A 55053-nucleotide genomic window follows, 5' to 3' on the forward strand; every position below is an offset into this window, starting at 1 on the left:
GAAAGCTCGTCTACTACATCGGCGTCAGCATCGACGGCTACATCGCGGGACCCGGCGGCGAGTACGACTTCTACCCCCTGGCCGACGACATGACGACGTGGATGAACGCCAGGTATCCGGAGACCGTCCCCGCCCACGTCCGGGCGCACGTCGGCCTCGACGCGCCGAACAACCGCTTCGACACGATCCTGATGGGGCGCGGCACCTACCAGCCCGCCCTCGACGCCGGGATCACCAGCCCCTACTCCCACCTGGAGCAGTACGTCGTCTCGACCACCATCCCCGAGATCACCGACCCCACGGTCAATCTCGTCTCCGGCGACCCCGTGGAGCTGGTCCGCGCCCTGAAGAAGGAGGACGGCCTGGACATCCTGCTGTGCGGAGGCGGCAAGCTGGCGGGCTCCCTGCTCCCGGAGATCGACGAAATGATCGTCAAGAGCTACCCCGTCGTCGCGGGCGCGGGCGTCTCGGCCTTCTCCGGGGTCTTCGGTCCCACGCTCTTCGCCCCGGCCGCGAGCCGCTCCTTCAGCAACGGCGCGACCGTCACCTGGTACGACAGGGCCTGAGCGGCCTTACCCGCCAAGGCGGATCCTCGCGACGCCTCCGCCGTACACGCGTTGTCCGAGAGGCGGCCGTGACCTGCGACCTCCGCAGGTGGGAGCCGCATCGCTTACCGGGAGGTAAGTAGCTGACAGGAGAGTGGGTACTTGAGGAAATCCTGGCCGGGAACCAGCATCGAAACGTCCCCGCCGGCAGGACATCCCCTTTCCCAGACTCAGAGACGGATGGAAGATGACACACGACCACCGTGTCCCGGTGACGGTTCTCGGCCTGGGGCCGATGGGCCAGGCGCTGGCGGGCGCCTTCCTCGACAACGGCCACCCGACGACCGTGTGGAACCGTACGGCGGGCAAGGACGAGACCCTGGTCGCCAGGGGCGCGGCCAGGGCGGGCACCCCGGCCGAGGCCGTCGAGGCGAGCCCGCTGACGGTCGTCTGCGTGATCGACTACGACGTCGTGCACGCGATCGTCGAACCCGCCGGGCCGGCCCTCAAGGGCAGGGCCCTGGTCAACCTCACCGCCGACACGCCGGAACGCTCCCGCCGGGCCGCCGCCTGGGCCGAGGAGAACGGCGTGCGCTATCTCGACGGCGCCATCATGACCCCGACGACGTCCATCGGGGGTCCTGAGGCCGTCATCCTGTACAGCGGGCACCAGGAGACCTACCAGGAGCACCGCGCGACGCTGGGGGCGCTGGGCGCGGGCGGCGTCTATCTGGGCGCCGATCCCGGGCGGGCCGCGTCCTACGACGTCGCCCTGCTCGACCTGTTCTGGACGTCGGTGAGCGGCCTGGTCCACGCCTTCGCGCTGGCCAGGGCAGAGGGAGTGTCAGCCAGGGAGCTGGCCCCGTTCGCCAAGGGGATCGGCTCCCTGCTGCCCGTCGCCATCGACGAGTTCGCCCGCCACGTCGACGAGGGTGACCACCCCGGCGACGCCTCGGCGCTGCTGTCCGCCCTGGCGGGGATGGACCACATCGCCCACGCCTCCCAGGCGAGGGGACTGGACACCGGGGTGATCGACGCGGCCAGGGCGGTCGCACGGCGGGCCGTCGAGGCCGGTCACGGGGGTGACTCCTTCTCCCGTCTGGCCGAGACCGTCGCCCGGCCCGCCTGAGCGGACCCGTCGGTCAGCCGAAGGGGCCCCGGCCGTTGCCGCCCGTGTCGTTCTCACGGCCGTGGTTCCCCCAGCCGCCCCGGTCGCCGTTGTCGTTCTTCCAGTCGTCGTTGTTGTCCGGGCCCCGGTCGTTCTCGTCCGGCGGGGGCGCGGGCTGGCAGCTCTGGCCGCATCCGCCGAACCGCGAGGTGTTGATCGGGGTGAACTTGGTCGGCGGGACGTCCTTCAGGGCCACCAGCATGGTGTCCTTCCAGATCGGCCCGGAGATGCTGGCGCCGACGACCGAACCGTAGTAATTGCCGCCGATGGTGACGCCGACCAGCTTGTGGGTCTGCGAGCCGCGCGGGTCGCCGATGCTGACGGCGCCCGCCAGGTCGGGGGTGAACCCGGCGAACCAGGCGGAGGCGTAGCCGTCGGTGGTGCCGGTCTTGCCCGCCGCGTCCCGGCCGATGCCGCCGACCCCCCGCATGGTGCCCTTGGTGAGCACGCCGGAGAGCACGTCGGCCGTCGCGTCGGCGACCTCGGGGTCGAGCGCCTGGCGGCACTTGGGCTTGTAGGTGGTGACCTTGCCGTCGCGATCGGTGATCTGGGAGATCGCCATCGGCGCGCAGTACTTCCCGCGGGCGCCGATCGCGGCGTAGGCGTTGGCCACGGTCACCGGGTCCATCTCGTTGGTGCCGAGGGTGAAGGTCTCGTACTCCTGGAGCTTGGCCCCGTCGGAGCGGTGGATGCCCAGCGACTTGGCGGTCTTGACCACCTCGCAGAGCCCGACGTGCTGTTCGAGCGTCATGAAGAAGGTGTTGACCGAGCCCCACGTGCCCGTCTGCAGGGTCCGCCAGCCGGGGGAGCCCTCGTCGTTGGTGACGGTGTGGCTCGGGTCTCCGGCGGTGCCGCCCGCGCAGTTCTTGAACGTCGAGTAGCCGGCCGCGGTGTAGCCCGCGCCGACGTTGAAGCCGTCGCTGATCTTCATGCCCTTGCTCAGCGCGGTGATCAGGGTGAAGGTCTTGAAGGTCGATCCGGCCTGGAAGCCGGTGAGACCGCCGTGCGCGGCGTCGGCGACGGGGTTGTAGGCCAGCTCGTGCTTGTCGGTGTCCCCGCCGTACGGCTTGCTGGCGGCCATGGCCTTGATGGCACCGGTGCCCGGCTGGACCAGCGCCTCGGCGGCGACCGGGTTGTCCGAGGCGTGGACCCGCTTCTTGATGGCCTTCTCCGCGGCGGCCTGCATGTCGGAGTCGATCGTGGTCTTGATCGTCAGGCCGCCCCGGTTGAGGAACTTCAACCGGTCGGCGGCCTTCTTCCCGAAGTCCGGATTTTTCAGGATCTCGTTGCGGACGTAGATGCAGAAGTACGGGTACTTGCTGGACTCGCAGCCGCCGGGGAGGCCCGTGCCCCTGTAGCCGAGCTTGGTGGCCTTCGCCTTCACGGCGTCGTCCTTGGAGATCTTGCCGAGTTCTGCCATCCGGTCGAGCACGACGTTGCGCCGCTTCAGCAGCTTCTCGCGCTGCTTCCTGCCCAGGTTGGGGTCGGTGGCGTTGGGGTCCTGCACGGCCCCGGCCAGCGTCGCGGCCTGCGGCAGGGTGAGCTGGTCGGCCCTGACGCCGAAGAACCGCTTGGCCGCCGCCTCGACCCCGTAGGCGCTCGCACCGAAGTAGGCGATGTTCAGATACTTCGCAAGGATCTCGTCCTTGGTGTACTTCTTCTCGACGGCCATGGCGTAGCGCAGCTCCTTGAGCTTGCGCGCGTAGCTGGCCTCAAGCGCCTTGTTCTTGGCCGCCTCGGTGTCGGCGGCGTTGAGCAGCACCTGCTTGACGTACTGCTGGGTGATGCTGGAACCGCCCTGGGCGACCCCGCCCGCCTGCAGGTTCCTGGCCAGCGCCCGGATCGTGCCCTCGATGTCGATCGGGCCGTGCTCGTAGAAGCGGTAGTCCTCGATCGAGATGATGGCCGTCTTCATGATCGGGGCGATCGCCTCAAGGCCCACGACCTCGCGGTACTGCTCGTAGAAGCGGGCGATCGGCTTGCCCTTTGAGTCTTCGACGACCGTGACCTCGGCCGGAGGCGGCTCCACGAGCTCCTCGGGCGCGAGATTCATCTCGTTACTCGCTGAGATCAGTCCGAAGCCCGCGCCGCCCACCGCCGGTAGCGCGATCCCCGCGACCAGCGCGCCCGCCGCCACCCCGGCACCGGCCAGCAGGGCGATCTTCGACAGGGCGCTCGTCTGCTTCTCCACCGGTTCCTGCATGCCCCACAGCCTATGGCGCCCCACGAACCTCCCAGGCCACCAAGAGAAAACCCGTCCCTGACGAAAGTCAGGGGTCTCCCCTTACTTCGGGCTCCTGACCTGGTGATTCGCGATGTTTAGCGTGACGTTCGTCAACGAGACGATCGGAGTGCGCTGTGTGGCGGAACAGAGGTTCGAGGCGGAGAACGGCGACCATGGCGATCGCCCTCCTGGTGGCCCCGATGATCACGGCGGTCGCCGTACCGGCCTCCGCGCGGGAGGCGCGAGCCGCACGGGAGCCGGCTCCCGCGGAGATCGAACGGGTGGTCGCCGAATACGCCACCAGGACCGGCTATCCGGGTATAGCCACCGCGATCACCCTGGGTGACCGGGTGCTGTACACCGGCGGGTACGGCCACGACTCCTCGGGCGCCGCGGTGACCGCGACGACGCCGATGCCGGTCGCGTCGGTCAGCAAGTCCTTCACCGCGCTCGCCGTGATGCGGCTGGTCGAGGTGGGCAAGGTGGTCCTGGACGCCCCGGTGCGCGACTATCTGCCCGGCTTCCGCATCGCCGACCCCCGTGGGGAGCGGATCACCGTACGCCGGTTGCTTGAGCAGACCTCCGGGCTCAGCGACGGCACCTTCCCGGAGAAGAGCCTGCCGCAGCCCGGCTCCCCCGCCGACGCCGTGACGCGGGCCAGGACGGCGACGCTGGCCGCCGATCCGGGCACCCGGCACCTCTACACGAACACGAACTACCACCTCGCCGCCCGGCTGGTCGAGGTCGTCACGGGTGAGCCGTTCGCCGAGTACATGCGACGGCAGGTGTTCGGTCCCGCCGGGATGCGCTCGACGACCACGATCTCCCAGACGCCGCGTGACCTGCCGCCCGGGGTGCGCGAGGGACACCTCTACGCCTACGGGATGTCGATTCCCGCCCCGGAGCCGAAGCGGTTCGTCGGCGGCTCGGACGGCGTGATCACCACCGCCGAGGACATGGCAACCTGGCTGATCACGCAGAACGGCGGGGGCGTGGCCCCGAACGGTACCCGGCTGCTCTCCGCCGAAGGTGTGCGGACCACGCACACCCCCTCCGACCGGCGCTGGACGTACGGCCTCGGCTGGGACACCGACGCGAGGGGCCGGGTGAGCCACAGCGGCATCTGGTTCACCTACACCGCCCACCAGCTGCTGCTTCCCGGCGGCTACGGCATCGCGGTCATCGGCAACGGCGGCATCGGCCTCGGCAACGAGGGCATCGGCGCGCTGGCGGAGGAGCTGGCCACCCTCGTGACCGGCGGAAGCCCGGAGACCGGTTCCTCGTTGCGACTGATCATCGACCTGGTGCTGGCCTGCCTCACCCTGCTGAGCCTGGCCCTGGGGGTGCGCAACCTGCGGCGCACCGGGCGCTGGGCGGGGCGGTTCGTCTCCCGGCCGGCGTGGCGGCTCCTTCCGAGGCTGCTGCCCCGGCTGTTCCCCCTCGTCCTGCTGGTCTTCCTGCCCCGCCTGCTCGGCATGCTCGCCGGGGGTGGGCGGGACCTCACCCACCTGCAGCTGTTCTACTACTCGGTCGCGCTGGTCACCTGGACGGCGGTCGCGACCCTGTCGAACCTCGCCGTGCTGACCACCCGCGTCGTCGCCCTCGTACGGCTCCGCCGTACCTTTCATCCTGGCCAGTGATGATATGGCCGCTAATGTCCTGGACGATGATGACCTGGATGGCGATGGCCTGGATAGTGTCGGTGTCATGACGAGCTGGATCCGCCGGGTGGCGGCGCGTTCGCCCCTCCCGCCGTGGGCGTCCTTCCTGCTCGTGGGGCTGCTGGTCGTCGTCTCCATGTCCCATGACGAGCTGGCCGGATGGGCGCTGGCCGCCGCCCTGCTCGCCCCCGTCGTGGGGGTGGCGGTGCTGGGGCCGTACCCGGTGGTCGCGCTCGGGGTGTGCGCGGTGACGAGCGTCACCGTGGCGCTGAGCATGACCGACAACGTGCCGGTGTGGAGCAGCGCGCTCTGCGTGGCCGTCTTCGTGATCAGCCTGCTGGCCGGGCGCGGAGCGCCGAAGGTGGCTCCGGCTCTGGGCGCGTGCGCGGCCGGGGTGGCGCTCGACGTCGTGTTCGGCCTGGTCAGGGGTGAGGTGTGGGGTGTGGGGGCGCTGCTGCTCGGCCTGACGGTCGCGCTGCCGTGGCTGCTCGGCCGTTCCGCGCACCAGCAGGCCGAACTGGTCGTGGTCACCGCGGAGCGGGCCATGCTCCAGGAGCGTGCCCGTATCGCCCACGACATGCACGACACGCTCGGGCACGAGCTGAGCCTGCTCGCGCTGCGCGCCGGGGCCCTTGAGATGGCCTCCGACCTGGACGAACGCCACCGAAGGGCCGCCGCAGAACTGCGGGAGGGCGCCGGGCTGGCGACCGAGCGCCTGGCCGAGGTCCTCGCCCTGCTGCGCGACGGCGGCCCCGCGCCGCTGAGCCCGGCCCCGGCTCGCGACGCGGAGGACGTACAGGCCCTCGTCGATCGGGCCTCGGGCGCGGGCCTGCCGGTCTCGCTCGAATGGCACGGCGTACGGCATCTGCCGCCCGTGATCGGCCGGGTCGCCCACCGCGTCGTCCAGGAGGCGCTGACCAACGCCGCCAAACACGCCGCCGGGGAGGCCGTGCGGGTACGGCTGGCCACCTCGGACGGCACGACCGTACTCACCGTCGTCAACCCCCTCCCCCGGCGCGTACGGCGGGGCGCGGGAGGAGGGGCGGGTCTGGCGGCGCTGCGGGAACACGTCCCGCTGCACGGCGGGACCTTCCGCGCGGGACCGCGCGGCGAGGAGTTCGAGGTCGTGGCCACGCTGCCACACGTGGGGGAGTCATGATCAGGGTGCTGCTCGCCGACGACGACGAGATGGTCAGGGCCGGGGTCGGCGCCATCCTCGCCACCGATCCGGCCATCGAGGTGGTGGCCGAGGCCGGGGACGGGCGGGAGGCCGTCGAGATGGCCCTCGCGCACCGGCCGGACGTCGCCCTGCTCGACATCCGCATGCCCCGGCTCGACGGCCTCTCCGCCGCCGTCGAGATCATCCGCGCGGCCCCCTCGGTCTCCGTCGCCGTGCTCACGACCTTCGGTGAGGACGCCTACCTGACCAGGGCACTCGACGACGGTGTACGCGGTTTCCTGCTCAAGTCGGGCAACCCCCGGGAGCTGATCGCCGGGGTGCACGCGGTCGCCGGGGGCGGCGCCTACCTGTCGCCGAGGATGGCCGCGCGGGTGATCGGGGAGCTCCGCTCACCCCGGCTGGGCCGTGCCACGGCGGCCCGTGCCAGGGTCGAGACGCTCACCGAGCGGGAGCGCGACGTGCTCGCCCTGCTCGGCGCCGGGTTGTCCAACGCCCAGATCGCCCGGCGGCTCGGGCTCGTCGAGGGCACGGTCAAGGGGCACGTCAGCGCGATCCTCACCCGTCTCGACCTGCGGAACCGGGTCCAGGCGGCCGTTCTGGCCCACGAGGCGGGCCTGGTCACGGAGTGAGTCTCCCCCTGGCTTCCCTGGCACGGAAGGCCGCGGTCTTGACGCGGTTCTGGCAGGCGGTGCCGCAGAAGCGGCGGGTGCCGTTGCGGGAGACGTCCACGTAGACGCGGTCGCAGTGCGGGGCCGTACAGACGCCGAGGCGGTCGCGGAACTCGCCGCCCAGCACGATCGCCAGGCCGGTGGCGCAACTGGCCCCCCAGTCGGCGGACATGGTCCCGCCGGGGCCGTGGAAGTGCAGGTGCCAGGGCTCTCCGTCGTGCCGCTGGAGGGAGGGGCGGGCCCGCGTCTCGGTGAGCAGGTCGTTGACCCTCAGGGCGGCGGCGTCGACGTCCTCGGCCGCGACGGCCTCGAAGACCTCGCGCAGTCTGGCCGCGATCCCGGTCAGTTCGGCGGCCTCGTCCTCGGTGAGCCTCTCGTGGTCGGGGTATCCGGCGCCCCGCAGCACCTCGGTGGCCGCGGCGGCGAGGTCGTGGGGCGGCGTGAAGGGACGGCCTCGGGTCTCTCCCGGCGTCAACGCGTTGACCAGTGCGACCGCGATCCGGACGACCCCATCGGTGTGACTGTTGAAATCCACTTGACCGGTCACATCCTCGCGTTCTAGCTTGTAACTGCCTAAAGCATAGAAGACGGTCACAAGGAGGCCTGTGTGCTCACCCACGATGCCGCACACGAGTGGATCACGCGTTGGGACCGCCAGCAGGAGGGCTACCTGCCCGACCGCGAGGAGCGTTTCACGGCGTTGATCGACGCCGTCGAGGCGGCGGGCCGTCCCGACCCCCTCGTCCTCGACCTCGGCTGCGGGCCCGGTTCACTGGCCGCCCGGCTCCTGGAACGCCTCCCCGAAGCCAGGGTGGTCGCGGTCGACGCCGACCCGCTGCTGCTCGGTCTGGGCCGGGCCGCCTACCCCGATCCGCGCCTCAGGTTCGTCTCCCTCGACCTGCGCGCCCCCGGCTGGAGCGACCTTCTCGACCTGGACGGGCCCGCCGACGCCGTGGTGAGCACCACGGCGCTGCACTGGATCTCCCCGCAGGACATCGCGAAGATGTACGCCGAGGTGGCGACCGTACTGCGCCCCGGCGGGCTGCTGCTCAACGGCGACCACCTGGAGACCGACGACACCACCCCGGTCCTGGCCCGGCTCGAACGCGTCGTGCACGACCGGGAGGCCGAGCGCAGGTTCGCCGGGAACCGTCCCGAGGACTGGCGTCAGTGGTGGGACGCGGTCGCCGCCGACCCCGACTTCGCCGAGCTCAACACCGAGCGGGCCACCGCGGGCGCCGACCACCACGGCTCCGAGTCCCCGCTGCTGTCCACGCACGTCGACGCGCTGCTGGACGCGGGCTTCGTCGAGGTCGGCTGTCTGTGGCAGCGCGGCCACAACCGTCTCCTGTGCGCCGTACTCGCCTGACCCGCACCCCCGGACGCCTCGGACGACGAGGGGTTCAGCGCTCCGGCTGTCCCTCGTCGGCCCGGTGGATCCTCGTCCAGGTGGCGCCGCACCCGCAGCGGTAGCCCTCGACCAGGTCGCCGGTCTCGGTGACGGCCAGGCCGTCGCTGACACGGACGTGAACGTGAGTGCTCATGGGGCTTTCCTAAGCTTTCCGAGCTTCCCCGTGGCTCTCCCCGGCCTTCCTCTGACGGCTCCTCGAACGGGGCCTTCGGACAGGCGGAAGGGGGCTGAGCTGGGCGAACATCCTCACGATACCGCCCCTTGACGGTTCCCTGACCTCCAGGTTCGCCCGCTCAGAAAGCGCTCAGTCCCCGTTGAGGACCTGGGTCACCCACTCCAGCGACCCCGTGTCGAGCACCTCGTCCGCCAGCCGCTTGGCCGAGGCCGTCCGCAGCGCGGCCAGCGAGCTGTCGATCCACGGCTGGACGTTCTGGTGCCCCTGCTCGCGGTACTCGACGGCCTGGACCAGGCATTCGAGCTTGTCGGCGTCACGGGCGCAGACGGCTTCGAGGCTGGTCTTCTCCTCGTACTCGGCGACCGCGCCGCGGACCATCCCCGCCACGACCTCGGGCACCCCGCTCACCTGGTCGGCGGTGACCTCCTCGTTCGAGGCCGCCTTCAGATAACGCTTGCCGAGGTAGGGGATGTCGGTGATCCGGGTCTCCTGGGTGTCGTGGAACAGGCTCATGAACGCGGCCCGCTCGGGATTCCCGCCCTCAAGCGCCGCGATCACGCTCGCGATGACCGCCGCCCTGAAGGAGTGGTCCGCGATGCTCTCCGGGTCACGCACCCCCGCGACCAGCCACCCCGTGCGCCGGTACCGCTTGAGCAACCCCATCTCGTACAGCAGCCCCGCCAGCCCCGTCAGCTCCTCCGCCACGGCCCCCACCCCCTTCCCAGGATCGTAGAACGCCACTCCCCCACCGCCTAGGACATCTCCCGGGTCCGCGCCGCCGGGGATGTAGCGTGGCGGAAACGCACCGTCGAAAGGATCCCGGGGCCATGGGCGAAGACCTCCACGCGCAGGCGATCGACGTCTTCGTCGAGGCCACCGCCACCTCCGACCCCGAGCGTCGCGCCACCCTCCTGAGCCGCGCGGTGAGCGCCGACGTCGTCTTCTGGGGGCCGCTCGGCCGGGGTGTCGGCCGTGAGGCCGTCAACGACTTCATCACCGAGGTCGTCCACGGCCACCCCGCCGGGCCGGGACGCCTCGTCAGGACGACCCGGGTGGACGCTCCGGGAGAGTGGGCGAGGTTCGGCTGGCGCTACGAGACGGCCGACGGCGAGACCGTGCTGTCCGGGACGGACGTCGTCCACGTCACCGCCGCCGGGGACATCGACGAGATCATCGTCTTCGCCGGCTCCCTGTCCTGACAGCCTGCGCCGTACGGCGAGCGCCCCGGGAAACGGCTGATCGCCGCCGTGGGGGGTGTCGGCGGCGATCAGGGTTCACCGGGGGCGTCGGATCACTCCGTGAAGGTCACCGTGGCGTACAGGTAACGGGTCTTGCCGTTCTCGTCACCGCTGTGCGAACGGCCGACGATGACCTGGTTGTAGCCCGCCTGCGCGTTGTGGTTGCTCTCCTTGTACTCGCCGCTCCAGGTCAGGTTGGTCAGCCGCACCTGACGGCCCTGCCAGTACAGGGCGCCGGTGCGGTACCGCGTCATGCCGTTCTCGTCACCGGTGTGCCACCTGCCCACGAGCGCCTGGTCCGTGGGGGCGATGTAGCTGGACTTGCTCTCCCGCTGGGTGGCGGTCCAGTCCCCCGAGTGCACCTCGACCTGCTCGCCGTTGATGAAGATCCAGCTGCAGTAGTACGTGGTCCGGGTGTTCTCGTCACCGATGTGCGAACGACCGGTGAGCACCTGGTTCGCCGGGCAGTCGAAGGCGTCCGCCCGTTCCAGCACGGTCTCCTGGTAGATGCGCTCGACCTTGATCGTGGCGGCCGAGGCGGGAGAGGCCATGGTCAGCGCCACCGCGGCGGCGGCCGCCACCACGGGTACGGCCCTGCCGTACGTCCTCGTCTTCATCTTCTCGGTTCCCTTCTGCGTGCGTTTGCGGCCGAAAGGCGGGACGCGGATCACCGTGCGACACGGGCCCGCACAGCCTTGTGCGGACCCGCACGGCCGTGCGACGACGGCCGCGGGACCCGCCTCCCGCCGGGATGGCCCGATCACCTCGGCGACCGGGCCGACGACGGGGAGATCAGCCCTCGAAGGTCACAAGGGCGTGCTGGTAGCGGGTCTTGCCGTTCTCGTCACCGCTGTGCGAACGGCCCACGAGGACCCGGTTGTAGTCCGCCTGGAAGGTGTGCCTGCTCTCCTTGAGGTCGCCGCTCCAGACGGCGCCGGTGAGCCGTACCGGACGGCCCTGCCAGGACAGCGTGGCGGTGCGGTAGCGCGTGGTGCCGTTCTCGTCACCGGTGTGCGAACGGCCGACGAGCGCCTGGTCCGCCGGAGCGCTGTAGCTGGACCTGCTCTCCTTCTGGCCGGGGGTCCAGTCCCCGAGGGACACCCGGACCTGCTCGCCGTTGATGAGGATCCAGCTGCAGTAGTACGTGGTCCAGGCGTTCTCGTCACCGGTGTGCGAACGACCGGTGAGCACCTGGTTCGTCGGGCAGGTGAACTGCGTGCCCCACTCCGGCACGTTCTCGGAGTAGGCCCGCTCGACCCTGATCGTCACCGCCGCGGCGGACGCGGCCGAGGCGGGAGAGGCGACGGTCAACGCCGCCACCGCGGCGGTCGCCGCCACGAGGGGCACGACCCTGCCATACGTCCTCATCTTCATCTCCATCGGTTCCTTTCTGCGTGCGATCACATTCAGAGAGGCGGCGCGGTGAAGATCAATTTTTGGTCGTACCCCTGGTGAAGATCGTCCCCCTGGGAGGTGATCCGCCGGTCCCGCTCGCGGCCTACCGGGGATCCCCCTGACTGTTGACGACGCCCCCGCGCTCGTCAGCGTCCGGGCATCCGGGTCGGCATCCACGGGTGACGCAACGCCATGACGGTGCCCTTCACGATGGCCTCCTTGTAGGCGGCGGCCATCCGCCCGGTGAGCACCATCCCGACCGGGCTGTCGTCCCCGCGCACGAACTGGATCAGACCGTCGTTGCGGCCGAGGCTGACGCACTGGTTGGCGTATTTGAAGCGCACCGGATCGGGCGTCCGCCCCGCCAGACGCGCGGTGATCGCCCGTACGGCCTGCTGGGCCACCGGGAGCGCCGTCGCGCAGGCCATCCGCAGTTCCACGCCGTCGGCCGTGCGCACGGCCGCCGCGTCGCCGATGCCGTACACCTCCTGGTGCGAGACCGAGCGGAGCGTCGGGTCCACCAGCACGCGCCCGTCGTCGTCGACGGAGAACCCGGCCTGGCGCGCCAGTTCGGGGACCCGGAAGCCGGTCGTCCAGATCGTGACGTCGGCGCCGAGCCGGTCTCCGCCCTCCAGCGTGACGTGGTCGTCGTGCACCTCGGTCACCCTGGCGTGCTCGCGCACCTCGACGGCGAGACGGTCGAAGGCCGCGTTGAGGTGCCGTTGGGCCCGCCGCGACAGCGCGCCGCCCAACGCCCCCTCGGTGACCAGCCGTACCTTCACCTCCGGCAGGCACTCCGCCAGCTCGGCCGCCGCCTCGATGCCGGTGAGCCCGCCCCCGACGACGACCGCGGTGCCGCCGTCCCGCAACCGTGTCCTGAGCCGCTCGGCCTGGTCGAGGGTGGCGACGGTGTGGGCGTGCTCGGCGGCTCCGGGCACCAGGCTCAGGTCGGCCTGGCTCCCCAGCGCGTAGACGAGTGTGTCGTAACCGATCTCCGGGGCGTGCGCCGGCCGTACCGTCCTGGCGTCCGCGTCGATCTCGGTCACCGTGTCGACGACCAGCTCGACCCCGGTGCCCGCGAGCAGGTCGGCCAGCGGCAGGTCACGAAGACGCTGACCGGTGACGAGCTGGTGCAGCCGTACCCGCTCCACGAAACGGTCCCGCTGGTTGACCAGGGTGACCCTGGTCCCGTCCCGCCGGGCCCGCCTGGCCGCGAGCTTGGCGGCGACCAGGCCCGCGTACCCCGCCCCGAGAACCACGATGTGGTGCGTCATGGCGTTTCTCCCTTCCTCACCCGCTGAGAACCGGCGAAGGGCGGGAAACGTGACGTGAACTGGATCACACCACCGTTCGGCCGGTCACGGACCCGGTGTCGCCGGAGGCGAGGTGTCGGCGCTGACGGCGAAGGGCCGTACGGGCGTCGGCGTCGCCCGGCCGGGACAGAACCGACGGCGACGGTTCAAAAACCCTGGGACGACTACGGCCAGCCCCCGCCACGCCACAATACGTATTTACGATTTTGCCGATTTGCAAAATCGTAGCTTTACGGAGAGTCAAAGATGCTTCACAATCGCTGCGGGGGGACACAGGCCGAAAACTATTCGATAGGGGCATCATGCAAGCCGGCAGACAATCCTCCGGGACGGTCCTCCTCAGCCTCGGATTTCTCACCGTGGCATTACTCACCGCCATGCTGGCATTCGGCATGGCCGGAGGGACGGCGCTGGCCGCCGTCCCGTCAAACGACGTCGCGGACGTGGCCCTTCCCATGAAGACGCAGCCCGTCGACAACACGCCCCCGACACGCCCCACCAACCTGATCCCCTGCCCGGTGCCGCTGGCCCCCCTCACCGAGTACGGCTACGCCTCCATCTGCTGGGGCGCCTCCTCGGACGACACGGGGATCGCCGCCTACGACCTGTACCGCCTGGAGGCCGACGGCTTCGTCCTCGCCAACTCCACGACCGCCACGATCGGCGGCTTCACCGGCGTGCTGAACCAGCGGTACACGATGTACGTCGTGGCCAGGGACCCGGCGGGGAACATCAGCCCGCCCTCCGCCCTCATCACGGTGACCGCCACGCTCGGGATGACCCCGACCGCCTCGCCGTCCCAGTCCCCGGAGCCGGGTGACCACACGCCGCCGAGCCAGCCGACCGGTCTGCAGGACGCCTGCCTGCAGGACTACCGAGGCGCCACGTTCTGCTGGCAGCCCTCCACCGACAACGTCGGAGTCACGGAGTACGACGTCTACCGCGAGAACCCGACGGCCTACGACAGGGTCGGCACGATCCCGGCCTCCGGCATCCGGAACTTCGCCGAGTCCAACGTGGTCATCGGGCAGCGCTACAACTACTTCGTGGTCGCCCAGGACGAGGCACGCAACGTCAGCACGCCGTCCTCCATGCTGTCCGTCCTGGCCAGGGAGGGCCTTCCCACCCCGACCCCGACGTGCACGGTCTCCTACCGCGCGGCGACGTGGAGCTCGACGCTGAACGCGGAGATCAACGTGCGCAACATCGGCACGACCCCGATCGACGGCTGGACGCTGACGGTCGACTACCCGGCGTCGTCCACGCAGCTCACCTCGGGCTGGTCCGCGGACTGGACCCAGAACGGCTCGCGGATCAGCGGCACGAACAAGCAGTGGAACAAGGTCATCAACCCGGGTTCGACGACCCAGATCGGGTTCGCCGCCTCCTACAGCGGCGCCCAGCCCGCCCCCCTGAGGTTCGCCCTCAACGGCAGGCTCTGCTCCGTCGAATAACGGCCACCTGACGAGAACGGGTCCACGGGATCGGCGCGACGCCCGTGGACCCGTTCCTCTTCTTCGGGCTCGGGGAAACCCGGCCGGTGCCGCGAATTCTCATCGGTGATTCGACGGCCGGGAAAACACCGAGGGCGTGACCGCGCGTGAAACTCCGCGCCGAAAAAAGTCCCGGCTTAATTGAACGCGGAATGAACCAGGTGTTCCCCGGCCGGAATTCGGCGCTTTCCGCCCGCCCCGAAACCCCTACCGGTCCCTGCGGCTGTGAACGGGCGGGGCCGGTGATGTCACGGCCTGACGCCCCCGGGGAATCCGGTCCAGCGCAGGTCGGGCGGGAGGTGGCTCATGTCGTTGAACATCACGATCGTCGGTGGCAGGGCGTCGCGGTACTCGATGACCGTCAGCGCGGTGTTGGCGCTGTTCAACCCGAGCCACCGGGACGGCGGCGCGTCCAGCGCGTGCCGTACCAGCCACGCGATCGGATAGGCGTGCGTCACCAGGACCTCGTGTGTGGGCCTGGGAGCCCTCACGGTCGAGCCGGTGACCTTCGCGAACCGGGCGACCAGGGCCTCGGCGAGCCTCTGGCCGGAGGCCGCCTCGGCATCGTCGTAGCCGTCGAAGAAGCCGGCCCAGGACGGAGGCGTCTCGGCCGCGGCGGGAACGTAGGGCACGTGGTCGACGAGTTCGGCGGCCTCGATCACCGGCACGTCCGGTAGGTGACGGGCGAGTTCGCGCGCGCTCGCCGCGGCACGCGGCAGCGGAGAGTGCCACACGACGTCGACCGGTACGCCCGCGAGCCGTTCGCCCAGCAGGCCCACCTGCCGACGCCCGGTGTCGGTGAGCTCCCCGAACGCGTCGGCCGCGCCGTGACGCGCGAGGTAGAGATGTCTGGTCGTCATGCGCGGTCAGGGGCGGGGGCCCCGTCTCCCTTCGGACGGAAGTGATCGGCCGTGACGGTTCCGGCGGTGCCGTCGACGGTGATGACGGTGCCGTCGCGGAGCCTGCTCGTCGCGTCGGGAACGCCGAGAACGGCGGGGATACCGTGCTCTCTGGCGACGATCGCGGCGTGGGAGAGCACTCCTCCCGTCTCGGTGACGACGCCCGCGGCGATGCGCAGCAGCGGCGTCCAGGCAGGGTCGGTGAAGGGGCAGACGAGGATGTCCCCCGGGCTCACCCGCGCGAAGTCGCCGAAACCACGGACGATCCTCGCGGTGCCGGTCACGGTCCCGCGACCGCCCGGCGTTCCGGCAAGGCCGGCGGCCGTGACGTCCGAGGCACCGGAGAAGGGCGGCGGCAACGCGGCGGTGACCGGCCGTGCCTGCAGAATCCAGACGCGGCCGTCGGCGATCGCCCACTCGACGTCCTGGGGTCCGCCGAGCACGGCGGCGATCCGTTCGCCCAGCTCGGCCAGCCGCGTGGCGGTCCCGTCGTCGATCACCGGCCGGTCCCGGGCGGCGACGGGCACGTCGTGGACGACGAGCCGCGTGCCCCTCCGGTCAAGGCGCCGCCGTTTGTCCGCGACGGTACGGATGACCGACCCGTCCCCGGAGACACGGTAGGCGTCAGGGGTGACCCTGCCCTCGACGACACTGGGACCGAGACCCCAGGACGCCTCGATCCGGGTCACGTCGTCCGGACCCGCTGGTGTGAACATGACCCCGGACACCTCGGCGTCCAGGTGGCGTTGGACGATCACGGCCATCAGAGGGTCGTCGCAGCCGGAGCCGGCCCGGTAGGCGACGGCACGCGGGGAGAACAGCGAGGCCCAGCAGGCTCGTACGGCTTCGGCGACCTCGTCGAGTCCGTGCACGGCGAGGAAGCTCTCGTGCTGACCGGCGGCCGACGCCTGACCGGTGTCCTCCCTCGCCGCCGATGACCGTACGGCCACGGACGGCTCGCCGAGCCCGTCCAGCGCGCGCCCCAGCGCGTCGATCACGGCGGCGGGGACCGGGCGGCCCCCGATCGCCTGCCGAGCCGCGTCGGCGTCGTGCGGCCCGGCCGCGAGGTAGGCGGCGAACGGGACGACGAAACCGTCGGGAACCGGCAGACCCGCCCGGAGCAACGCGCCGAGCGCGCCGGCCTTGCCCCCGCAGGTGTCCGCGACGGCCTCCCCAAGGGACACGATCATCCGCTTCACCCTTCAACAGAACATTGACAACAATTTGTTGATTGTGCATTCTGGGACGCATGCCACGCAAGGACGACATCGCCTCCGGTGCGCACGCCGACCACGCCCAGGCCGGACGTGAGCGGGACGCGCGTGAGCGGCTGCTGGACCTGGGCGCGAACGAGCTCGACGCCCGTCCGTGGCGTCCCCCGCCCACCCCGCCGTCGGCGGTCGACCTCGTGCAGTTCGCCGTCTGGCGCAACGCCGACCTGGACCCGGAGGGCATCCTGAGCGCGCTCGCTCTCCTGCCCGCCGCACGAGCCGAGGTCGAAGGGCTCGAATCCGCCCTGCTGTTCATCGCCAGAAGCGCGGGTCTGACCTGGGCGCAGATGGCGCACGTGATGGGGTTCAACTCCCCGCAGGCATGCCAGCAGCACTACACCCGCCTGACGGCACGACAGGACACCGGCTCATGACGCACGACTCCTCGCCCGACCTTCTGATCCTGCACGCCGTACGCGTCACCGGGTTCGCGGACACCCCGGTGATCGCCCGTCGGTACGGGCTCGACGCGGCCACGGCGGAAGAGGCGCTGCGCGACGCCGAGGCCCGTGGCTGGGTCGAGCACACCGCCTTCGCCGACACCAGAGGCTGGTCGCTGACCGAACCCGGCCGGGCCGAGAACGAGCGCCGGCTCGCGGCCGAACTCACCCTCGCGGGCGCCGCCGACGAGGTCCGAGACGTCTACCGCGGGTTCCTCCCGCTGAACGCTCTCCTGCTACAGGCCTGCACCGACTGGCAACTCCGGCCCACCGCCGACGATCGACTCGCCGCCAACGACCACTCCGACCCCACCTGGGACGCCGGCGTCCTCCACGAACTCGCCTGCGTCGGCCGGGCTCTCACCCCACTCGCGGACCGGCTCGGTCGGGCCCTCACACGGTTCCGCGGATACGACACACGGTTCACCGCGGCCCTGGCACGCGCACAGGCGGGAGACGGCGCCTGGGTCTACCGCACCGACGTGGACTCCTGCCACCGGGTCTGGTTCGAACTCCACGAGGACCTCATCGCCACCCTCGGCCTCACCCGGCACGCGAGCCCCTGACCCGCCGCACCGCCTCACCGGTGCCCACGCGCGGGGCCGCGGACGTGGTCCGGGCGGAGGCGCAGGGCACGGCGGCCCCTGCCGATCGATCGAAACCCGGAGCCGACGCCGAGACGTCGGCTCCGTGTGCTCCGCGCCGGTGTACCGCCCGATGTCGGGGGCCTCCGGTCAGAGGGCTATTTCCACATCGTATGTCTGCAGCCAGTCGCCCAGCTGGAGAGTCGTCTCCAGTGCCGCTCGGCTCATGCCGTGCTCCAAGGCCGCCGCTCCCTCCTTCGCCACCGCTTGCTTGACTTCGTCCGACAGCAGCGGGAGGAGCGGGCTCTGCCTCTCCCGGACGACGCCCGCCAGCCGTTCGCGGAGCACTCGGTCGTAGGCGTCGTCCCGAATAGAGGGATAAGGAGTCTTGATCCGCTGGGCCACCACCTCCGGGAGCAGATCCAGCATCGCCGCGCGCAGCAGACTCTTCTCCCTGCCGTCGAAGCTCTTCATGGACCACGGGATATTGAAGGTGTACTCGACAAGCCGGTGGTCGGCGAAGGGAACCCTGACCTCAAGCCCGCTTGCCATGCTCATCCGATCCTTCCGATCGAACAGCACCTGGGCGTGACGGGTGAGTGCCAGGTAGGTGACCTCCCGATGGCGGGCCTCGACCGGATCGTCGATGTGATCGGACGCCGCGAGTTCCGCGATCGCGACGCTGTGGCAGTCACGCTCGTACGCGGCCAGGTCGAGCTTGGCCAGCAGATCAGGCTGGAAGATGATCTCGTTGCCCTGGTAGTTGTGCCTTCCTTGGTGCACCCAGGGGAACGTGTCGGCGTGGACCCATTCGGGGTGGCGCTGCCAGTTGTATCCGCCGAAGACCTCGTCACCGCATTCGCCGGAGAGAGCGACGGTGGAGTGCTCTCGCACCATGCCGAACAGCTGGTGTAACGACGCGTGTTCATCGCCCTTGGCGATGGGCAGGTCATAGGCGGCCAGCACGGATGCCCTCAGTGCCGGATCGAGCAGACCGGGTGCGTTCAGCGGCAGTTCGCTGTGCTCCGAGCCGACATGCCGCGCCAGCAACCGCGCGTAGATGTGATCCTCGTTTCTGGGTGCGCCGGCCCCCTGATAAGAATCGTTGTCGCTGACCGAGCAGGACCGGAGCTGTCCCAGGCCCCGGTTGCGAGAGACCTGGACCGCGAGCGCGGTGAGAGAACTGGAATCCAGGCCTCCCGAGAGCAGAGTGCACAGCGGCACGTCGGCCACCATCTGCTCGCTGACGACGACTTCGAGCATTTCACGAACGGTGCTGACAGTCTGCTCAAGTGTGTCCGCGTGCTCCGCGACCTGCAGCCGCCAGTAACGCCGCTCGACGGAGCGCGACCTGTTCACGTGTACGGTGCAACCCGGCGGGACCTCCCGCATACCGCGGAAGACCGCCTGCCCGGGCGCCTTGGCGACGGAGAGGATGTCACGGAGCCCATCGGTGTCCAGCACGGCCCGGAAGTCCGGATGGGCGAGGATCGCCTTCGGCTCGGAACCGAAGAGTATTCCGGTGGGGGTCCGCGCGTAGTACAGCGGCTTGACGCCCATACGGTCGCGGACCAGAAGCAACTCCTCCCTGTGCGCGTCCCAGATGGCGAACGCGTAGATCCCCTCAAGGTGTTCGACGAATTCAGGCCCCCACTCCAGGTATGCGCGGAGAACCACCTCGGTGTCGCTCCTGGTGCTGAACTCATGGCCCAGGGATCGGAGTCGGGCGCGCAATTGCTGGAAGTTGTAGGTCTCGCCGCTGTAGGTCAGGACAGCATGGCGGGCGGAGCCGTCCTCGATCACCATGGGCTGGCGTCCACCGTCGAGGTCAATGATGGACAGTCGCCGATGTCCCAGCGCGACATGCTCCGCCAACCAGAAACCTTCGGCGTCCGGACCGCGCCTGGCCATTGTGGCCGTCATCGCTCGGAGGACTTCGCCTTCTTTTGTCAGATCACGTGAGAAATCGACCCAGCCAGCGATACCACACATAGAGATACTCCTGAGAGGAAGACGGGAAGAAGCACTGCTTCCAAGTGCTCGACGTGCACTCAGGCTGAGCCAGCCTGGATTGCCGATGCGCCCGGTAAGCCGGGGGAATATATCTCGGATAGTCGTCGTCAAATTATCATGCCGCCGGTTCCCGGGGAACCGTTCTTCGAATCCGTGAATGAAGCGCCTCCACAGGAAGGGCGAATTCGCTCATTGTTGTCGGAGTTCCGCCCGCGGCGACCGTCACCACATCGGCAACGCCCTCCTGTGGTCATGGAAGCCGACGCCCTGTCGTTCACAGAGAATGTCCGGCAATTCCACAGCGGCATTGCCGTAAGCGCCGCGTTCTCCGATTTCGGCCCGCCCGGGCCGTGAGCCTGCGTGGTCGCCCTTCGTTCTGTCAGGCGCGATCGGCGGAGTCCTCGCCCGCCCACTCCGGACGTCTCAGCCTCCTGACGCCCGGCGCTCGCCACCGCCCACTTCGGAGAGGCCGTCAGAGGACACGGCCGAACCGAAGAAGCGCACCATGTCGCGGTACTCCCGGTGAGGCGCATCGTCCTCGGCATGCCACACGCCCGGCCCCACACGCTCCTCCCACGCGCCATGCCTCTCGATGACGGCGTTGACGAACTCCTTGGCCAGCTCTGCGGCCTCGAAGAGATCCTGATCCGGGGTCTGCGAGCTGGCCCCGACGATCTGGCCGCGCACCTCGGCGGAGTGCCCGTAACGAAAACTGGCGTTGCCGCACAGATGAGGGTTGACGAGAACCGCCTCACCGTAGTTGCGCCCCAACCGCCGATGACCGGCCGCCTTGGCCGCGGCGTTCGGCAGAAACCTGTGGCCGTCCTCCCCGATGGCCACGGCTCCCAGAACCGCGAGCTCGTTGGGCACCCAGGGGCCCACCGTGGGGTCCATGAGAACGAACCCCATGGACGTCTGACCGTACTTTCCTCGGGGTGCGGCGGAAGGGGCGACGACATGGTTGCGCCAGACGCTGGCTGCACGCCTCAGTCCTAGATCCAGCAGCAACTCGTCGAGGTGATCGTCGCCGAGCATGTAATCGTAAGGGTTCCGGCAGTGCCGGACACGCACCGTCAACCCATCCTCTGAAACAGAGTGGCGGACGCTCAAACTAACTCCTTCGGCAGCGGGTTTCTAAAACGATCGATAACCGACGGGCGATGAAGTCGTCAATGATTTTACGGGTGGCGCACTTCCAGAAGCATCAACCGTCCTTCGGCGGGCGGTCCACGAACTCGCGGTGTCCGGGCCGTGGTGTACTCCGCGAGCAGGTTCCGGCACCACAACAAAGAGAAGAAAAGGGGATGAAGCTCTTCTGAGCGGTAGAACACAGGGATGGGCGAATCGATACGCACGCGCGGCCTTCGATCACGGTGGGTGAACGGCGCGACCCATCGGCTCACCGGAGGTGCGGGCCCGAGGAACCGAGACCGGCCGCTACGGCTCTCGCACGCCTTCTCCCCGGATTCCGGGTCGTACGTGTCTCGCCAGCGAGACATCAAGGATCACAACGGCGACCGGCCTTGCCTTCGAGGACTCGCGCAACCTGCGGATACGCCGGTCAACGGCGCCGTTTCTCCGTCGGCTCCGGCACGGATCCGGTGGCGGCGGTACACCTCGGTGCGTCACGCCGGGCCATACATGGTGCCGGCGGGACCGTCAGCGGTGCCGAGGACGACCGATCGCCCGTCCTCCCACTCGCCGGGCCCGACGACCTCACCGGTGAACACCGGCGAATGCCGGACCACTCGCTCCGGGTGATCGGCCTGACCGGGTCCGTACACGGTCACACGACGGCAAACCGCCTCGATCAGGAGCACGGCACCGTTCACGTGGCCTTCGTCTTGCCGCACCACAATCGCGAAACCAAAGGCGTGAACACGAAGGTCGAACGCATCATACGCCAGATGTACGGCCGATCCGGCCTTCCCTTCTCCGCCGTCACATCCCCTGGTCTAACTCTCTGCTGTCACCTATAGAGGAACAAGACCGTTGTTCTTAGGCCCCCGGCTCGATGTGTCAGCGGAGCAAAAGGGCTAGAAAAACGTCCCGGGCAATCTATACGATTCCTGTAGGCTTGGTGCTTACAGGCGCCGAGAGCCAGGTAAGTTATGTGCCAATGACGCGGGCGCCGCCTCGCCCGTCGTACGCCATCGCCTGCGGTATTTCCTACACGTCACAGGTTCCTTCGGGAGCAGCCGAGCGGAAGGATCGATCCACATGGCCGTAAACACTGGTCTTACGCTTGCACAGGTATTCCAAAGAGACGGATTCGTCACCACCGGGCCCCTGCTCTCCGCATCGGAGATTGAGACCTACCGAGAGATCTACGACCGCTTCCTGCGTGGAGAGATCGAGAGCGGAGACAAGCGCTCCGACCTCGGTTCCCACGTACCGCGTCGAGACGGGGCGCAGGAGAACATCACTCAGATCATGTGGCCCTCGGCTCTCCACGCGCCACTCCTGGAGATGCCACTGCATGCACGGGCGCTGGAAATGGCCAAGGCGCTGATCGGCGACGACGCCGTACTCGACTTCGACATGCTGATCCACAAGGCGCCGCGCATCGACGTACCGACCCCCTGGCACCAGGACGCGGCCTACTGGATCGATCTGCCCGACAAACGAGCCGTGTCAATCTGGGTCGCCCTGGACAATGCCGTTCTCGACAACGGCTGTATGTGGTACGTGCGGGGCTCCCACAAGCACCCCATGCGCCCGCATTACCCGACCAGTGACGGCAAGAACATCCAGTGTGACTGCTCCGAGAACGAACCGGGCGCGACCCCTGTGCCGCTCGAACCAGGCGAGGGGGTCGCGCACTCGGGCACCACGCTGCATTACTCCCGCGGCAATTCAACGGATTCCGTACGACGCGCTTATATCCTTGCCTTCCGGCCCGCCGAAATGCTCCGGCTTGAGCGAGAGCGAGGCTACGACGTGGGTCTGACCAACAACGTGCGCCTGGTGCGCAACCCTGAGGCCGCCGACTCCTGAAAAGGAGCCTGCGATCATCGTGTGAACTTTCACCACCGTTTTGGTTAAATTCGAGGGAAGGTTTCTCCCGCAGCGGGGGCTCGCCATTGGGCTTGAGAGGGCCACGGCGCCGCTCACCGCCGGCGGTAACCGGCGTGAACCACGCGGCCGGCAGTACGTTCGGCCGACGCACTCGGACCTTTGACCTTGACGCGTCGGCAGGCGCGGGGGCGAATGGAGGCGACTGCGCAACTCGGCAAAAGAACACGGGGTCGGCAACATGGACGTGCCCGGTCGCACAGGAAGACTCCATCACGTGCTTCGCCGGACCACACCGTTCGCTGACCGGTCCCGTTCTTGACAATGTCGTTCTACCTGTGGAGACGGGGACGAAGGACAGAACAGAAAGACATTGTCCGAGAATATGACTCTGGGAGAGAAAGCTGTGCGGGGACTTTATTCAAAACAGAGGCATGAAGGACTTCTTGAAAGGCAAATCGGGGCAGAGAGCGGGGTGCACACGAATCAGTCCTCACTCACCTTGCCCGCCCGCCTTCCCATCGAGGAGTGGATGCACATCGGGCAGAAGCTGAACTCACTGAACGATTCGGTCACCTGGTGGCTTGGAGATTGGCTCGTATACGGCCAGGATCGATACCCGGAACGCTATCTCAAGGCCGTAGAGGAAACGTCCCTTGACTATCAAACACTGCGCAACTACGCTTGGATAGCTCGAAAATTCCCACCCGGCCGACGGTGTTCGGATCTCAGCATGCAACATCACGCAGAAGTGGCAGCACTGACGCCGGCCTCCCAGAGATTTTGGCTTGAACGCGCTCAGAGAGGCGGATGGTCCCGCAACGAACTCCGTCGCCGGATCAGGTCTGCCGCCATTCCTAACGCGGAGAACAGGCTCTCTGTCTCGGAGCTTCGCCTGAAGGTGTCGAAAGCTCGCAGGAGCACCTGGGAGGATGCGGCGAAGTTTGCCAACTCAAACCTCGCCGAATGGATGGTCGAAATCCTCGACGCTGCCGCCCGAAATTACGTCGAAGGCCAAAAGGAACACGACCGGCCGCAGCAGTCCGAACACCCTGGACAGCCGGTCCCGCGCAGGCCCGCAGCCGATCCTCACTTTTAGACGGAGGTCTCCCCAGGTGGTTGACCTTCGATGTCGGCTGCCGGGGGGACCCCTGTCCGGGCTCTCAGCCGTCGCCGCCGTGCGGCGCCCTTCCCACTGTTCTTCGTTTCATCTCCCCCTTGCCCCTCAGACAATTTCTGCGAGGTATCGCGAATGAGGCCCCTGGCCCATCTGACCACGTCGACCACGGCCGTGAGCAAGCCGGTCAATCTGAGCGGTGCGGTGATGGCGCATCCCAAGCGCGCCGAGGCGGCCAGGCAGCTTGCGGATTTCGATGCGCGCGGCCGGATAAACGTGGTGCTGGACCCCGTACCCGACGGTCCTCCGACGGCGTTGCGCACGGCGAACCTCGCTTGGGAGTGTGTGGGAGAGGACGCCACGCATCATCTGGTCCTCCAGGACGATGTGGTCCTGTCCGAAGGGTTCTTCGAATATGCCGAGCGGGTCGCGTCAGCGGTACCGGACGAGGCCGTCGCGTTCTATGCGGGCTGGGAAGGGCGCAACGGCGCCGTGGTGCGCCTGGCGGCGCTGACAGGCGCCCAGTGGGCCTACGCGATCGAAGAACATGTGCCGTGCCTGGCCTTGATGCTCCCCGCACGGGTGGCCCGAGGGTACACACGCTTCGCGGCCGAGCACGGCAACGGCTGGCCCTACGACGTGGTGATGCAGCGCTTTCTGAACTCGTGCAAAGTCCGGGTGCGCTTGGCCGTGCCCAGCACCGTGGATCACAGCGACGTGCCCAGCGTCGCCGGCAACGTCGGCCACGGGTGGCGGCATGCGACGCTGTTCACGCCTCAGGCGGTGGAACCCACGACCTATGAATGCCGTGAGTTTCCGGTCGTGCCGTTCTACCAGCACGGCTATGCCCGGTGCGCGGTCCGCCACGGGGCGCAGTGGGAGATCATCGAGACCGAACGGCACCTTCAGCGGATCGGCCTGCTGGAGGAGTGCCGCAGGGCTTTCGCCGGGACCGGACCGTCTCCCCTCCCCGACCATGTGGCGCAGGCGGTGTGGGTCACAGGGTTCGCCGTCGGTGCCGTCGTAGCCGAGCTCGCGACCGAAACGCCGGAACCGTCGGTGACCACCACGGTAATGGAGGCGCTGGGGCCCGGTGGTCTGTGCAAAGAGGTCATGACTGACGAACTGGTCGAGATGGTCGTTCCAGCACGTGAGCTGGCGCTGACCGCCTTGGAGGAGGGACGCGGGACCCAGAGCTCTCACAGGCGCCCGGCGGCGGAACCCGCGACCGTGGCTCAAGTAGCTGTCACCGGAGGCGAGAGCGGCTTCGGACCCCAGTTGGCCCGGTTGTTGGGCGACGGGGGGTACCACGCCGACCACCTTCCTGCTCCTGTGGACACCCGGCAGTTGAGCGGCGTCTCGTACGTGGTGCACCTGGGTCGCCCCTCCGCGGGTCCCGGCCTGCTGGCAGGCGTACTGTCGGCCGCCGCAGAGGCCGGGGTGAAACGGCTGCTCTACGTCGGCTCCGCGGAGGTCTACCGTGGCAGCGGCGACAGAACCGTGACGGAGGAGTCGGTATCCGAGCCTCCGGCTGACCCGGTGGCGCTGGAGTGGTGGCGCGAGGAGGAGGAGTGCCGCCAATGGGGTGAGCGGAACGGAATCGCGGTGCAGGTGCTCCGGTTGGCCGAGCCGGTGGGACCGAACGCGCCCACCGACGGTGCGCTCGCGCGGTCGATGTTGCTGGCGTGGACGCGTCGCCCGCTGAAGCTGGACCCGCTGGAGCGGCACCAGATACTGGAGCACCGGGATATGGCCGACGCGATCGGCACTGTTCTGGCGGCATCGCAGCGACCCTCCGTCCTCAATGTCGCCTCGGCGGCCTACACGGGGGAGGAACTCGCCGAGCTGGTCACGGAATTCACTCGCCGCACACCTCTGGAGCGGCTTTCCGAGTCCGGAGGGCAGCGGTGGGTGATGGCGACCGACGTGATCGCCACCGAACTGAACTGGCGGCCTTCGGCTTCGCTGCCCGAAAGCCTGCGGGCCCTGGCGCAGTGGCTGTCCTGCGACACCCACACCGACCTGCAGTGGGATGGCCTGCGATGACCGACGAAGTCCTGGCGCCCACCGTCGGCGCGCAGGAAGGAATGTTCTCCCGGACGTACGCGGTCGCCACCCTCAGTTTCTCCGCTGTGACGGTCCTGACCGGTCTCGCCGCGTTGGCCGTGGTGCCCATTCTGCCGATCGCCGTACGGGATCTGCAGGCGCTGGAGCTGTATTCCCTGGCGGCCAGCGTGTTCGTAGCCGCGAGCCTGCTGGGTGGGGTCATCGGCGGCAACTGGGCTGACCGGGTCGGTGCCGGTCGCCCGCTGGCGGCAGGCTTGGCACTCGCGGTGGTGACCTTGCTGGTGTCCGCCACCAGTACCTCGATCTGGCAGTTGGCGGCCGGGCGCTTCCTGGACGGGATAGCGGCCGGGATGGTCGCGGTGACCATCAACACAGCGATCGGGCAGACCTACCCGGACTGGCTGCGGCCTCGTGTCTTGGCACTGATGGCAGCCTGCTGGATCGGCCCTTCGCTTGTCGGCCCTCCGTTGGCCGGCCTGATCGCCGACTGGTGGTCCTGGCGCGGGGTGTTCTACGGGCTGGCGGCACTGACCCTGCTTCCCGCGGCGGCCTTGGTGATCGTGTTGCGCGGATCATCCCGTACCGCCACGTCGGCGGAACCGGGCGACGAGGCGGGCCGCCCTGGTCTGATCGTCGCCGCGGCCGTAAGTCTGGGCGCGGCGCTGGCACAGTACGCCATCAGCGACTGGAACGTGCAGCACCTGATTTTGGGACTGGTAGGTCTCGTGCTGGTGGTGGCGTTCGTCCGACGGATGGTGCCTCCGGGCACCTGGCGTGCCATGCGAGGGCTACCCGCCACGGTGCTGCTGAACGGCCTTGCTTGCGGAACGTTCTTTACACTTGAGGCTTTTGTACCGCTACTGCTGGACTCGGCCCGACAGGTGCCGCCAGCGGCGACCGGTCTGGTCTTCACAGGTGCCGCCGTAGCCTGGGCCGCGTCGTCCTGGGTGCAGAGTCGTTGGCTGGCCAACCGGCCCCGCCACCACCTGATCGCCACCGGTGCACTGCTGATGGGAGCGGCAACCGTGACCGCTGCCGTCGGGGCGCTGCCCGTGTTGCCCGCCTACATCGCGGGAGCCTCCCTGATCATCGCGGCCATTGGCATGGGCACGGTGGCCCCCACCCTCACCGTGCTGTCGCTCGCGCACGCCCCGTACAACCGGCAGGGATACGCCAGCAGCAGCATGCAGACCTCCATGAATCTTGGTCAGGTCGCGATCATGGCCGCGTCGTCGGCCTTGTTCAGCGTCGGCCAGAACACGGGCTCGACTCCGGTCAGTTTCGGTGCGGCCTTCGGGTTGCTGGTCGTGCCAAGCGTCCTGGTCGCCCTGCTCGCGGTACGCGCACGCAGCGCGTGAGCGACCGCCTTCCCACAGATCTGCTCTTCCATCGGACCGAAAGGAACGACAACCGTGCGCAGTGACCTGGTCGTCATCGGCCTGGGGTACGTAGGACTACCGCTGGCGCTGGAAGCGTGCCGATCCGGGCTGCTGGTCACCGGACTGGACCTCGACGCGGAAACAGTGGCTCAGCTCAACGCGGGTGTCTCTCACGTCGACGACATCGAAGATGATGAAATAGCCGCCATGCGTGCGGCGGGCTTCCGCGCCACAACCAACGAAAGCGTGATCGCGGAGGCCAACGCGGTGGTGGTGTGCGTACCGACCCCGCTGTCGGAACACGGCGGTCCCGACCTGACCATGGTGAAGGCCGCCTGTACGACAACGAGCCGGAACCTGCGGCCCGGGACGCTGGTGGTACTGGAATCAACCACCTACCCGGGCACCACCGACGAGGTGGTGCGTCCGATCTTGGAGCGCTCGGGTCTGACCGCCGGGACCGACTTCCATCTGGCCTTCTCTCCGGAACGTGTCGACCCTGGCAACAAACAGTACGGAATCAAAAACACGCCGAAGATAGTCGGCGGATACACCCTTGACTGCGCCAACGCGGCAGTCGCCCTCTACGGCAAGTTCGTCGACACCGTGGTCCAGGCCGGCGGTACCCGCGAGGCCGAGATGGCCAAGCTCATCGAGAACACCTACAGACATGTCAACATCGCCCTGGTCAACGAAATGGCGGAATTCTGCCACGAGTTGGGGATCGACGTGTGGGATGCGATCTCGTGCGCGGCCACCAAGCCCTTCGGCTTTCAGGCGTTCCGTCCCGGGCCGGGTGTCGGTGGTCACTGCATCCCCATCGACCCGATCTACCTGGCCCACAAGGTCCGTACGCTGGGCTACCCGTTCAGGATGGTGGAGCTCGCCCAGGAGATCAATACGCGGATGCCGCGGTATGTGGTCGAGCGGGCGCAGCGATTGCTCGACAAGGCAGGCAAGCCCCTCACCGGGGCGCACGTGCTGCTGCTCGGTGTCACCTACAAGGCCGACATCGCCGACCAGCGCGAAACCAGTGCCAACCCTGTGGCCAAGCGCCTGCGCGCCCTGGGCGCCCACGTCTCCTTCCACGATCCCTACATAACGCATTGGGAGGTGGAAGGCGTCGCCGTCCCCGCGGTGCCGGAGCTGACCCAGGGTCTTGAGAAGGCCGACCTGGTGATCCTCCTGCAACGCCACCGTAGCTACGAGATGGAGCAGATCTCACACCATGCCCGTCTGCTGCTGGACACCCGTGGTACCGCCCAGCGTCAGGCCCATGTTGAACTTCTGTAGAAAAGTCCTGGTGTCTCGCATGACACCACCCGTGCCTCGGGCGCACACCACGTCTCCATGAGGCTCGCGCTCCGCCACCATCCGATCCGCTTCGGAGGGAGCAAGCGCCGAACGACCTTCCGAACAGCCCGCCACAACGCAGGCGCCCTCTTTCCGGGGGCCGTCCCCGTCCCGTGCCTCGACGGCACCGGCCGGATTCAGCCGCTCGACGAGACCGAACGGTACACGCGCAGGCCTCAATCACTGGACGTTTGTCTGACAGGTCGTGCTCTCCCAGCTCTCCCAGCAGGTGCACCAGGCCGTGAGAGTAACTCACGGACAGTACCCGTGACGGTCGGCCTGCCCGGCGGACCGACGTCCGCGAGCGCGGCGGTGCAGGCGTCAGGCACCCCTGAGCGCAACCGGTCTCTCTGCACGCAATGCCACTGCACGGCACCGCCCAAGGCATCTTTCCTGAAACCCTTGTCGCAGCTAATAGACCTGGAGTACCGACAGTGTCCTGGCACGATCCGCGGCTAGCCGGAATTATCGTAGTGAACAACAAATATTTTCCCGAAAGCGAGCTGGTTCCAGCGAACGTGGGTGCGACGTCGTTCTCCCACTCAGTGTTGCGTTGCCTCCAGAGGGCCAACCTCTCTGCCGGGGTGATTCTCTACAAGCGAGATGAGGAGCTGGACGAGCCCCGGGTGCACATCGCATTTCGATCAGGCCTGATATGCGCGATCCTTGAGTTTAACTTCAGAATGGGCAGGAGGACGGTAAGCCTCGCCATCGCCAAAGCGGCGACGCTCCTGATGGCCGAGCACGGAATAACCGGCCAGGTAATGATCTACTATCAGACGGACGCTCTGCTGGGATTCCATCCGGAGGAGTTCGCATGCTGCGTGACCCACCACGGCCCCTTCGTACACGACTTCGTCGAGACGTTCTCCGCCGATGAGACCGGAAGGGCGTTCGGTGACGCGAACAAGGCGCTGCACCTGTTCAAGCACCAGGAATTGGGCCTGAGCAAGGTTCGGTCGAGCAAGCACATGTTCGTCCTGCAGCACTCACATCTGCAACGGGAATACCTGGTCAGCCGGGGTGTCGACGAGCAGCGCATCCACGCGGTACGGCCACCCATCACGCTGCCCAAGTCGCCGGAGATCCTTCAGGACGAGAAGCTTCGGGCATTCGTCGAGGAGGCCGAGCTGCTCGTGTTCACCGCGGTTGCCCGACTGGACTACTTCAAGAACGTCGAACTTCTTGTAGAAGGCGGGATTCAAGCACGCAAGCGCGGAATACCTCTCCGGATCCTGGTCGTCGGAGACAGACCCGAGGATGATGTCATGCGGGAGAGACTTCGCGCCCAGGTGCCGGCGGAGCATGAGGCGGATTTCATGGCGACGGCCAAACTCTCCAAGCCTCAACTTTATGCCCTGTTCAACCAGGCCAGGCCCAACGGGATATTCGTCTGTTCCTCGCGGTACGAGACGTTGGGCATCACTCCACTTGAAGCCGCGCTCTCCGGCGTCTGCACCCTGATGATCGACTCCGACAGGGTGGAGGCGCGCAGGTTCTTTCCATCGGCCTATCGGTTTCTTCCCAGCAGTATCGGCCTTGCCGACGTGATCGAGCGCATGTACGTGAGCCACCAGGGCGTCGAGCACATGGGCAAGGAACTACAGAGGAGCATCTCAGCCGATATCTCCGAGGAGAAGTTCGAGCGCGACACGCTCAGCGCGTGGGGAAACTTCTCGCGCGTCGCGCAGAGACTCAGTGGCCAGTTCCCGGTGACCGAGGATCATGTCGCGTGACGTTGACACGGCCTGGCCGCGATCACGGTAGAGCAGGACGGACACGGCTGCCGAGGATGAGCCGCCGAGGTTAAGGCGGTTCGAGGCACAAGCCGATCTCGACGAAGAGGCCGCCGATCGGATCTGACCGGCATCGATGCGTTCAGCCGGATCTTGATCGTCGCCTTGGGGGCGTCCGGGTCACCACCGGCGGGCCGCCCGGCCCGCGCCTGACACCGGCCTGGACGCCCTCGACGGGATCGAGCCGGAAGGCCCAGAGCCGATGACCGCTCGTCGACGGTCAGACCGGCGTCCACCGCCGTCACCCAGCCGCGCGTCCGTGTCCTCCGGCAGCTCCGGCACGTTCGTGCGGAACCATGGACCGGCACAACTCAGTCCTGGATGGTTCGTTTCAGGGCGACGGCCTCGTGCACAGCGCCGAGGAAGCGCTCGATGGTCGCCTGCTCCGTGGCGTCGAATCGGCCCATGACGGCGACGATCTCGTGGATGAGCGGGCCGAAGAAGCCCCATCCGAGCGCGACGGCGCTCTCGTCCACTTTCAGCAGCACCCGCCGACGATCTCGGGTGTCGCGTTCCCGGCGCACGTGACCGAGCCTTTCCAGCCGGTCGACCACCGCCGTGGTGCCCGCGGAGTTGAGGCCGAGGTTCGCCCCCAGCGTTCCCGGGGTGGCGGGCGTGCCCGTGCGAGCGGCGTCCAGCAGACAGATGAGCGCGCGTACATCGGTCGGATGAAGATCGTGTCCGGCGGCGAACCTCTCTCCCATACGGTCGAGTTCTACGGTGATGGCACGCAGCAGGTGGACCACCCGCATCCCGGCGTCCTGTTCGTACACGGCCCCGCCGCCCTCCCGACTCCTCGTCACCGCCCAGTATGGCATTATCTCGCTCAACGAGATTATTGCTGAGCGAGCTACTTATCGGGGTGGGCATGTCCGACGACGGGAGCGCGGTCTTCCTCTCCGCCTACGACGCGGTCCTTGAGCGCTGGCCGGTCCGGGTCGAGTCGATCGATCTGCCGTCGGTGTACGGCACGACACGGGTGAACGCGTGCGGCCCCGTGGACGGCCCGCCGCTGGTCCTGTTGCACGGCGGTGGCACCACGGCGGCGATGTGGTTCGCCAACGTCGCCGAGTTCGCGCACCGCCACCGGGTGTACGCCGTGGACCGCGTCGGCGAGCCGGGACTGAGCGTCCGGGGCGAACGTCCCCCTCGTGACGTCCGTGATCTGCTCGGCTGGCTGGACGGGGTACTCGACGGGCTCGGGATCGAGAGCGCCGCTGTGTGCGGACACTCCTATGGCGCGTGGATCGCCCTGACGTACGGTCTCCACGCGCCCCAGCGGGTCCGGCGGCTCGTCCTGCTCGATCCGACGCAGTGTTTCGGCGGGTTCCGGGCGGGATACCTGGCACGCGCGCTGCCGTCCCTCACACGGCCGACGGCCTCGCGGGCGCGGGCGTTCCTGGCGTGGGAGACCGGCGGAGCGCACGCCGACCCCGCCTGGCTGCGGCTCTACGGTCTGGCCGCGGAGTTCCCGGACACGAAGATCGTGACCGGGAGACGGCCCAAGCCCGAATCGCTGCGCGCGCTCACGACGCCGACCCTGGTCCTCCTCGCCGGACGCGGCAGGGCCCACTTCCCGCACCGTGTCGCATCCGCCGCCGCACGCCTTCTCCCCCACGCGGAGATCGCGGTGCTGCCGGGCCTGTCCCACCACGCGATGCCATGGCACGAGGCCGCCGACCTCAACACCCGCGTCGTCGGCTTCCTCGACAGAACAGCGATGTGAGGCCCGAACGGTCCGAGACCGTGCGGGGGCCTCACCCCTCCGCACCGTGAGAGACGCGGAGCCACTCCTCGGTCGGGCCTTCCGGCCTGACGCGGCGCCCCCGAGGCCGCGGTAATCGTCCTCACAACCAGGACCTGACCGCGAAGACCAGGGAGACCACCAGGACGACCGCCCCGACGATCAGGAACAGCGCGCCGTGAAGCACGCCGCTGCCGCCCGCCCCGTCCAGACGGACACGCTGGGGTCGCTCGGGGTCGTAGACCACCATGACCTGCTGGCCCGGACGAACCGGCGACGGGTTGAAGCCCAGATCCGACTCGGTCTCCACCACGGAGCCCCGCACCGTCTGGAACCGCAGGGTGGGGTAGTACACGCCCTTGTGATGGCCGCCGGACCGGCGCAGGCTCACGACGACGCCCGGCACCCGCGCCCCGTGCCGCCGCAGCCACCGTCCAACGGTGATGGTACGGACACTGGTCCCGATGAACACCGCTCCGAACACGATTCCGACCAATGGCATGATGCTTATGTCCACTGCCTCCCCATCTCGTTCAAGGGCCGCCGTTCGCGATCCCGTTCGAGGGCCCGCACCGTCGAGGCCCGACCCGGTCGATCACCCGCCGGTGATCGCGTCATCAGAAGGAGCGACGGGCCGCGGCGGCTTGCCGGACACCTCGTGGTCCCTGCGATTCCCCGGCATGAACCGCACCGGTGCTCTCCGGCGCATAACGCTTCTCCGTGACAGCCCGGTGTGATGCACGGCAGCAGGATTCCGGTCCGCGATTGCAAGCGACTTGGATCTTGCTGCAGGACGCACGACCGTTCGCGGCGGCGGAACGGCTCGTCCCCGGGCGAGCCGTACGGCGAGAGACGCGGAGTCACTCCTCGGCCGACACCGGCCACACCGGACAGGCCACGCCTGTGCCACGGACGCCGCAGTAGCCGATATGTCCACATGACACGAAACGCTCGCGGCACAGTCCACAGTCGTCGTGCGCATGCGGACAGTGCGGAACGGGATACGGAACCGGCCCGGGGCGGGTGCCGTACCGCTCCGTCCTGCGGTCTTGCCGGAGCACGTCACCCGCCGGACATGGACCTCATGTCGTCGGTGATCAGGACAGCCGGGAGCGGAGTGACGACAGACCGACCTCAGCCGTTCTTCTTCGCGATCGCTTCGCGCACGGCCGGGACGATCTCCCTGGCCCAGCGGCCGAGGGCGACGAGGTCCGGAGCGCCGTGATCGACCGAAAAGAAGACGAAGCCCGACGCGTTGTGCTCCAGCACGGCTCCGGTCAGTTCCTCAACCCACTGACCGACCGAGCCGCCGATCCATCGGCCCCCGTGGTCACGGGCGGCGGGCAGCGGCCGGTCGGTGATGCGGCCGGGGAAGTTGTAGATCGTGCGAATCTCGCGCGGATCCCGGCCTGCGGCCGCCGCCGCCTCGTCGATGACCGGCCGCGAGGTCCGGTAACGCTCGCTGAGCCAGTCCGCCGCGTGGCCGGGAATCCAGCCGTCGGCCACCCTGCCGGTGACGGCCAGGGATTTCGGCCCGTTCGACCCCGTCCACACGGGAGGCGCGGCCACGGGAGCGGGCTCGACCTGGTTCACCTGATAGTGGCGGCCCCGGTGGGTGACCGGCGGTCCACCGCCCGACAGCTTCTTGATCAGGACGATCGCCTCCTCGAAGGCGTCCACGGCGGCGCCCGGCGACAGCCGGGGCACACCCATGTCGGCGATCCGGTCCCACAGTCCGCCCGCGCCCATGCCGAGCACGACGCGGCCGCCGGACAGCGCCGACAGCGACGTCGCGGTCCTGGCCAGCATGGGAGCGGGCCGGGTTGGCAGGTTGGTGACATTGACGAGGCCGGCGATGTGCCGCGTACCCCCGAGGATGAAGCCGAGTGCGGCGTAGGCGTCCAGCCGTTCGCCGAGGTAGGGATGGTCGGACAGCGAGAAGAGGTCGAGCCCGTCACGGTCGGCCTGCTGAGCCATGCGCAGCAGCTCCGGCGCCTCGCCGATGCCACTGTGCGCGCCGAAGCCGAAGACGACGTCGTGTCCAGACATGCTTCTGCCTTTCCTTGGTGTGTCCTGGTGCACGGTGAGTGTGGGGACCGAGCGTCCCGAACCGCCGAGGGAGGTGTGCCCCTCGCCTTCAGGTGGAGCCGAACTGTTCGGTGAAACGGCCGGTGAACAGGTCGGCTCCCTTGTACTGGACGACCGTCTCGGCCGGGACGACGGCCGGACCGTCGGGGGTGGGCAGCTGACCGACACCGCCCCGTGATCCGAGCGGGAGCAGGATCATCGGGTGGGGCAGGGGCCGGTAGGCGGCCGTTGGCCGCTCGCCGCGCAGTTGAGCGATGATGTTGCGCGCCACCACCTCGGCGTGCTGCATCGCGTACCCGGCCATCTTGGCCTCGGCGACGTCGGTTATGTCGCCGATCGCGTAGACGTGGTCGTACCCGCGGACGTTGAGCGTCTCGGTGACCGGGACCTGCCCCTGCGGCGTGCGGGTGGTGAGCCGGCCGTCGGCGAGGTAGTCGCTGTTGACGCGCACACCGTAGGCGCGGAACCAGATGTCGGCGGTGATCTCCTCCCCGCCGGTCGTGGTGACGGTGAAGGTCTCGGCCCGGCCGGACCCGGTGGTCGGCGGCGCGGTCAGATCGGCGCCCAGCCGCAGATGGATGTCCAGCTCGTCGAGCTGACGGTGCAGGTCATGGCGCAGCTCCGGATCGAATGCGGGCAGCAACCGCTCGGCCGGGTCGAAGACGGTCACGTGCTTGTGCGGCCAGACCTCCTTGATCTCCCCTGCCAGCTCCAGACCGACCGGCCCCGCGCCCAGGATCAGCACCCGTTCGGCACCGGCCAGTTCCTTGTGGGTCAGGCGGAGGTCGTCCAGGATCCGCTCGGTGGAGTCGGCGTCGGGCTTGGCCGGGTAGGCGTAGTCGGAACCCGTGGCCAGGACCAGATAGCCGGCCTCGACCCGCTCGCCCGAGGCCAGGGTGACACCGCCGGGATCCACCGAGACCGCACGGTCGCGGATCACCGTGCCCCGGGTCAGGAAGTCGGCGTAGGGGAAGAACATGTTGCTCCCCCATTCGGGCCGGGTCAGCGTCCGCAGCGAACCCGCCGTGTTGACGAACGCGTCCCGGGGATCGATGAGGACAACCTCGGTCTCAGCGGCCAGTGCCTTGGCGAGCGCCGCCCCTCCATAACCGCCGCCGATGACCACGACCTTAGGATCCATGACGCACACCCCGATCATCAAAAACGATTGAGTTCGTGCCACGAACCATATTAGTTCGTTGCACGAACTTCAACCCGGGGTGATTTGACGCCCGTGTTACGGGTGCGCTCCCTCGCCGGGCTCCAGGAAGACCACGGGGACCTTGTTGTCCAGCACGACGCGGCCGAGCAGGCCGGCGAGCGTGTCGCGGTCGACGTCGGCGAGCCCCGTCGCCAGATCCTCGATCCGCCTGCACGTCTCGGCGTAGAACTCCTCCGCGAGCCCGCTCCCCTTCCTGGTGAGCGCGATCCGCACCGCCCGCGAGTCCTGCGGGTCCGGTGCGCGCCGGACCAGGCCGTTGCGCTCGGTGCGGTCCACCAGGCCGGTGAGGCTCGACTTGGCCAGCCCCAGCATCGCACCCAGCTCGCTCATGCCGTACGGCTGCGCCATCAGCACGCACAGCAACTGCCCCTGCTGCGAGGTGAGGCCGTACTCCCTGGCGGACTCGGTGTACACGGCGTTCACCAGGAACGTGGACCGCACCAGCGCGGCCACCACTCCGATCTGCCCCTCATCACGCTTTCCCATGCACTCAGAGTAACATTCGGATGTCCTACAATTCGCAGGACGAACTATCCCTCCCCGACGGATCGCCGAGCGATCGGGCCGGCTGCCGCGCATTCACGCCCCGTTGGGGGGAACCGCCCACCGGGGCTCCCCAGGACCACGGCACGCTGTTCGCCGAAGCCTCGCGCGCTCACGAGCCGGCCTTCGTCGAGTCCGCGAAGCGACGGCGACGCCGCGCGGCCAGACACGACTCACGACCGGGAAGGCGGAGGCGGACCACAAAACGGGGTACGGCTCACTCAGGGGGCGGGAGCGAGCCGTATCGGTGAAACAGGCGTCGACACCGGCCACACCGGACAGGCCACGCCCGTGCCGCGGTAGCCGTTGAGCACTCGAACAAGTATTGCTGGTGATAGCGGTTCGCTTCAGCCAGCAAATCACTCCCACCGTCACCCCAGCCTCGATGGCCCGCTAACCGGCCCGGAGAGAGGCGACTGATTCGACCAGACCTGCTTTCTCCAAAGCGTCAAGCACATCGTCTACGGCCTCCGGCGGGTTGATCCGCGAGTCCGCGATCTGCTGAACACAGGCCCAGACCACTCGTCCATCGAGATCGATCTGGTCCAGCACGAAGTCATCGGGAGACTTGGCCTCAATCTCCCAGGGCGCCAAGTGTTCCGAAGGAAAGTCCCTGAGATTTGACGTGACGATGACCTGTGCCCCTACTTTGATCGCCGCGGCAAGCACATGCCGGTCGTCCGGGTCAGGTAGCTTCAGTCCCTCGATAAGGGTTCGTACCCCTCGACCAGGCAGTCTCGGACCGCAGAGTTCATGAGCAGGCGAAGCTTGCCCAGTTTCTCCTCCGGAATGTCTGGACGATTGGCGGCAAGATTACGCTGCATTTCGTCGAGGATCCTGCTGGTCCACTTGGCCTGGAGCCGTCCGGTCATGGCCAGGCGGATGAGCAGGTCGCGAAGTGTGTTGCCATAGAGCACGTTCGCGCCATAGACCACCACAAAGCTCATGCTCAGATGCCCAGCTCCTGGCCTAGCGCAGCCAGTTCATCGGCAGCCGTACGGCGCTTGGCGTCATCGCGACGTTTGTACTCCTGAAGGTCCTCATATGTGACACGCCTGTGCTTACCAACCAAGCGGAAGGGAATCTCTCCTTCCTCTAGAAGCTTGATCAGGTAGGGGCGCGAAACGTTCAGCATGTCCGCCGCCTGCTGGGTCGTCAGCTCGGCGTGAGAGGGGATGACCGTCACCCCTCGCCCTTCAGCCGCCTGGGCAAGAATGAAGGCCAACAGGCTCACGGCTTCCCGAGGCAAGATCAATGGGTCCTCAGCACCGTGTTCCCCGACAACACGGATGACCGACTGCTCGGGAGACCGCATGAGGTAATCCTTGATGCGGCGTACAGCACGGCTGGCCATCTCAGCATCGATGCTTCCGGGTTGCACTCGCTTGGCCTGCACATCTGTCATCGCTCCACCTCCTCTTCGCAGTATCCGCAACAAACGAAATAAACGCAAGCGATGACGATGAGCCTCTGGATTGCCGACTGATCCGCACTGCACCCGGGTCAGACGCCATGATCACCAATGAGCGGCATCGGCATGGTCACGCTGTATACGCCCCCCGAGCTGTAGGCAGTGGCTGAGATTCGGACAGCCGACATGGCGGACGATCGCGGATCAAGTGTGGCCAGACGATAGAACGACTCGCGCCCAGGAGTTGAGCGCGAGCCGCACAGCGGAGCGCTGTGGAGCTACTCCTCGGTCGGGACCAGGCCCGTCTGGCAGGAACCCCACCTCGACGGGTCACCTAGCTTGACGTTGGTGCCGCCGATGCCGCAGCGGCCATCGGAGTTCGGGAGGCTTCCACGGTCCGGACAAGGGATCACCCGATCAGCTCCCCGCCTCCGGCTTCAGCCGTCGGTGTCTTTCGGGTGACGGGGTGAGGCATAGACGATCCAGACAGTGCGAGTGGCGTCATCAATGGCATAGCGGACACGCCCGCCGCTGGTGACCTCGAACTCCCACTGCTCCAGGTCCTGGCCATTATGACGATGAGTCGCGAGGTCACCGCGTAGGCGATGTTGACGCTCATGGTCCGCTCGTGAGCGGGGATCGGCGCGCGGTGTCTCGAAACATCGGCGTGTGTTGCCCAGGGCGTGGCGGCACAGTTCTTCCCGCCCCTTGACCGCGTCACCGGCACCGAACCGGATATCCCATTCGTCATCCGGAGGCGGGACCGTGACCCGGTCACCACGCTTCGGACTCATGCTGAAACCTCTACCGGCCCGAAGTCGCCACTTGTGGCCTTGCGAGCCTGGGCGTAGTGCACGGGGTCGGCCTTGATCCGAGCGGTCGCCCGCCAGCCCGCGATGACTTCCTGTGTGGTGAGGTCGACCTCCAGTTCCGCGGCGTCAGAGAGCGCTTCCACCAGTTCGAGGGTGAAGGCACGCAGCTCGTCGGAGGTGAGGTGGCGAACCCAGGGGAAGACCTCAGGCATGGCGATGACCAGCGCGCGGGCGGTCGGATCGTGCTTGATGAGGGCGAGGAACAGGCGGGATGCCGTAGCCAGTGTCTGCCCGCGCTGATCCTCACGGTCGGCGGCGGTCAGGTAGAAGTCCGGGGCATCACGGTGAGTGACGCGTACTCGACCGAGGCGGGCCCCACAAGCGGGTACGACTCACCCCCGGAAACCGGGCGCGAGCCGTACCGGTGAGGACGGCGTTACTCCTCGGTCGGCACCAGCCCCACCGGGCAGGCCACACCCGTGCCGCCGATGCCGCAGTAGCCGTTGGGGACCTTGTAGAGGTACTGCTGGTGATATTCCTCGGCGTGGTAGTAGTCGCCCGCGGGGGCTATCTCTGTGGTGATCTTGCCGTAGCCCGCCTCGTCGAGCACCTGCTGGTAGGCGTCGCGGGAGGCCAGGGCGGACTTCTCCTGCTCGGGCGAGTGGTGGTAGATCGCCGAGCGGTACTGGGTGCCGACGTCGTTGCCCTGGCGCATGCCCTGGGTCGGGTCGTGGTTCTCCCAGAAGACGCGCAGCAGTTCCTCGTAGGAGACCCTGGACGGGTCGAAGATCACGCGGACGACCTCGGTGTGGCCGGTCTGGCCGGTGCACACCTCCTCGTAGGTCGGGTTGGGCGTGTAACCGCCCTCGTAGCCGACCGAGGTGGAGACCACGCCCGGGGTCTGCCAGAACTTGCGCTCGGCGCCCCAGAAACAGCCCAGGCCGAAGTCGGCGATCTCGGTCCCCTCGGGGTACGGCGGAGCCAGCGGAGCGTCGAGGACCGCGTGGCGCGCGGGCACCGCGATCGGGGTGGTACGGCCCGGCAGCGCGTTCTCCGGGACGACCATGGAAGTCTTGTCCTTGCCGAACAGCCAGCCCATGCTGCGAACCTCCTTCTGACACGTTCTCACCAGCTAGGAACCATCCTGGCCGCTCCCGTGTTCCCTTAAGCACACCTTAATCATCGGGCAAGTATCACTAATTTGTGTTAAATCACGTAAGCAGTAAAAATGGGGGACATGCCTGAATCACGACGTGGGGTCCTCTACGGCATCGCCGCCTACGGCATGTGGGGTCTGTTTCCCCTGTACTGGCCGCTCCTGAAGCCCTCCGGAGCCCTGGAGATCCTCGCCCACCGCATGGTGTGGTCCCTCGCGGCCGTCGTCGTGATCCTGGCCGTGCGACGTCACTGGTCGTGGTTCCGTGAACTGCTGCGCACCCCGAAGAAGCTCGCCCTCCTCGCCCTCGCCGCCGCGATCATCACGGTCAACTGGGGCGTCTACATCTACGCGGTCAACGCCGGACATGTGGTCGAGAGCGCGCTCGGTTACTTCATCAACCCGCTGGTGAGCGTGTTGTTCGGCGTCGTGCTGCTCAAGGAGCGCCTGCGGCCGTGGCAGTGGGGAGCCGTCGGGCTCGGCGCCGCGGCGGTCCTGCTGCTCGCCATCGACTACGGCAGGCCGCCGTGGATCGCGCTGACGCTGGCGGCCAGCTTCGGCACCTACGGCCTGGTCAAGAAGATCGCGCAGGTGGGGGCCGCGGAGAGCATGGCCATCGAGACCCTGGTGCTGCTGCTTCCCGCGCTCGGCTACCTGGCCTTCCTGCAGGGCCAGGGGCAGAACACCTTCGGATCCGAGGGCCTCGGGCACGCCCTGCTGCTCGTCGGGGCGGGCATCATCACCGCCATTCCGCTGCTGCTCTTCACGGCGTCGGCCCTGCGGGTGCCGCTCACCACGGTCGGCCTGCTGCAGTACATCGCCCCGGTTCTGCAGTTCCTGGTCGGGATCCTCGTCGTCCACGAGGTCATGCCGGCCAGCCGCTGGGTCGGGTTCGCGATCGTCTGGCTGGCCCTGTCGGTCTTCACCTGGGACGGCCTCCGTACGGCCCGGCGCTCCCGTCGCGCCGTACGTGAGAGCGTCACGGTCCAGCCTGCGGAGATGACGAGCCGCTGAGGAGCACTGAGGAGCCGGTCGGCTGACACGGCCCACCCATCCACAAAAGGCGAAAAATCCCGAAAAATCGGGGTTGGCCGGAAAGCCCGCTGAAAAGCCCACAGCGGGGCCGTACGCCCCGAGGGGCGGATCAGCCCGAGCGCTCGATGACGTAGTCGCACAGAGCGAGATAGGCGGCCCTGGCGGGTATGTCCGGAAGGCCGGAGAGATCCTTGCGTGCCCGATCGATCCAGGAGACCAGTTCCGCGCGGGCCCGCTCCATCGCCGGGTGCGCGCGCAGCAGACGCAGGGCCTCCTCGACGTCCTCCTCGGCCACCGGCCCGGCCAGCAGCTCACGCAGGCGGGCGTCCTCCGGCGACTCCGAGGCCAGGACGTACAGCATCGGCAGGGTGTGAACGCCCTCACGCAGGTCGGTTCCCGGCGTCTTGCCCGAATCGGCCGACTCGGAGGCCACGTCCAGCAGGTCGTCACCGAGCTGCCAGCCGATTCCGATCGCCTCGCAGGCCCTGGTCAGCCGGTCGACGACCTCCGGCGCGGCACCGCTCAACAGGCCGCCGAACCGGCCTGAGGTGGCGATCAGGGACCCGGTCTTGTCGGCCAGCACCTCGATGTAGTGGGCGATGGGGTCTTCGCCCTCGCGGGGGCCGATGGTCTCGCGGATCTGCCCGCGCACCAGCCGGGAGAACGTCTGCGCCTGGATGCGGATGACCTCGGGGCCGAGATCGGCGAGGATCTCCGAGGCCTGGGCGAACAGATAGTCGCCGGTCAGGATGGCCACGGTGTTGTCCCAGCGGGCGTTGGCCGACGGTGACCCCCTGCGCACCGGGGCCTCGTCCATCACGTCGTCGTGGTACAGCGTGGCCAGATGGGTCAGCTCGATGACCACGGCTCCGGGAACCACCCCCGAAGCCCCGGATGAGCCGAACTGGGCCGCCAGCAGCACGAGCATCGCCCGGAACCGCTTGCCGCCCGCCTCGATGAGATGCCGGGACGCCTCCGTGACGAAGGAGTCCCGGCTCTCGACCGAGGACCGCAGCAGCTTCTCGACCTCCGCCAGTCCGTCGGCGAGGTCCTGCGCCAACCGCTCGTCGACGAACGGGAGATCAACAACGGGTGGCGCAGCCATGAAGCACTACTCCTCTAACGAATGAACAACGCGGACGCAGCCTGGTCCGCCAGAGTCAGCACCGGCTGCGGGAAGACCCCCAGCACTACGGTAGCCGCTGCCGCCAGAGCGACCACAGCCGAGGTGCCGACGCTGGGCGTCGCGATGCTCGGGCCGTCCGCCGCGGGCTCGTTGAAGAACATCAGCACGATCACGCGGACGTAGAAGAACGCCGCGATCGCCGAGCTCACCACACCCACGATGACCAGCGGCAGCACCCCGCCGCCGACCGCCGCGGTGAACACCGCGTACTTCCCGAAGAAACCGCTCGTCAGCGGGATGCCCGCGAAGGCCAGCAGGAAGAAGGCGAAGATGCCCGCGAGCACCGGGGACCGCTTGCCCAGACCCGCCCACCGGGACAGGTGCCCGGCCTCGCCGCCCGCGTCGCGGACCATGGTGACGACCGCGAAGGCGCCGACCGTGGTGAAGCCGTAGGCCGCCATGTAGAACAGGACCGCCGACAGCGCCTGGGAGTTCTGCTCCGCGGCGCCGGTGGCGATCACGCCGGTGAGCATGAAGCCCGCGTGCGCGATGGACGAGTAGGCGAGCATGCGCTTGATGTCGGTCTGGGTGATCGCCAGGATCGCACCGACGATCATCGTCAGGATCGCCACGCCCCACATGACCGGGCGCCAGTCCCAGTCGAGGTTGCCCAGCGCCACCCAGAAGACGCGCAGCAGCGCGCCGAAGGCGGCGACCAGCACGGTCGAGGCCATCAGCGCGGTGACCGCGGTCGGCGCGCCCTGGTAGACGTCGGGCTTCCACGCCTGGAACGGCACGGCGCCGATCTTGAACAGCAGGCCGACGCCGAGCAGCGCGACGCCGACGAGCAGCAGGGTCTGCTGACCGGAGACGCTGCCGAGCGACTCGCTGATGGCCCTCAGGTCGACCGACCCGGCGTAGCCGTACACCAGGGCCGTGCCGTAGAGGAAGAAGGCCGAGGAGAAGGCGCCGAGCAGGAAGTACTTGACCGAGGCCTCCTGCGAGAGCAGGCGGCGACGGCGGGCCAGGCCGCACAGCAGGTACAGCGGCAGGGACATGACCTCAAGGCCGACGAACATGGCCAGCAGGTCGTTCGCCGCGGGGAAGAGCAGCATGCCGCCGACCGCGAACAGCAGCAGCGGGTAGACCTCGGTCTGGGCGAATCCGCTGCGGACCGCCTCCTCCTCGTCCACGCTGCCCGGTACGGCCGCCGCCTGCGCGACGAACTGGTCGTCGTCGTTGATCAGCAGCGCGCTGACGAAGGCCAGGATGAGGATGATGCCCCAGATGAACAGCGCGGGACCGTCGACCGCGACCGCGCCCATGGCGGCGGCCCGCTCCGGCAGGCCGTTGAGGGCCGTCAGGATGGTCGTGACGAACGCGCCGATCAGCGCCAGCAGCGTGAGCGGCATCTGGATCGACTTGCGCAGGTAGCGAGGCGCGAACGCCTCGACCAGCACACCGACGAGCGCCGCGCCGAACACGATCAGCATCGGGGACAGCAGCGCGTACTCGATCGTCGGGCTGGTGATGGTGGTGCCGTTCACTGCCCGGCCCCCTTCTTCTCAGCGACGGCCGGAGTGATGTGGACGTTGGAGATGTGAACGTTGGACAGCGTGTGGTCCACCGCCGGGTTGATCATGTCGAGCGCCGGCTTGGGGAAGAACCCAAGAGCGATGATCATGACGATCAGCGGGCCGACCACCCACCGTTCCCTGGCGTCGAGGTCGGGCAGGCCCTTGACCTTCTCCGCCGTCGGGCCGTTCATCGTGCGCTGGTACATCCACAGGATGTAGATCGAGGCCAGGATCACACCGGTGGTCGCGATGACCGTCGGGACGACGTAGCGCTCGTAGCTGCCGAGCAGGACCATGAACTCGCTGACGAAGGTCGACAGACCCGGCAGCGACAGGCCGGAGAGCCCGGCGATCAGGAAGGTGCCCGCCAGCACGGGGGCGACCTTCTGCACGCCTCCGTAGTCGGCGATCTGACTGGAACCGCGGCGGTAGATCAGGAACCCGGTGATCAGGAACAGCGCACCGGTCGAGAAGCCGTGGTTGACCATGTAGAGCGTGGCGCCGGCGCCCGCGTTCGTGGTCATCGCGAACACGCCGAGGGCGATGAAGCCGAAGTGCGAGATCGAGGTGTAGGCGATCAGGCGCTTCATGTCGGTCTGGCCGATGGCCACGATCGCGCCGTAGATGATGCCGACCACCGAGAGCGTGATCACCAGCGGCGTGAAGAACTTGGCCGCGTCGGGGAACAGCTCAAGGCAGAAGCGGAGCATGCCGTAGGTGCCGACCTTGTCCAGCACACCGACCAGCAGTACGGCCGCGCCGGCCGGGGCCTGCGCGGCGGCGTCGGGCAGCCAGGTGTGGAAGGGCCACAGCGGCGCCTTGACCGCGAAGGCGATGAAGAAGCCGAGGAAGAGCCACTTCTGCGTGGTCGGGTCCTGGATGACCCCGACCAGCTCGGGGAACATGAAGGTGCCCTTCTCGGCGATCACGTAGAGCGCGATCACCGCGACCAGCATGAGCAGGCCGCCGAAGAGCGAGTAGAGCAGGAACTTCACGGCCGCGTAGGACCGCTGGGGGCCGCCGTACGACCCGATCATGAAGTACATCGGGATCAGCATGGCTTCGAAGAAGACGTAGAAGAGGAAGACGTCGGTCGCCGCGAAGACGCCGATCATCATCGCTTCCAGCACCAGCAGCAGGGCGAAGTAGGTCTTCACGGACCGCTTGGGCGGGGCCGCGGCCCCGGTGCCGTCCGCGTCGTGCCAGGAGGCCAGGATCACGATCGGCACCAGGATGACCGACAGCGCGATCAGCACCAGGGCGATGCCGTCGACGCCGACGCCGTAGTGCACGCCGAAGGCCGGGATCCAGTTGTAGACCTCGGCGAACTGGAAGCGGGTCTCCTTCGCGGCGCCCAGGGCCGGGTCGAACCTGAACGCCATCACGGCGGTCAGGGCCAGCACGACCAGCGAGACCACGAGGGCCACCTGCTTGGCGAGCTTGTCACTCTTGACAAGGGAGACACCCACCGCGCCCACGACGGGCACGGCTATCAGGGTCGAGAGCCAGGGCATCACATGTTCCCTACGTAGAGCAGCGCGCCAACGACCACGGCGGCACCGAAGAGGATGGACAGCGCGTACGACCGTACGTAGCCGGTCTGCACGCGGCGCAGCCGCCCGGAGGTGCCGCCGATCGCCGCGGCCAGCCCGTTGACCAGGCCGTCGATGCCTCGGTTGTCGAAGAACACCGCGAGCCGGGTCAGCCACTGGCCGGGGCGCATGAGCAGCGCCTCGTTGAGGGCGTCGCCGTACAGGTCACGGCGGGCGAAGGTCGTGAGGAACGAGCCGCGCGGGGCGACCCGGGGCACCTCGGCGGCGCCGTACCTGAACCAGGCGAAGGCGGCGCCGACGGCGACCAGCGCGAGCGTGGCCAGACCGGGGACGCTGAAGGGGTGGAAGCTGGGCAGCTCCTCCGGCAGGCCGACGGCCGGGCCGAGGAAGAGCATGAACCGGTTGCCCAGGACCAGGAAACCGCCCAGGAAGATCGACCCGATCGACAGGATGATCAGCGGAACCGTCATGACGGCGGGCGACTCGTGCGGGTGGGCGTCCTCCTCCCAGCGCCGCTTGCCGAAGAAGGTCATGAAGACCATCCGCGACATGTAGAAGCCGGTGATGCCCGCGCCGACGACGGCGAGCCAGCCGAGGATCTGGTTGTGCTCCATGGCCGTCTCGATGATGCCGTCCTTGGTGAAGTAACCGGACAGCAGCGGGAAGCCGATGATCGCCAGGTAGCCGATCATGAAGGTGATCGCGGTGATCTTCATCACCGAGAACAGCCCACCGTACTTGCGCATGTTGACCTCGTCGTTCATGCCGTGCATGACCGAACCGGCGCCGAGGAACATGTTGGCCTTGAAGAAGCCGTGGGTGATCAGGTGCGCGATGGCGAAGGTGTAGCCGACCGGGCCGAGGCCCGCACCGAGCATCATGTAGCCGATCTGCGACATCGTCGAGCCGGCCAGGCCCTTCTTGATGTCGTCCTTGGCGCAACCGATGATCGCACCGGCGAGCAGCGTGGCCACACCGACGATCGTCACGACGAGCTGCGCGGTCGGGGCGGCCTCGAAGAACGCGCCGGAGCGGACGACGAGGTAGACGCCGGCGGTGACCATGGTCGCGGCGTGGATGAGGGCCGAGACCGGGGTCGGGCCCTCCATCGCGTCCAGCAGCCAGGACTGCAGCGGCAGCTGGGCGGACTTGCCGCACGCGCCCAGGAGCAGCAGCAGGCCGATGGCGGTGAGCGTGCCCTCCGAGGCACCGCCCGCCGCGCCGAAGGCCTCCTTGAAGGTGACCGAGCCGAACGTGGTCCAGATCGTGAAGATCGCGATCAGGAGGCCGAAGTCACCGACCCGGTTGACGATGAAGGCCTTCTTCGCCGCCACCGCGGCCGAGGGCTTGAACTGCCAGAAGCCGATCAGCAGGTAGGACGCCAGACCGACGCCCTCCCAGCCGATGAACAGTCCGACGTAGTTGTCGGAGAGCACCAGCAGCAGCATGGCCGCGACGAACAGGTTCAGGTAGGAGAAGAACCTGCGGCGGTCGGGGTCGTGCGACATGTAGCCGATCGAGTAGATGTGGATCAGCGAACCCACACCGGTGATCAGCAGGGCGAAGCTGATCGACAGCGGGTCGATCAGGAGGCCCATGTTCGCGACGCCGGGGATGAACTGGTAGAGCTCGACCGCCATCCGGCGCTTGTCCTCCGGCTGACCGAGCAGCTCGACGAAGGACAGCACCGCGACGACGAACGCGGCCAGCGACATGGCGACGCCGAGCAGGTGCCCCCAGCGGTCGGTACGGCGGCCGCCGAGCAACAGGATCGCGGCGCCGATCAGCGGCAGCGCGATCATCAGCCAGGAGACCCCGACCACCCCACCGGAGTGCGGAACGATCTCAGCGAGAGATTGCACCTGCCACCTCTTAGTACTTCAGCAGGTTCGCGTCGTCGACCGACGCGGACCTGCGGGTTCGGAAGATCATCACGATGATGGCCAGACCGATCACGACCTCTGCCGCGGCCACGACCATCACGAAGAACGCGATGATCTGGCCGTCCAGGTTGCCGTGCTGTCTGGCGAAGGTGACGAACGCGAGGTTGCAGGCGTTGAGCATGAGCTCGATGCACATGAACACCACGATCGCGTTGCGTCGTGTCAGGACACCGATGCCGCCGATCGCGAACAGCAGTGCGGAGAGCACCAGATAGTGGGTGGTCACTTGCCGTCCTCCTGGTGGGCTTCCCGTACGGCCTCGCCCGTCGCGGTCTCGTCCGTGACGGTCTCGTCCACGGCTTCGTCCTCGGTGCCGGCCTGGGAGGAGTCCTGGGCGACGTTGTCCTCGACGACGGCCCGCGCGTCCGCGTGGGAGTCGTCCGGGGTCACGTCCTGCTCCGCCAGCCGCTCCTCGACGAGGATCTGCTTGACGATCGCCGCCCGCTGGGGGTCGGTCGGCGTGACGCCGTCCTCCTCCTCGTGCCTGGCGAGCACCCGGTTGATCGACTTGGTCGCGATCGTGCCGTCGGGCAGCAGGGCGGGCATGTCGATGGCGTTGTGCAGGGCGTAGGTGCCGGGGCCGGGCAGCGGCGAGGGCTGCGGACCGCTGAAGCGGGCGCGGGCCAGGTCACGCTGGGTGGCCTTGGGCCGTACGCGCTCGCGGTGGGCCAGGACCATCGCGCCGAGCGCCGCCGTGATCAGCAGCGCCGAGGTGACCTCGAAGGCGAAGACGTACCTGGTGAAGATCAGCTGGGCCAGGCTGGGCACGTTGCCGCCCGCCTGCTTGACCGCGTTCTCCAGGCCCTTGGCCGGGCCGATCAGCGTGTTGCCGACCGCGAGCGCGAGCAGGGCCGCGAAGCCCAGACCCGCGACGGCCGCCCAGAACCGCTGTCCCTTGATCGTCTCGACCAGGGAGTCCGCCGAGTCCACGCCGACGAGCATCAGCACGAACAGGAAGAGCATCATGACCGCGCCGGTGTAGACGATGATCTGCACCGCGGCCAGGAAGGGCGCGTCCTGGACGGCGTAGAGAACCGCCAGGGAGAGCATGACCACGCCCAGCATCAGGGCCGAGTAGACCGCCTTGCGGCTGAAGACGAGGCCGAGGGCCGCGCCGACGGAGACCACCGCCAGCACCCAGAACGTGATGGTCTCACCCATTGTTTCGTCCCAGCCGGTAGTAGTCCTCTTCGGTCTCGCCGAGGCGCATGGCGTGGGGCGGGGCCTCCATGCCGGGACCGAGCGGCGCCAGCAGCATCTCCTTGGTGTAGATGAGGCTCTCGCGGCTCGAATCGGCGAGCTCGTACTCGTTGGTCATGGTCAGCGCCCGGGTCGGGCAGGCCTCGATGCACAGGCCGCACAGGATGCACCGCAGATAGTTGATCTGGTAGGTGCGCCCGTAGCGCTCGCCCGGCGAGAAGCGCTGCTCGTCGGTGTTGTCCGCTCCCTCGACGAAGATCGCGTCGGCCGGACAGGCCCAGGCGCACAGCTCGCACCCGACGCACTTCTCCAGGCCGTCGGGCCAGCGGTTGAGCTGGTGACGGCCGTGGAAGCGCGGAGCCGTCGGCCGCTTCTCCTCGGGGTAGTTGACCGTTTCGACCTTCTTGAACATCGTGTGGAAGGTCACGCCGAACCCCTTGACGGAGTTCAGCCAATCAGTTGCTCCCACTGGGAACCTCCTTGCGCGCTACCCCGTGGTAGTGCGGCAGGTCGAGCGGCGGCACTGGGAAGCCACCCGCGGCCGGTTCTGCGTCGAGCTGCGCGAACTCCGCCTCGACCTGGGCCGCCTTGGCGTCTCTGCGCTTCTGCAGCACGTTGTCGAAGCGCCACCACAGCGCGAAGCACCCGACCAGCACGAGGCCGGCCAGGATCAGGATCAGCTGCCTGTTGACGCCCGGGATCTGGAAGGCCTTCATGGTCGCGACCAGGAGGATCCAGCCGAGGTTGACCGGGATGAGGACCTTCCATCCGAGGGCCATCAGCTGGTCGTAACGGACTCGCGGCAGCGAGGCGCGGCACCAGATGAAGAACGAGAAGACGAGCACCATCTTGAGGAAGAACCACAGCAGCGGCCACCAGCCGGTGTTGGCCCCCTCCCACATGGAGATCGGGAACGGCGCCCGCCAACCACCCATGAACAGGGTGATCGACACCGCGGAGACCACGAAGACGTTGACGTACTCGGCGAGCATGATGACCGCGAACTTCAGCGAGTTGGAGTACTCGGTCTGGAAGCCGCCGACCAGCTCGCCCTCACCCTCGGGCAGGTCGAAGGGGACCCGGTTGGTCTCACCCAGCATCGTGATGACGTAGATGAGGAAGGAGGGGATGAGCAGGATCATGTACCACGAGGGCAGCTGCAGGGTCAGCCCGCCGAGCGTGACCTCCCTGCCCCCGGCCTGCGAGGCGACGATCTCGGAGGTGGACAGCGTCCCGGCGTACAGGAAGACGCCGACGAACGACAGGCCCATCGCGATCTCGTAGGAGACCACCTGGGCGCTGGCCCGCAGACCACCCAGGATCGTGTACGGCGAGCGCGAGCCCCAGCCCGCCAGGACGATGCCGTAGACGCCGATGGAGGCCATCGCCAGCACCAGCAGCACCGCGACCGGCAGGTCGGTGAGCTGCAGCGGGGTCTTGACGCCGAACATCGAGACGATCGGCCCCATCGGGATGACCGAGAAGGCGAGGAAGGCCGGGACCGCCAGGACGACCGGGGCGATGAAGTAGATCACCTTGTCCACGGTCCTGGGCATGAGGTCTTCCTTGAGACCCATCTTCAGACCGTCGGCGACCGACTGCAGAAGACCGAACTTACCGGCCCTGTTGGGGCCGTAGCGGTTCTGCATGCGGGAGATGAGCTTGCGCTCGAACCACACGCCGAACAGCACGCCCAGCATCAGGACGACGAAGATGACGACGGCCTTGATGATGCTGATCCAGAGCGGGTCGTGGCCGAAGTCCGCAAGGGACGGATCGCCCGCAACCGCGAGCAAGTGCGTATTCATTGGTCGCTCACCGCTCCTCATTCACTTCGCGGACGGCGCCCGAGACCTGGGCGGCGGTCGCGGCGCCGAGCCTGACGACGTCACCGGCCGTGGCGCGCAGGTCGCGGGTCACCGAACGGCCCGCGGAGTTCGCGGGCAGCCACACGACCCGGTCGGGCAGGTCGGCGACCAGGACCGGCAGGCTCACCGAGCCGCCCTCGGCGGTGACGGTGATCTCACCGCCGTCCGTGAGACCCGCCTCGGCCGCGGTCGCGGCGGAGACCAGTGCGACGGTCGCGCGCTCGGTGCCCGCGAGGTAGGGCTCGCCGTCCTGCAGGCGGCCGTCGTCGAGCAGCCGGTGCCAGGTGGCCAGGATCGCCTCGCCCTCCTTCGGGGCGGCGGTCCTGGCGGCCCCCACGTTCGGCGCCTCGGCCCTCGGGCCTCGCCAGGCGCCGATCGCGGCCAGCTCACGGCGGGCGGCGGCGGGGTCGGGCAGGCCGAGGTGGACGTCCATCTGGTCGGCGATCGAGGAGACGACCCGCAGGTCGCTCATGACGCCGGGGACCGGGACGGCCGCCTCGAACGTACGGCCGCGTCCCTCCCAGTTGACGAACGTGCCGGCCTTCTCGCTCACCGAGGCGACCGGCAGCACGACGTCGGCGCGGTCGGTGACCGCGCTGGGGCGCTGTTCGAGGCTCACGATGAACGGGGTGTTCTCCAGGGCCGCCAGGGCGGCCTCCGGGTCGGCCAGGTCGTAGGGGTCCACGCCGGCCACCACGAGGGCGCCCAGCTCGCCGCCGAGCGCCGCCGTCAGGATGGCGGAGGTGTCACGGCCGGGGGTCGAGGGCAGCGAGGAGACGTTCCACGCCCTGGCCACCTCGGCGCGGGCGTTCTCGTCGTCGATCGGCCTGCCGATGGGCAGCAGGTTCGGCAGCGCGCCCGCCTCGACGGCGCCGCGCTCTCCCGCCCGCCTCGGGACCCAGGCGAGCCTGGCGCCGCTGGTGTCGGCGAGCCGTACCAGGGCCGAGAGCGCGCCCGGCACGGTGGCCAGCCGCTCACCGGCGAGGATGATCGCGCCTTCCCGCCTGATCTCCTCGGAGATCGGCGAGACACCGGAGACGAGGTCCTCGACGGCCGCGGTCTCCGCGCCCGGCAGGGTGCGCACGAGTGTGCCGCCCATCTTGGCCAGGCCCTCGGTGGCGAACGGCGCGACCGAGAAGACCTTCAGGCCCTTCTTGCGCCACGCCTTGCGCAGGCGCAGGAAGACGATCGGCGACTCCTCATCGGGCTCGAAGCCCACCAGGAGCACGACCGGGGCCCTCTCCAGGTCGCGGTAGCGGATCTCGATGCCCTTGCCCGCGACCGCGTGCGCCAGGAAGCGCTCCTCCTCGGCGGAGTGCGGCCTGGCGCGGAAGTCGACGTCGTTGCTGCCGAGCGCGATCCTGGCGAACTTGGCGTAGCCGTACGCCTCCTCGACGGTGACCCGGCCACCGACCAGGACGCCCGCCCTGCCCCGCGCCGCGGCCAGGCCGCGGGCCGCGACGGCCAGCGCCTCGGGCCAGGAGGCCGGGACCAGGTGGCCCTCCTCGTCACGGACGAGGGGGGTCTTGAGCCGGTTGGGCTGGGTCGCGTAGGTGAAGGCCCAGCGACCCTTGTCGCAGTTCCACTCCTCGTTGACCTCGGGGTCGTCCCCGGCCAGTCGGCGGGTGACCTTGCCGCGGCGGTGGTCGGTGCGCAGCGAGCAGCCGCTCGCGCAGTGCTCGCACGCGCTGGGCGTGGACACCAGGTCGAACGGCCGGGCCCGGAAGCGGTAGGCGGCGCCGGTGAGCGCGCCGACCGGGCAGATCTGCACCGTGTTGCCGGAGAAGTAGGACTCGAACGGCTCGCCGTCGGCGGTCCTGACCTGCTCCTTGGCCCCGCGCTCGAAGAACTCGATGAGCGGGTCTCCGGCGATCTCGTCGGAGAAGCGGATGCAGCGCGCGCACTGCACGCAGCGCTCGCGGTCCAGCAGCACCTCGGTGGACAGCGCGATGGGCTTGGGGAAGGTCCGCTTGCTCTCCTGGAAGCGGCTCTCGCCCTGGCCGTTGGACATGGCCTGGTTCTGCAGGGGGCACTCGCCGCCCTTGTCGCAGACCGGGCAGTCCAGCGGGTGGTTCAGCAGCAGCAGCTCCATCACACCGCGCTGCGCCTTCTCGGCGACGGGCGAGGTGAGCTGCGTCTGCACGACCATGCCGGGGGCGACCTCGATGGCGCAGGACGGCTGCGGCTTCGGGAAGCCCCTGCCGTTGCCCGCGTCGGGGATGTCGACCAGACACTGGCGGCAGTTGGCCGCCGGGTCCAGCAGCGGGTGGTCGCAGAACCTGGGGATCTGGATGCCGAGCAGCTCGGCCGCCCGGATGATCAGCGTGCCCTTCGGGACGCTCACCTGGAAACCGTCGATGGTGAGGGTTACCAGTTCTACCGGCGTCTGCGCCGGGGTGGTCGCTTCGACGGTCATGGCGCCTCCTCCGTCGGCCTCATGACCGAAACGGTGCTGTGCTTGCCGGTTGCGTGCCGTCCGCTCACTTGTTCCCCCAGAGCCTTGAGGGGGCGTGGTCGAACGGGCAGCCGCCGATCTCGAAGTGCTTGAGGTACTCGTCCCTGAAGTGCTTGACCGACGAGTGGATGGGGCTGGTCGCGCCGTCACCCAGGGCGCAGAAGGAGCGTCCCAGGATGTTGTCCGCGATGTCGGTGATCGTGGACAGGTCCTCCTCGGTGCCCTGTCCCTTCTCCAACCGCTTGAGCACCTGCTTGAGCCAGTAGGTGCCCTCCCGGCAGGGGGTGCACTTACCGCAGGACTCGTGCGCGTAGAACTCGGTCCACCGCAGTACGGCCCGCACCACGCAGGTCGTCTCGTCGAAGATCTGCAGGGCCCGGGTGCCGAGCATGGACCCCTTGGCCCCGACCGACTCGAAGTCGAGCGGGACGTCCAGGTGCTCGTCGGTGAAGATCGGCGTGCTCGATCCGCCGGGGGTCCAGAACTTCAGCCGGTGCCCCGCCCGGATTCCGCCCGCCATGTCGAGCAGCTCGCGCAGTGTGATGCCCAGCGGCGCCTCGTACTGGCCGGGCCGGGTGACGTGGCCGCTCAGCGAGAAGATGCCGAAGCCCTGGGACTTCTCCGTGCCCATCCCCGCGAACCAGTCGGAGCCGTTCGCGATGATCGAGGGAACACTCGCGATCGACTCCACGTTGTTCACGACGGTTGGCGAGGCGTACAGGCCCGCCACGGCCGGGAAGGGGGGCTTGAGCCGAGGTTGGCCGCGATGTCCCTCAAGCGAGTCGAGCAGTGCCGTCTCCTCGCCGCAGATGTAGGCGCCCGCGCCGCTGTGGACCACCAGCTCCAGGTCGAACCCGGTGCCGAAGAGGTCCTTGCCGAGCAGGCCCTTGGCGTAGGCCTCGGCGACCGCCGCCTGCAGGCGGCGGATGACGTGCAGCACCTCGCCGCGCACGTAGATGAAGGCGTGGTTGGCACGGATGGCGTAGGAGGCGATGATGACGCCCTCGACCAGCGCGTGCGGGTTGGCCATCATCAGCGGGATGTCCTTGCAGGTTCCCGGCTCGGACTCGTCGGCGTTGACCACGAGATAGTGCGGCTTGCCGTCGCCCTGGGGGATGAACCCCCACTTCATGCCGGTGGGGAAGCCCGCACCGCCACGGCCGCGGAGACCGGAGTCCTTGACGGCCTGGATGACGGCGTCCGGGTCCATGCCCAGCGCCTTCCTGGCCGCCGCGTAGTCGCCGTAGCCGTCCAGGGTGAAGGAGTCCGGCTGGTCCCAGTTGGCCGTCAGGACCGGGGTGAGAGTCGTCATGATGGCTCAGGTGCCTTCCATCCGTTGGCCTTGGCGACCTTCAGGCCCTCCAGGGAGGCGCCCGCCGCGGAGGGGCCGTCTCCGGCCTGGCCGTCGGGCAGGCCCGCCAGCACGCGCGAGGCCTCCTTGAAGGTGCACAGCTTCTTCGGACCCCGGGTGGGCGAGACGTCCTTGCCCGCCTTCAGGTCCTCGACGAGCTGCTTGGCCGACTCGGGCGTCTGGTTGTCGAAGAACTCCCAGTTCACCATCATCACCGGGGCGAAGTCGCAGGCGGCGTTGCACTCAAGCCGCTCCAGCGAGATCTTCCCGTCCGGGGTCACCTCGTCGTGACCGACCCCGGCGTGCTCGGACAGCTCGTCCCAGATCTGGTCGCCGCCCATGACGGCGCACAGCGTGTTGATGCACACCCCGACGTGGTAGTCACCCATCGGCTTGCGCTTGTACATCGTGTAGAAGGTGGAGACACCGACCACCTCGGCCTTGCTCAGGCCCAGCATCTCGGCGCAGAACTCGTGTCCGGCGTCGGAGACGTAGCCGTCCACCGACTGCACCAGGTGCAGCAGCGGGAGCAGGGCCGACCTCGGCCGGGGGTACCGGCCGATGATCTCCTTGGCGTCGCGCTCAAGGCGCTCACGGACCTCTGGTGCGTACCCCGTGCCCACGGTCGCGCCCCCCTCCTCGTTCCTCTCCTGGTTCATCGGTCGACCCCTCCCATGACCGGGTCGATCGAGGCCACGGCCGAGATGACGTCGGCGACCATGCCACCCTCGCAGGTCGGGGGCACCGCCTGCAGGTTCGTGAAGGACGGGTCGCGGAAGTGCACGCGGTACGGCCTGGTGCCACCGTCGCTGACCACGTGGGCGCCGAGCTCGCCCCGGGGCGACTCGACCGAGGCGAAGGCCTGCCCGGCCGGGACCCGGAAGCCCTCGGTGACCAGCTTGAAGTGGTGGATCAGCGCCTCCATCGAACCGCTCATGATGTGCGCGATGTGGTCGGGCGAGTTGCCCAGACCGTCGGGGCCGAGCGCGAGCTGCGCGGGCCAGCCGATCTTCTTGTCGTCCACCATGACCCGGTCGCCCTTGAGCGGTCCGGAGAGCCGGTCGAGGGCCTGCTCAATGATCTTGAGCGACTCCTCCATCTCGGCCATCCTGACGAGATAGCGGCCGTAGACGTCGGCGGTCTTCTCGGTCGGGACGTTGAACTCGTAGGTCTCGTAACCGCAGTAGGGCTGCGACTTGCGCAGGTCCCACGGCAGGCCCGCGGCCCGCAGCATCGGCCCGGTGACCCCCAGCGCCATGCAGCCGGTGAGGTCGAGGTAGGCGACGTCCTTGGTCCTGGCCAGGTAGACCGGGTTGGCGTCGAGCATCTTGCGCATGTCCTTGATGCGCTGCGGCATGATCTTGAGCAGCTCACCGACCTTGTCGACCGCGCCGGCGGGCAGGTCGACCGAGACGCCGCCGGGCCGTACGTAGGCCATGTTCATCCGCAGGCCGGTGATGTACTCCATCACGTCGAGCACCATCTCGCGCTCGCGGGACCCGAAGAGGAACGGCGTGGTCGCGCCGAGCTCCATGCCGAAGGTGCCGATGGCCACCATGTGCGA

At 68.3% G+C, this 55053-nt stretch carries 54 protein-coding genes (2 of these 54 cut by a window edge); 19 read left to right on the forward strand and 35 right to left on the reverse strand.

What is annotated here, in order from left to right; translation table 11 throughout:
• Both ACFYY8_RS12275 and ACFYY8_RS12280 read left to right on the forward strand, forming a co-directional pair.
• A protein-coding gene (locus ACFYY8_RS12275) for a dihydrofolate reductase family protein (RefSeq protein WP_390039944.1) crosses the window boundary here: on the forward strand, nt 1–566 show its 3' portion. It extends 4 nt beyond the left edge of the window; only the last 566 of its 570 coding nucleotides appear in the window; its start codon lies beyond the left edge, outside the window; the stop codon is at nt 564–566.
• Between the two features lie 226 nt (nt 567–792).
• The gene (locus ACFYY8_RS12280) at nt 793–1674 is read left to right on the forward strand and encodes an NAD(P)-dependent oxidoreductase (protein WP_390039946.1); all 882 of its coding nucleotides are present in this window, start codon (nt 793–795) and stop codon (nt 1672–1674) included.
• Between the two features lie 13 nt (nt 1675–1687).
• Here ACFYY8_RS12280 and ACFYY8_RS12285 read toward each other — a convergent pair whose 3' ends face one another.
• Complete coding sequence (locus ACFYY8_RS12285; RefSeq protein ID WP_390039948.1) at nt 1688–3916, reverse strand: transglycosylase domain-containing protein; 2229 nt, start codon at nt 3914–3916, stop codon at nt 1688–1690.
• Between the two features lie 194 nt (nt 3917–4110).
• On the opposite strand from ACFYY8_RS12285, the gene ACFYY8_RS12290 reads away from it, so the two are divergent.
• The 3 genes from ACFYY8_RS12290 (at nt 4111) to ACFYY8_RS12300 (ending at nt 7407) form a co-directional block, all read left to right on the forward strand.
• A complete protein-coding gene (locus tag ACFYY8_RS12290; protein ID WP_390039950.1) occupies nt 4111–5577 on the forward strand; it encodes a serine hydrolase domain-containing protein in 1467 nt (488 codons plus the stop codon).
• 67 nt (nt 5578–5644) lie between these two features.
• Nucleotides 5645–6757: a sensor histidine kinase gene (locus ACFYY8_RS12295; protein WP_390039952.1), complete on the forward strand. Its 1113-nt coding sequence runs from the start codon at nt 5645–5647 to the stop codon at nt 6755–6757.
• Nucleotides 6754–7407 (forward strand): response regulator transcription factor, encoded by a 654-nt coding sequence (locus ACFYY8_RS12300; protein ID WP_352010882.1) that lies wholly within the window; start codon nt 6754–6756, stop codon nt 7405–7407. Before ACFYY8_RS12295 ends, ACFYY8_RS12300 begins: the two co-directional genes overlap by 4 nt.
• Here the strand turns inward: ACFYY8_RS12300 and ACFYY8_RS12305 are convergent.
• The gene (locus tag ACFYY8_RS12305; RefSeq protein ID WP_390039954.1) at nt 7397–7981 is read right to left on the reverse strand and encodes a CGNR zinc finger domain-containing protein; all 585 of its coding nucleotides are present in this window, start codon (nt 7979–7981) and stop codon (nt 7397–7399) included. The genes ACFYY8_RS12300 and ACFYY8_RS12305 overlap by 11 nt on opposite strands.
• Before the next feature lie 72 nt (nt 7982–8053).
• Between ACFYY8_RS12305 and ACFYY8_RS12310 the strand changes: the two genes are divergently transcribed.
• Nucleotides 8054–8815: a class I SAM-dependent methyltransferase gene (locus ACFYY8_RS12310; protein ID WP_390039956.1), complete on the forward strand. Its 762-nt coding sequence runs from the start codon at nt 8054–8056 to the stop codon at nt 8813–8815.
• 34 nt (nt 8816–8849) lie between these two features.
• Here ACFYY8_RS12310 and ACFYY8_RS12315 read toward each other — a convergent pair whose 3' ends face one another.
• Both ACFYY8_RS12315 and ACFYY8_RS12320 read right to left on the reverse strand, forming a co-directional pair.
• Nucleotides 8850–8990: a hypothetical protein gene (locus ACFYY8_RS12315; RefSeq protein WP_362912538.1), complete on the reverse strand. Its 141-nt coding sequence runs from the start codon at nt 8988–8990 to the stop codon at nt 8850–8852.
• Between the two features lie 171 nt (nt 8991–9161).
• Nucleotides 9162–9737: an HD domain-containing protein gene (locus tag ACFYY8_RS12320; protein WP_352010886.1), complete on the reverse strand. Its 576-nt coding sequence runs from the start codon at nt 9735–9737 to the stop codon at nt 9162–9164.
• 122 nt (nt 9738–9859) lie between these two features.
• On the opposite strand from ACFYY8_RS12320, the gene ACFYY8_RS12325 reads away from it, so the two are divergent.
• The gene (locus ACFYY8_RS12325; RefSeq protein ID WP_390039959.1) at nt 9860–10231 is read left to right on the forward strand and encodes a nuclear transport factor 2 family protein; all 372 of its coding nucleotides are present in this window, start codon (nt 9860–9862) and stop codon (nt 10229–10231) included.
• Nucleotides 10232–10323: 92 nt separating this feature from the next.
• Here the strand turns inward: ACFYY8_RS12325 and ACFYY8_RS12330 are convergent, their stop codons facing one another.
• The 3 genes from ACFYY8_RS12330 to ACFYY8_RS12340 form a co-directional block, all read right to left on the reverse strand.
• Nucleotides 10324–10887, reverse strand: a complete 564-nt coding sequence (locus ACFYY8_RS12330) for a hypothetical protein (RefSeq protein WP_390039961.1) — start codon at nt 10885–10887, stop codon at nt 10324–10326.
• A gap of 175 nt (nt 10888–11062) precedes the next feature.
• Nucleotides 11063–11638, reverse strand: coding sequence for a hypothetical protein (locus ACFYY8_RS12335; RefSeq protein ID WP_390039963.1), 576 nt, complete (start codon nt 11636–11638; stop codon nt 11063–11065).
• Nucleotides 11639–11811: 173 nt separating this feature from the next.
• Entirely contained in the window at nt 11812–12939 is a 1128-nt protein-coding gene (locus ACFYY8_RS12340; RefSeq protein ID WP_390039965.1) for an NAD(P)/FAD-dependent oxidoreductase, read from the reverse strand.
• A gap of 398 nt (nt 12940–13337) precedes the next feature.
• Here ACFYY8_RS12340 and ACFYY8_RS12345 point away from each other — a divergent pair, with 398 nt between their 5' ends.
• Nucleotides 13338–14432 (forward strand): cellulose binding domain-containing protein, encoded by a 1095-nt coding sequence (locus ACFYY8_RS12345; protein WP_390039967.1) that lies wholly within the window; start codon nt 13338–13340, stop codon nt 14430–14432.
• 287 nt (nt 14433–14719) lie between these two features.
• Here ACFYY8_RS12345 and ACFYY8_RS12350 read toward each other — a convergent pair whose 3' ends face one another.
• Nucleotides 14720–15331 carry a histidine phosphatase family protein gene (locus ACFYY8_RS12350; RefSeq protein ID WP_390039969.1) on the reverse strand — a complete coding sequence of 204 codons (612 nt, stop codon included), beginning with the start codon at nt 15329–15331 and terminating at the stop codon, nt 14720–14722.
• Nucleotides 15328–16560, reverse strand: coding sequence for a PEP/pyruvate-binding domain-containing protein (locus tag ACFYY8_RS12355; protein ID WP_390039971.1), 1233 nt, complete (start codon nt 16558–16560; stop codon nt 15328–15330). The genes ACFYY8_RS12350 and ACFYY8_RS12355 overlap by 4 nt, the downstream gene beginning before the upstream one ends.
• 59 nt (nt 16561–16619) lie before the next feature.
• Here ACFYY8_RS12355 and ACFYY8_RS12360 point away from each other — a divergent pair, with 59 nt between their 5' ends.
• Together ACFYY8_RS12360 and ACFYY8_RS12365 are read left to right on the forward strand one after the other, a co-directional pair.
• Nucleotides 16620–17015: a DNA-binding protein gene (locus tag ACFYY8_RS12360; protein ID WP_390039973.1), complete on the forward strand. Its 396-nt coding sequence runs from the start codon at nt 16620–16622 to the stop codon at nt 17013–17015.
• Nucleotides 17012–17647, forward strand: a complete 636-nt coding sequence (locus ACFYY8_RS12365; RefSeq protein ID WP_390039975.1) for a transcriptional regulator — start codon at nt 17012–17014, stop codon at nt 17645–17647. Before ACFYY8_RS12360 ends, ACFYY8_RS12365 begins: the two co-directional genes overlap by 4 nt.
• Before the next feature lie 168 nt (nt 17648–17815).
• Here the strand turns inward: ACFYY8_RS12365 and asnB are convergent, their stop codons facing one another.
• The 3 genes from asnB to ACFYY8_RS12380 form a co-directional block, all read right to left on the reverse strand.
• Nucleotides 17816–19657 carry an asparagine synthase (glutamine-hydrolyzing) gene (gene asnB, locus ACFYY8_RS12370; RefSeq protein ID WP_390039977.1) on the reverse strand — a complete coding sequence of 614 codons (1842 nt, stop codon included), beginning with the start codon at nt 19655–19657 and terminating at the stop codon, nt 17816–17818.
• A 444-nt stretch (nt 19658–20101) separates the two neighbouring features.
• Nucleotides 20102–20713 carry a hypothetical protein gene (locus ACFYY8_RS12375; RefSeq protein WP_390039979.1) on the reverse strand — a complete coding sequence of 204 codons (612 nt, stop codon included), beginning with the start codon at nt 20711–20713 and terminating at the stop codon, nt 20102–20104.
• A gap of 590 nt (nt 20714–21303) precedes the next feature.
• A complete protein-coding gene (locus tag ACFYY8_RS12380; protein ID WP_390039981.1) occupies nt 21304–21510 on the reverse strand; it encodes a hypothetical protein in 207 nt (68 codons plus the stop codon).
• A gap of 388 nt (nt 21511–21898) precedes the next feature.
• On the opposite strand from ACFYY8_RS12380, the gene ACFYY8_RS12385 reads away from it, so the two are divergent.
• From ACFYY8_RS12385 to ACFYY8_RS12410, 6 genes are all read left to right on the forward strand, one after another.
• Nucleotides 21899–22675, forward strand: a complete 777-nt coding sequence (locus ACFYY8_RS12385) for a phytanoyl-CoA dioxygenase family protein (RefSeq protein WP_390039983.1) — start codon at nt 21899–21901, stop codon at nt 22673–22675.
• A gap of 403 nt (nt 22676–23078) precedes the next feature.
• Nucleotides 23079–23792 (forward strand): LmbU family transcriptional regulator, encoded by a 714-nt coding sequence (locus tag ACFYY8_RS12390; RefSeq protein ID WP_390039985.1) that lies wholly within the window; start codon nt 23079–23081, stop codon nt 23790–23792.
• A 153-nt stretch (nt 23793–23945) separates the two neighbouring features.
• The gene (locus ACFYY8_RS12395) at nt 23946–25856 is read left to right on the forward strand and encodes an NAD-dependent epimerase/dehydratase family protein (protein WP_390039987.1); all 1911 of its coding nucleotides are present in this window, start codon (nt 23946–23948) and stop codon (nt 25854–25856) included.
• Nucleotides 25853–27235: an MFS transporter gene (locus ACFYY8_RS12400; protein WP_390039989.1), complete on the forward strand. Its 1383-nt coding sequence runs from the start codon at nt 25853–25855 to the stop codon at nt 27233–27235. The genes ACFYY8_RS12395 and ACFYY8_RS12400 overlap by 4 nt, the downstream gene beginning before the upstream one ends.
• Nucleotides 27236–27289: 54 nt before the next feature.
• Nucleotides 27290–28549 (forward strand): nucleotide sugar dehydrogenase, encoded by a 1260-nt coding sequence (locus tag ACFYY8_RS12405; protein ID WP_390039991.1) that lies wholly within the window; start codon nt 27290–27292, stop codon nt 28547–28549.
• Nucleotides 28550–29082: 533 nt separating this feature from the next.
• Complete coding sequence (locus ACFYY8_RS12410; protein ID WP_390039993.1) at nt 29083–30345, forward strand: glycosyltransferase; 1263 nt, start codon at nt 29083–29085, stop codon at nt 30343–30345.
• 371 nt (nt 30346–30716) lie between these two features.
• Here the strand turns inward: ACFYY8_RS12410 and ACFYY8_RS12415 are convergent, their stop codons facing one another.
• On the reverse strand, nt 30717–31208 hold the full coding sequence (locus tag ACFYY8_RS12415; protein ID WP_390039995.1) for a MarR family winged helix-turn-helix transcriptional regulator: 492 nt from the start codon (nt 31206–31208) through the stop codon (nt 30717–30719).
• Between the two features lie 65 nt (nt 31209–31273).
• On the opposite strand from ACFYY8_RS12415, the gene ACFYY8_RS12420 reads away from it, so the two are divergent.
• Nucleotides 31274–32131, forward strand: coding sequence for an alpha/beta fold hydrolase (locus tag ACFYY8_RS12420; protein WP_390039997.1), 858 nt, complete (start codon nt 31274–31276; stop codon nt 32129–32131).
• A gap of 121 nt (nt 32132–32252) precedes the next feature.
• Here the strand turns inward: ACFYY8_RS12420 and ACFYY8_RS12425 are convergent, their stop codons facing one another.
• The 9 genes from ACFYY8_RS12425 to ACFYY8_RS12465 form a co-directional block, all read right to left on the reverse strand.
• Nucleotides 32253–32651, reverse strand: a complete 399-nt coding sequence (locus ACFYY8_RS12425) for a DUF3592 domain-containing protein (protein WP_390039999.1) — start codon at nt 32649–32651, stop codon at nt 32253–32255.
• Between the two features lie 632 nt (nt 32652–33283).
• Nucleotides 33284–34198 (reverse strand): LLM class flavin-dependent oxidoreductase, encoded by a 915-nt coding sequence (locus tag ACFYY8_RS12430; RefSeq protein ID WP_390040001.1) that lies wholly within the window; start codon nt 34196–34198, stop codon nt 33284–33286.
• Between the two features lie 88 nt (nt 34199–34286).
• A complete protein-coding gene (locus ACFYY8_RS12435; RefSeq protein WP_390040003.1) occupies nt 34287–35378 on the reverse strand; it encodes an NAD(P)/FAD-dependent oxidoreductase in 1092 nt (363 codons plus the stop codon).
• Nucleotides 35379–35474: 96 nt separating this feature from the next.
• Complete coding sequence (locus ACFYY8_RS12440) at nt 35475–35945, reverse strand: MarR family winged helix-turn-helix transcriptional regulator (protein WP_390040005.1); 471 nt, start codon at nt 35943–35945, stop codon at nt 35475–35477.
• 450 nt (nt 35946–36395) lie between these two features.
• On the reverse strand, nt 36396–36671 hold the full coding sequence (locus tag ACFYY8_RS12445; protein ID WP_390040007.1) for a hypothetical protein: 276 nt from the start codon (nt 36669–36671) through the stop codon (nt 36396–36398).
• Between the two features lie 26 nt (nt 36672–36697).
• Complete coding sequence (locus tag ACFYY8_RS12450) at nt 36698–36949, reverse strand: hypothetical protein (RefSeq protein ID WP_390040009.1); 252 nt, start codon at nt 36947–36949, stop codon at nt 36698–36700.
• A 2-nt stretch (nt 36950–36951) separates the two neighbouring features.
• Nucleotides 36952–37407, reverse strand: a complete 456-nt coding sequence (locus ACFYY8_RS12455) for a helix-turn-helix domain-containing protein (RefSeq protein ID WP_390040011.1) — start codon at nt 37405–37407, stop codon at nt 36952–36954.
• 443 nt (nt 37408–37850) lie between these two features.
• Nucleotides 37851–38207 (reverse strand): hypothetical protein, encoded by a 357-nt coding sequence (locus ACFYY8_RS12460; protein WP_390040013.1) that lies wholly within the window; start codon nt 38205–38207, stop codon nt 37851–37853.
• Entirely contained in the window at nt 38204–38437 is a 234-nt protein-coding gene (locus tag ACFYY8_RS12465; protein WP_390040015.1) for a hypothetical protein, read from the reverse strand. Before ACFYY8_RS12465 ends, ACFYY8_RS12460 begins: the two co-directional genes overlap by 4 nt.
• A 30-nt stretch (nt 38438–38467) precedes the next feature.
• Between ACFYY8_RS12465 and ACFYY8_RS12470 the strand changes: the two genes are divergently transcribed.
• Nucleotides 38468–38653, forward strand: coding sequence for a hypothetical protein (locus tag ACFYY8_RS12470; protein ID WP_390040017.1), 186 nt, complete (start codon nt 38468–38470; stop codon nt 38651–38653).
• Nucleotides 38654–38661: 8 nt separating this feature from the next.
• Here ACFYY8_RS12470 and msrA read toward each other — a convergent pair whose 3' ends face one another.
• Nucleotides 38662–39324 carry a peptide-methionine (S)-S-oxide reductase MsrA gene (gene msrA / locus ACFYY8_RS12475; RefSeq protein ID WP_390040020.1) on the reverse strand — a complete coding sequence of 221 codons (663 nt, stop codon included), beginning with the start codon at nt 39322–39324 and terminating at the stop codon, nt 38662–38664.
• A 138-nt stretch (nt 39325–39462) separates the two neighbouring features.
• Here msrA and rarD point away from each other — a divergent pair, with 138 nt between their 5' ends.
• A complete protein-coding gene (gene rarD, locus ACFYY8_RS12480) occupies nt 39463–40395 on the forward strand; it encodes an EamA family transporter RarD (protein WP_390040022.1) in 933 nt (310 codons plus the stop codon).
• 130 nt (nt 40396–40525) lie between these two features.
• On the opposite strand, the gene ACFYY8_RS12485 is transcribed toward rarD, so the two are convergent.
• The 12 genes from ACFYY8_RS12485 to ACFYY8_RS12540 form a co-directional block, all read right to left on the reverse strand.
• A complete protein-coding gene (locus ACFYY8_RS12485) occupies nt 40526–41521 on the reverse strand; it encodes a polyprenyl synthetase family protein (RefSeq protein WP_390040024.1) in 996 nt (331 codons plus the stop codon).
• Nucleotides 41522–41535: 14 nt separating this feature from the next.
• Nucleotides 41536–43089, reverse strand: a complete 1554-nt coding sequence (gene nuoN, locus ACFYY8_RS12490) for an NADH-quinone oxidoreductase subunit NuoN (protein WP_390040026.1) — start codon at nt 43087–43089, stop codon at nt 41536–41538.
• Nucleotides 43086–44633 (reverse strand): NADH-quinone oxidoreductase subunit M, encoded by a 1548-nt coding sequence (locus tag ACFYY8_RS12495; protein ID WP_390040028.1) that lies wholly within the window; start codon nt 44631–44633, stop codon nt 43086–43088. The genes nuoN and ACFYY8_RS12495 overlap by 4 nt, the downstream gene beginning before the upstream one ends.
• Nucleotides 44633–46474: an NADH-quinone oxidoreductase subunit L gene (nuoL, locus tag ACFYY8_RS12500; RefSeq protein WP_352011278.1), complete on the reverse strand. Its 1842-nt coding sequence runs from the start codon at nt 46472–46474 to the stop codon at nt 44633–44635. Before nuoL ends, ACFYY8_RS12495 begins: the two co-directional genes overlap by 1 nt.
• Nucleotides 46475–46544: 70 nt before the next feature.
• Nucleotides 46545–46841: an NADH-quinone oxidoreductase subunit NuoK gene (gene nuoK, locus ACFYY8_RS12505; RefSeq protein WP_352010911.1), complete on the reverse strand. Its 297-nt coding sequence runs from the start codon at nt 46839–46841 to the stop codon at nt 46545–46547.
• Entirely contained in the window at nt 46838–47776 is a 939-nt protein-coding gene (locus ACFYY8_RS12510; protein WP_390040030.1) for an NADH-quinone oxidoreductase subunit J, read from the reverse strand. The genes nuoK and ACFYY8_RS12510 overlap by 4 nt, the downstream gene beginning before the upstream one ends.
• Nucleotides 47769–48284: an NADH-quinone oxidoreductase subunit NuoI gene (nuoI, locus tag ACFYY8_RS12515; protein ID WP_271216307.1), complete on the reverse strand. Its 516-nt coding sequence runs from the start codon at nt 48282–48284 to the stop codon at nt 47769–47771. Before nuoI ends, ACFYY8_RS12510 begins: the two co-directional genes overlap by 8 nt.
• Nucleotides 48271–49623 (reverse strand): NADH-quinone oxidoreductase subunit NuoH, encoded by a 1353-nt coding sequence (gene nuoH, locus ACFYY8_RS12520; protein ID WP_390040033.1) that lies wholly within the window; start codon nt 49621–49623, stop codon nt 48271–48273. Before nuoH ends, nuoI begins: the two co-directional genes overlap by 14 nt.
• A 7-nt stretch (nt 49624–49630) precedes the next feature.
• Nucleotides 49631–52099: an NADH-quinone oxidoreductase subunit G gene (locus tag ACFYY8_RS12525; protein WP_390040035.1), complete on the reverse strand. Its 2469-nt coding sequence runs from the start codon at nt 52097–52099 to the stop codon at nt 49631–49633.
• 64 nt (nt 52100–52163) lie between these two features.
• A complete protein-coding gene (gene nuoF / locus ACFYY8_RS12530; protein ID WP_390040037.1) occupies nt 52164–53450 on the reverse strand; it encodes an NADH-quinone oxidoreductase subunit NuoF in 1287 nt (428 codons plus the stop codon).
• A complete protein-coding gene (gene nuoE, locus ACFYY8_RS12535) occupies nt 53447–54148 on the reverse strand; it encodes an NADH-quinone oxidoreductase subunit NuoE (RefSeq protein WP_390040039.1) in 702 nt (233 codons plus the stop codon). The genes nuoF and nuoE overlap by 4 nt, the downstream gene beginning before the upstream one ends.
• Nucleotides 54145–55053, reverse strand: partial view of an NADH-quinone oxidoreductase subunit D gene (locus tag ACFYY8_RS12540; RefSeq protein WP_390040095.1) — the 3' portion only. 405 nt of this gene lie beyond the right edge of the window; 909 of the gene's 1314 nt are visible here — the last part of the coding sequence; its start codon lies beyond the right edge, outside the window; its stop codon occupies nt 54145–54147. The genes nuoE and ACFYY8_RS12540 overlap by 4 nt, the downstream gene beginning before the upstream one ends.

The sequence above is a fragment of the Streptosporangium sp. NPDC001559 genome, from assembly GCF_042893955.1.
In the GTDB taxonomy this organism is placed as follows: Bacteria; Actinomycetota; Actinomycetes; order Streptosporangiales; family Streptosporangiaceae; genus Streptosporangium.

What these genes read in the sequence shown, in the direction of transcription:
- ACFYY8_RS12280 (WP_390039946.1), top strand. Translation starts at nt 793, where the DNA reads ATGACACACGACCACCGTGTCCCGGTGACGGTTCTCGGCCTGGGGCCG.
- ACFYY8_RS12285 (WP_390039948.1), bottom strand. Translation starts at nt 3,916, where the DNA reads ATGCAGGAACCGGTGGAGAAGCAGACGAGCGCCCTGTCGAAGATCGCC.
- ACFYY8_RS12290 (WP_390039950.1), top strand. Translation starts at nt 4,111, where the DNA reads ATGGCGATCGCCCTCCTGGTGGCCCCGATGATCACGGCGGTCGCCGTA.
- ACFYY8_RS12295 (WP_390039952.1), top strand. Translation starts at nt 5,645, where the DNA reads ATGACGAGCTGGATCCGCCGGGTGGCGGCGCGTTCGCCCCTCCCGCCG.
- ACFYY8_RS12300 (WP_352010882.1), top strand. Translation starts at nt 6,754, where the DNA reads ATGATCAGGGTGCTGCTCGCCGACGACGACGAGATGGTCAGGGCCGGG.
- ACFYY8_RS12315 (WP_362912538.1), bottom strand. Translation starts at nt 8,990, where the DNA reads ATGAGCACTCACGTTCACGTCCGTGTCAGCGACGGCCTGGCCGTCACC.
- ACFYY8_RS12325 (WP_390039959.1), top strand. Translation starts at nt 9,860, where the DNA reads ATGGGCGAAGACCTCCACGCGCAGGCGATCGACGTCTTCGTCGAGGCC.
- ACFYY8_RS12330 (WP_390039961.1), bottom strand. Translation starts at nt 10,887, where the DNA reads ATGAAGACGAGGACGTACGGCAGGGCCGTACCCGTGGTGGCGGCCGCC.
- ACFYY8_RS12335 (WP_390039963.1), bottom strand. Translation starts at nt 11,638, where the DNA reads ATGAGGACGTATGGCAGGGTCGTGCCCCTCGTGGCGGCGACCGCCGCG.
- ACFYY8_RS12340 (WP_390039965.1), bottom strand. Translation starts at nt 12,939, where the DNA reads ATGACGCACCACATCGTGGTTCTCGGGGCGGGGTACGCGGGCCTGGTC.
- ACFYY8_RS12350 (WP_390039969.1), bottom strand. Translation starts at nt 15,331, where the DNA reads ATGACGACCAGACATCTCTACCTCGCGCGTCACGGCGCGGCCGACGCG.
- ACFYY8_RS12355 (WP_390039971.1), bottom strand. Translation starts at nt 16,560, where the DNA reads ATGATCGTGTCCCTTGGGGAGGCCGTCGCGGACACCTGCGGGGGCAAG.
- ACFYY8_RS12360 (WP_390039973.1), top strand. Translation starts at nt 16,620, where the DNA reads ATGCCACGCAAGGACGACATCGCCTCCGGTGCGCACGCCGACCACGCC.
- ACFYY8_RS12365 (WP_390039975.1), top strand. Translation starts at nt 17,012, where the DNA reads ATGACGCACGACTCCTCGCCCGACCTTCTGATCCTGCACGCCGTACGC.
- asnB (WP_390039977.1), bottom strand. Translation starts at nt 19,657, where the DNA reads ATGTGTGGTATCGCTGGCTGGGTCGATTTCTCACGTGATCTGACAAAA.
- ACFYY8_RS12375 (WP_390039979.1), bottom strand. Translation starts at nt 20,713, where the DNA reads ATGCTCGGCGACGATCACCTCGACGAGTTGCTGCTGGATCTAGGACTG.
- ACFYY8_RS12385 (WP_390039983.1), top strand. Translation starts at nt 21,899, where the DNA reads ATGGCCGTAAACACTGGTCTTACGCTTGCACAGGTATTCCAAAGAGAC.
- ACFYY8_RS12390 (WP_390039985.1), top strand. Translation starts at nt 23,079, where the DNA reads ATGACTCTGGGAGAGAAAGCTGTGCGGGGACTTTATTCAAAACAGAGG.
- ACFYY8_RS12395 (WP_390039987.1), top strand. Translation starts at nt 23,946, where the DNA reads ATGAGGCCCCTGGCCCATCTGACCACGTCGACCACGGCCGTGAGCAAG.
- ACFYY8_RS12400 (WP_390039989.1), top strand. Translation starts at nt 25,853, where the DNA reads ATGACCGACGAAGTCCTGGCGCCCACCGTCGGCGCGCAGGAAGGAATG.
- ACFYY8_RS12420 (WP_390039997.1), top strand. Translation starts at nt 31,274, where the DNA reads ATGTCCGACGACGGGAGCGCGGTCTTCCTCTCCGCCTACGACGCGGTC.
- ACFYY8_RS12425 (WP_390039999.1), bottom strand. Translation starts at nt 32,651, where the DNA reads ATGCCATTGGTCGGAATCGTGTTCGGAGCGGTGTTCATCGGGACCAGT.
- ACFYY8_RS12430 (WP_390040001.1), bottom strand. Translation starts at nt 34,198, where the DNA reads ATGTCTGGACACGACGTCGTCTTCGGCTTCGGCGCGCACAGTGGCATC.
- ACFYY8_RS12435 (WP_390040003.1), bottom strand. Translation starts at nt 35,378, where the DNA reads ATGGATCCTAAGGTCGTGGTCATCGGCGGCGGTTATGGAGGGGCGGCG.
- ACFYY8_RS12440 (WP_390040005.1), bottom strand. Translation starts at nt 35,945, where the DNA reads ATGGGAAAGCGTGATGAGGGGCAGATCGGAGTGGTGGCCGCGCTGGTG.
- ACFYY8_RS12450 (WP_390040009.1), bottom strand. Translation starts at nt 36,949, where the DNA reads ATGAGCTTTGTGGTGGTCTATGGCGCGAACGTGCTCTATGGCAACACA.
- ACFYY8_RS12455 (WP_390040011.1), bottom strand. Translation starts at nt 37,407, where the DNA reads ATGACAGATGTGCAGGCCAAGCGAGTGCAACCCGGAAGCATCGATGCT.
- ACFYY8_RS12460 (WP_390040013.1), bottom strand. Translation starts at nt 38,207, where the DNA reads ATGAGTCCGAAGCGTGGTGACCGGGTCACGGTCCCGCCTCCGGATGAC.
- ACFYY8_RS12465 (WP_390040015.1), bottom strand. Translation starts at nt 38,437, where the DNA reads ATGCCTGAGGTCTTCCCCTGGGTTCGCCACCTCACCTCCGACGAGCTG.
- msrA (WP_390040020.1), bottom strand. Translation starts at nt 39,324, where the DNA reads ATGGGCTGGCTGTTCGGCAAGGACAAGACTTCCATGGTCGTCCCGGAG.
- rarD (WP_390040022.1), top strand. Translation starts at nt 39,463, where the DNA reads ATGCCTGAATCACGACGTGGGGTCCTCTACGGCATCGCCGCCTACGGC.
- ACFYY8_RS12485 (WP_390040024.1), bottom strand. Translation starts at nt 41,521, where the DNA reads ATGGCTGCGCCACCCGTTGTTGATCTCCCGTTCGTCGACGAGCGGTTG.
- ACFYY8_RS12495 (WP_390040028.1), bottom strand. Translation starts at nt 44,633, where the DNA reads ATGCCCTGGCTCTCGACCCTGATAGCCGTGCCCGTCGTGGGCGCGGTG.
- nuoL (WP_352011278.1), bottom strand. Translation starts at nt 46,474, where the DNA reads ATGATCGCGCTGCCGCTGATCGGCGCCGCGATCCTGTTGCTCGGCGGC.
- ACFYY8_RS12510 (WP_390040030.1), bottom strand. Translation starts at nt 47,776, where the DNA reads ATGGGTGAGACCATCACGTTCTGGGTGCTGGCGGTGGTCTCCGTCGGC.
- nuoH (WP_390040033.1), bottom strand. Translation starts at nt 49,623, where the DNA reads ATGAATACGCACTTGCTCGCGGTTGCGGGCGATCCGTCCCTTGCGGAC.
- ACFYY8_RS12525 (WP_390040035.1), bottom strand. Translation starts at nt 52,099, where the DNA reads ATGACCGTCGAAGCGACCACCCCGGCGCAGACGCCGGTAGAACTGGTA.
- nuoF (WP_390040037.1), bottom strand. Translation starts at nt 53,450, where the DNA reads ATGACGACTCTCACCCCGGTCCTGACGGCCAACTGGGACCAGCCGGAC.
- nuoE (WP_390040039.1), bottom strand. Translation starts at nt 54,148, where the DNA reads ATGAACCAGGAGAGGAACGAGGAGGGGGGCGCGACCGTGGGCACGGGG.